The organism is Sphingomonas sp. GC_Shp_6 (assembly GCF_026540835.1).
Classification (GTDB): Bacteria; Pseudomonadota; Alphaproteobacteria; order Sphingomonadales; family Sphingomonadaceae; genus Sphingomonas.
Map to the genome: position 1 here is coordinate 1 of NZ_JALNUO010000005.1, position 57671 is coordinate 57671.

The following is a 57671-nucleotide window of genomic DNA, read 5'->3' on the forward strand; positions in this document are numbered from 1 at the left end:
ACCCCCCGTCACCCCCACCGCCGCGATCGTCTCCGCCCGCAGCTCGTCCGCCAACTGCCGAAGCTGCCCGGGCTCCAAAGCCCGAAGCTCCAACGGCGTCGGAATCGTGTCGAGTAGGGGGGTGTCGTTAACGCTGGTCATCCCAAGGCCTTAAACCAGTCGACCGATCGTGTCGATTGTAACGGATCAGGCGCAGCAGGCGGCGCAGCGGCCGCGCACCTCGATCACCGGGCGTTCGGCGGCGAAGCCGACCGAGGCGGCGGCGGCGCGCACCCCGCGGGTGATCGCATCGTCGTCGAGATGCGTCGTCTGCCCGCACGCATCGCAGACGAGGAAGATGCAATCGTGCCGGCAATCGGGATGCGCGCTGACGATATAGGCGTTCGCGCTTTCCACCTTGCGCGCGAGATTGGCGCCCACGAACAGGTCGAGAATCCGGTAGATGCTGTTGGCCGCCACCCGCCGCCCGGCGGCCTGCGACACCGAATCGGCGATGTCATAGGCGGAGGCCGGTCGATCGAACCCGGCCAGGGCCGCGAACACGCTGGCGCGCATCGTCGTCCATTGTTCGCCCGCCCGCTCCAGCGCGGCCTGCGCCACCGTCGCGAGTTCGGCGCCTTGCGGCTCGTGATGTCGATGGGCTTGGGCCATGGTTCGATTTAGAGCCGCAGCCGATCCGCGGCAAGCACCTGGCCCCACCCACGCCGCAAGGCGGCGCTTGGCCCAGCGGGCGCAAAGGCGTAGGCACCGGACATGCTCCAGCCCAGCGCCGCCTTCTCGTCCACCGCCCGCCCCCGCCTGCTCGCGATCTGGCTGTTCGTCGTGGCGGCGCTGGTGGTGGCGATCGTCGTGGTGGGCGGAATCACCCGGCTGACCGATTCGGGCTTGTCGATCACCGAATGGAAGCCGCTGACGGGCGCGATCCCGCCGCTGACCGACGCGCAGTGGCAGGCCGAATTCGCGCATTACCGCGCCATCCCGCAATATGCCGCGTTCAACCGCGGCATGACGCTGGGTGGGTTCCAGGCGATCTTCTTCTGGGAATATCTCCACCGGTTTCTCGGCCGCTTCATCGGCATGGCGTTCCTGCTGCCGGCCTTGTGGTTCGCGCTACGGCGCCAAATTCCGGCGGGCTATGCGCCGCGCCTCGCCGCACTCTTCGCGCTGATCCTGCTCCAGGGGACGTTCGGCTGGCTGATGGTCAAATCCGGGCTGACGGCGCGCACCTCGGTCGCGCCCGAATGGCTCGCCACGCATCTGCTCACCGCGCTGTTCACGCTCGGCGGCATGGTGTGGACCGCGCTCGACCTGCTCGACCGCGCGGCGAACCCCTATGCGAAGCCCGCGCGGCTGTCGCCCGTGGCGATCGTCGCGCTGCTGCTGCTGGCCGCGCAGATCCTGTTCGGCGCGCTCACCGCCGGGCTTCACGCGGGGTATGCCTTCGCCAGCTGGCCGCTGATGGGCGACCGGCTGTTCCCGGCGGACGTGCCGATGCTTGCGCCTGCCTGGACCAACGCCTTCGCCAACCCGATCGTGGTGCAGTTCGTCCATCGTTGGCTGGCGTTTGGTGCGGGCGCCGGTCTGGTGGCGCTCGCGGTCGGCGCGACCCGCACGGGGTCGCGCGTGGGCTTCGTCGTGGTGGCGCTCGTCACGCTGCAGATCATGCTCGGCATCGCGACGCTGATGACCGGCGTGCTCGTCCCGGTCGCGATCGCGCACCAGGCGAACGCCGCCCTGCTCGTGGTCGCCGCGGTGTTCGCTGCGCACGCGATCGGTGGGGCGCAGCGCCACAGGTAGCCCGATACCCGTCGGCAAAGCGGCGCTTTGCTTGACTTACCGGCGCCTTTCCGCGAATGGGCGTGCAATCGCGCTGTCCCTTGGGGCGGCGCGTGCCTGTTTGCACGAAAGGTCTCACGCCCATGAAGGCGCTCATGAAGACCACCAAGTCGGCCAAGCCGCACGAGGTGGAGAAGAAATGGCATATCGTCGACGCCGAGAATCTCGTCGTCGGCCGTGCCGCGGTGGTGATCGCCAACGTCCTGCGCGGCAAGCACAAGACGAGCTTTACCCCGCATGTCGACTGCGGTGACAACGTCGTCGTCATCAACGCCGACAAGATCCGCTTCACGGGCAACAAGGCCCAGAAGAAGGTCTATTACAAGCACACCGGCTATGCCGGCGGCATCAAGGGCATCACCGCCGCCAAGGTGCTGGACGGCCGCTTCCCCGAGCGCGTGCTCGAAAAGGCCGTCGAGCGGATGATCCCGCGCGGGCCGCTGGGCCGCGAGCAGATGCGCAACCTGCGCATCTTCAAGGGCGCCGAGCATCCGCATGAAGCGCAGAACCCCGAAGTCCTCGACATCGCCGGCATGAGCCGCAAGAACAAGGTGGGTGCCTAAATGTCCGACAACCGCCAGTCGCTCGCGGATCTCGCGAACCTGACCAACCCGGCCGCCGCCCCGCAGGCACCGGCCACGGGTGAGCATTCGGACCAGCAGGCCGCCGATTACATGGCCGGCCACATCGAGGAGCCCAAGGCACCGACGATGCCGCTGCGCGAGCAGATCCTCGACAAGCAGGGCCGCGCCTATGCCACCGGCCGCCGCAAGGACGCGGTCGCCCGCGTGTGGGTCAAGCCCGGCTCGGGCAAGATCACGATCAACGGCCGCGACCAGCAGGTCTATTTCGCGCGCCCGACGCTGCGCCTCGTCATCAACCAGGTGTTCGGCGTGACCGAGCGCGAGGGCCAGTATGACGTCGTCTGCACCGTCAAGGGCGGTGGCCTGTCGGGCCAGGCCGGCGCGGTGAAGCACGGCATCAGCCAGGCGCTCACCAAGTACGAGCCGATCCTGCGTGCGCCGGTGAAGGCCGCGGGCTTCCTGACGCGCGACAGCCGTACCGTCGAGCGCAAGAAGTACGGCAAGGCGAAGGCTCGTCGTAGCTTCCAGTTCTCGAAGCGCTGATCGGTCGGTCCGGGACGCCATCAACGTTCCTGGATGCCGCCCTCGCGGTATTATGAAAAGGGCGGTTCCGGTCATGCCGGGGCCGCCCTTTTCGGTATGGGTCCGCGTCGGACGCCGGGCTGCGCGCGGCGCGGCAATGGAACCCTGTCGACGGATCGCGGGTCGTAAGAAACCGGGATAGTGGAATCGGCGGCGAAAAGCCGGCGCTGAGGGGACAAATCCCCGAATATCAGCGAGCCTCGGCCGATCGCCCGTCGAAATCATCGTAACTGTCGAGCGCAACGACGGCAGCCAGTCCTGAAGGATCCGGGCGATCGCGGAGGTCGAATGCGATCAGCCGGCGAATTCGAACACCGGCTGATCGCGGTGAAGATAGTCCGGATCGAAGTCAGCGCGCGCGAGCAGGCGTTTGCGGTCGACGACCCGGACGAAGCGGCGCGTGCGCGCGATCAGCCCTTCGGCTTCGAGCTGCTTCAGGGTTCGGTTGACGTGAACCGCCGTCAGCCCGACGGCATCGCCGATTTCTTCCTGCGTCATCGGCAGATCATAGCCATGATCCTCAAGCCCCGCTTCCGGCAGCCGGGACTCGAATTCGCAGAGCAGGTGCGCGACGCGGGTGAGACCGTCGCGCCGGCCGATGTTCAACATGTTTTCGCGCACCATCGACGCTTCGACGAGCGTGCTGATCCACAAGGCCTGCCCCACCGCCGGGCGGCTCATCGCGAGATGCTGAAGATCCGGGATCGCGCATTCGGCGACCTCGAGCGACGTCAGGGCCTGCACATTATGGTCAGAGCGGGACAGGAACAATTGCTGGAGATCGCTGAATTCTCCCGGCAGCAGAAACCCCAGGATCTGGCGCGCACCCATGAAGGTCAGCTTCTGGCGAACCGCAAAGCCCGAGAGGATGAAGGCGCAATGTTCCGGCCGACCGCCCTGACGCAGCAGATAGGTGCGCGCATCATAATGGCGCAGGCGGAACGGCATCGCGCGGATCGCGGCACGATCGGTGTCGTCCAACGCCACCCGGTTGGCGATGCTTGAAACAAGCACGTCGGCAGGAGCGTGCTCCGTTATCATGATTCTTCACCCGGGACCGATTGCCCCGAACCTAAGTAACTCTAAATCATCAAAGTTTACAGTAAACCATATTGCAGCTCAGGTTACGCGCATAAGGCCTTGATACATGTTATTGCGCACTCGCCAACCAACCTGATGTCCCCGCCGATGGCGCAACGGGGGAAGTCGCAAGGCTCAGGCCGCCGTCACGCGGCCCGTCCGCTGCAGCTTGCCCCAGCCCACCATCGGCCCACGCACCGCCTGCGCGATGGCCTTCAGCACGACATAATACATCACTTGGCGATACCCGATCCGCTGCGGCACGAGCAGCCACAGCAGCCGCCATCGTTCCTTGCGCTCCAGCGCGAACGCGATGGTCGCCGCCAGCATGTCGATCGCGGTGAAGACCAGCCAATAGACCAGCATCAGCTCGACATCGTGGCTCGTCTGCGCCCAACCATGCGCCTGGATGGCGATATAGGTGAGGAAGAAGCTGACGAGCAGCGCGAGATCGATGATCGGCGAGATCGCCGCCAGCAGGATCTGGAACACGATCGCCTGCGGCAGGCCGATCCAGCCCAGGCCTCTGGGATGCGAGCCGAAGATCGCCGACTGGTGCTTCCAGAGGCATTGCAGCGTGCCGAACGCCCAGCGGAACCGCTGCTTGGCGAGCGCGCGCAGCGTCTCGGGCGCCTCGGTCCAGGCGACCGCGAACTGGTCATAACGCACCTTCCATCCGGCGCGCTGGATCGCGATCGTCAGATCCTGATCCTCGGCGAGCGTGTCGTTGGGATAGCCGCCGACCGAGCGGATCGTCTCGACGCGCCAGGCGCCGACCGCGCCCGGCACGACCGTCATCGCGTTCAGCCGCGCGAGCGCGCGGCGCTCGAGATTCTGCGCGGTGATATATTCAAGCGCCTGCCATTTGGTGACGAGGTTCACGCGGTTACCCACCTTGGCGTTGCCGGCGACCGCGCCCAGCGCCGGATCGTCGAACCAGCGCGCGAGGCGCGCGATCGTGGTCGGTTCGAACTGCGTGTCGGCGTCGAGCGCCACGACGATCTCGCCCCGCGCCAGCTCCAGCCCCCGGTTGAGCGCGCGCGCCTTGCCGCCATTGGCGAGCGTCAGCAGCCGGACGCGGTCATCGTCGGCAAAGGCGTCGCGCACCACCTGGCTGGTGGCGTCGGCCGAGCCGTCGTCGATCACGATCACCTCGATCCGCACCTCGGTCGAAGCGAGCACCCCGCGCACCGCGCGTTCGATCACGCGATCCTCGTTATAGGCGGGGATCATCACGGTGACGAAGCGCGTGGGATCGATCGGGGGGAAGACGGTGCGGTTTTCGCGGCGCGCCTGGATCAGCGCCAGCGCCGATAGCGCGAGCGCACGCAGGATGCCGACCGAAATGGCGATCGCGAACAGCCAGTGGAGCGCGATCACGATCCAGCCGAGAATGGTGAACAGGCCCAGATCCGCCATCGCCGCCAGCCGGTCGCTGGAGGAGATCGGCGGCATCGAGGCCTCGCGCGTCAATCCCGCGAGCGCGGACACGGGCACGAAGCGATAGCCCATGGCCCGCAGCCGCTCGATGATGACGGGCAGCGCGGCGACGGTCTGCGCGCGGTTGCCGCCGGCATCGTGCAGCAGGACGATGTTGCGGCTGCAGTTGGTGGGCGCATCCTCGTCGCCGGTGCAGTTGGCGGGGCCGGTGGTGGCGTCCGCGATCGTCTTGTCGATGATCGCCTGCACGCCCGGCCGCTTCCAGTCGCCCGGATCGACGTGCAGGCCGACCGAAATATAGCCGCGATCCTGCGCCTCGAGCGCGGGCACGATTTCGTCTGCGGTGGTCGGCTCGGCGTCGCCGAAATACGGCGCGCGGAAAAAGCGGAGCGAGCGGCCGGTGAACGCCTGGAACAGCCGCTGGGTGGTGTTCAGCTCGAAGCGCACCTGGGGTTCGGAGACGTTGGCGAGATTGGGATGCGTATAGGTGTGGCTGCCGATCTCGTGCCCCTCGGCCACCATGCGCTCGAGCAGGCTGCGGTTCGTCAGCGCGTTCTCGCCGATGATGAAGAACGTGCCGACTACGCCCTCGCGCTTCAGCACGTCGAGGATCTGCGGAGTCCATTGCGGATCGGGGCCGTCGTCGAACGTCAGCGCGATCATCTTGGGGCGATAGCCGGTGCGGTCGATCACATAGGAGGAGGGCAGCCGCGTGAAGTTCACATCGGCGATGGTGTTGTCGCGCGCGGGCACCGCGTCGCGCAGGCCGTTCACCGGCGTGCCGCGGATCTTCAGGATCTCGCCCGCGCCCTCAATGTCGACATTGGTACCCGCGGGGATGGTGTCGATCGAATCGGGGATCGGCAGCTTGCGGTGATCGCGGCCGAAGATCGTCCAGATACCTGGATCCTCGGAGCCCAGCCGCCACAGCGCCACGCTGCCCACGCCCGCCTTTTGCAGGAACGCGATCTGGTTGTAGGCGGACGCCGCGTCGAGCAGCCACACCTGATGGCGGATATCGCCGTCTTGATAGGCGAAGCTCGTATTCTGGCTCATCCGGTCGAAGGTGGGCATCACCCCCGAATCGCGCGCCGCCTGCCACGCCTCCTCGACATCGACGGGATCGCCGCCGCCCTCGTGCCAGTCATACCCATAATTGCCGATTGCCACGACGAGCTTGGCCGCGGGGATGCCGCGCGCGGCGTTCGCCACCATCCGCGCGAACCATTGCTGCGACGCGATCGGCCCGGGCGCGCCCGCATTCTCATGCTCGTCATAAGCCATCAGGAAGATCTTGTCGGTCACCCGGGCATAGGCGCGCAGGTCCCAATCCTCGTTGCCCACCGGCGCCGCGATCGCGATCACCCAGCCCCGCGGCGCGAAGCGCGCATGCGCCTCGGCGAGGAACGCGCGGTAATTCGCCTGCGCGGTGGGCGGCAGATCCTCGAAATCGAAGAAGACGCCGGCGGCGTGGTTGTTCGCCAAAAACAGCGTCAGCCGGTCGAGCAGCGCGCGCCGTGCCGCCGGATCGGCGAACAGCGACGCGGCGCCCTTGCCGTCCCACACGCCGCCCTTCGCGTTCTGCACCATTGGCAGGATCTGCGGCCGGTGGATCGCATGGTTGATGATCGATCGGCCGACCGGATCGCGGAACACGGTGGTGTCGTGCGTCGGGCCCGTCACCGAGACCCAGGCGGGGATCAGCCAGTCGAGCTGTTCGACATGGCGCTTGAGGCTGGCCGAGCTCGAATCGTCCCAAGGCGCGTGAAAGGCGATGGCGAGCTGCGGGTTGGCGGCCGCCGCCGCCTGCCCCTTCGGGCTCGCGGGCGCGGCGCCGAAGAGCTGCCGGCGATAATAATCGACCGAGCGCGCGGTGCGGCTGAGAAGGCCGCCGCGCGGCGCCGGCAACCCTTTCATCGCGCTGCGTTCGGTCTGCACCGGCAACAGCGGCGCGGCGGGCACCGCGCCGATCGAAACGCCGAACATCGCGACGGCGAGCACCAGCAACAGCGCGAACGCCGCGACGCCGAGCGCGAAACGCCGCCGCCGGCGACCGCTGGCATCGAAGAAGATCGGACGCTCGGACATGGACTACACTCTTGCATGGGCAAGCCCGAACGGGCCCGCGCCGGGATGACAAATCCGGTGGGGGCGGTCAACGGCGGCGGGTGGGCGGGAGCGGGTTGGTATGGCGCGATTCGGCGGCTGGAAGACAGGCGGCAATTACCGGCATTCTCTAAAGTGATCGTGTTTCAGGAAAGTGCCTACCCATCTACTCAGCCGGCAAGCTGCCGCTCATGAGTCCCTCTCGATCATAACATGCCTATATTATGCAGCCACTGCTTGACCTGTCCGGGCCATTCCCGCGAAATCGGATCGGCCGTGGGCCGCAGTCCAAAAGCATGGCCTCCCTTGGCGTACAGGCGCATATCGACCGGCACGCCGGCATCGCTGAGTGCCAACGCATAGGCCATAGGTTGCCGAATCGGGTCCGTCGGGTCGTTCATGGCATGAAGGATCAGCGTCGGCGGCGCCTTGGCGCTGATGGTGACCCATGGCTTGAGTTCGAGACTGTTCCTGCCCTTGCTGTCGTCCAGCATACGCGCCGTATAGGCGATGATCGCGAAGTTTGGCCGGGGCGATTGCCGGTCAGCTGCGTCCCTAAGCGGATAGGTGCGCTCTACCGTGTTGCTCATGCTTGCGGCCAAATATGCGCCGGCGGAAAAGCCAATGACGCCGATTTTGTGCGGATCGATCCCGTAGGACACTGCTTGCTGGCGCATCAGCCCCATCGCGCGCTGCGCGTCTTCCAAACCCAATAGCACTTTCGGCCGCTGCCCCTGCGGCCAGGCCTGCGGCACCCTGTATTTCAGCACCGCACAGGTCATGCCCTGCCGGACCACCCAATCGCAAATTTCGGTGCCTTCCAGATCGGTCGCTATCACTTCAAATCCACCACCCGGCAGGACCAGCATGGCGGCTCCGATATTGCGCCCTTTTGGTCTATAGAGCGTCATGGTTGGCCGGGTAACATAGCTCGCCCAATGCCATTTGCGTCCTCCCACAAGCCCCGTACCGTTACCGGTCCCCTCGAGCCGATCGCCGGAGTCGGGCTTGGCGAGAGGCGTGCCCGCGGACCAGAGCGGCATCTGAACCCCATCGTTAGTATCCTGCCAGATGCCTGCTTGTTCATTCTTGGAGAGAACAACTTTCGGAGGCGAATTGTCGTTCTTGCTGATCTGCCCGTAGGCCGCGCAAGCGATGCCCAAAGCAAGTAGAGAGGGCACGACGAACCGGATCCGCGACAAACCGTGTCTCCTGCTTTAAAGGTGCAACCTTCCTCAAAATCAGGCGGATTGCAGAAGCCGAGGTTAGTGGCCCAAGCTCATCACGCAACTGGTAGCTTCCCGAAAAAAAGGAACGTCTGGTGAAACACGGATCTACCCTGTCATATGGCGGTCGCCACCCAGGGCTGATTTCTCAAAATCCGTTCCCGACTACCGTTTCTCGAGATTACCATTGCAAACGGAGTTATCGAACGCGTTACCCGAAGTGACCGGCTCGCACCGGCAGGCGGAATCGGCCTCGTCGTCCGCCGATGGCCCCCCGCCCCCACCCATCACGCGTCGTCACCCATCCGCAGCGCGGCGATGAAGGCTTCCTGCGGGATGCTGACCGAGCCATATTCGCGCATCTTCAGCTTGCCCTTCTTCTGCTTGTCGAGCAGCTTGCGCTTGCGGCTGGCATCGCCGCCATAGCATTTCGCGGTCACGTCCTTACGCATCGCGCTGATCGTCTCGCGCGCGATCACCTTGCCGCCGATCGCCGCCTGGATCGGGATCTTGAACAGGTGGCGCGGGATCAGCTCCTTCAGCCGCTCGCACATGCCGCGCCCGCGCACCTCGGCGGTGCCGCGGTGGACGATCATGCTGAGCGCATCGACCGGCTCGTCGTTGACCAGGATCGACATCTTGACGAGATCGCCCTCGCGGTAGCCGATCTGGTGATAGTCGAAGCTCGCATAGCCCTTGGACAGCGATTTCAGCCGATCGTAGAAATCGAACACCACTTCGTTCAGCGGCAGCTCGTAGGTCGCCTGCGCGCGGCCGCCGACATAGGTGAGGTTCTTCTGGATGCCGCGGCGATCCTGGCACAGCTTCAGAATGCTGCCGAGATATTCGTCGGGCACGTAGATCGTCGCCTCGATCCACGGCTCGGCGATGCTGGCGATCTTGTTGGGCTCGGGCATGTCGGCGGGGTTGTGCAGCTCGAGCTGGCCCTGGTTGTGCGCCAGCTCGATCTCGTACACCACCGAAGGCGCGGTGGTGATGAGGTCGAGGTCGTATTCGCGCGTCAGCCGCTCCTGGATGATCTCCAGATGGAGCAGCCCCAGGAACCCGCAGCGAAAGCCGAAGCCCAGCGCCGCCGACGTCTCCATCTCGAATGAGAAGGACGCGTCGTTCAGTCTGAGCTTCGAGATGCTCTCGCGCAGCTTCTCGAAGTCGTTGGCGTCCACCGGGAACAGCCCGCAGAACACCACCGGCTGCACCTCCTTGAAGCCGGGCAGCGCCTCGAGCGCCGGACGCTTGGCATCGGTGATCGTGTCGCCGACGCGGGTCTGCGCCACCTCTTTGATCTGCGCGGTGATGAAGCCCATCTCGCCGGTGGCGAGCTCGGTCAGCTGCTCGATCTTGGGCCGGAAACAGCCGACGCGGTCGACGAGGTGCACCGTCCCCGTTTGCATGAACTTGATCTGCTGGCCCTTCTTCAGCACGCCGTCCATCACGCGCACCAGGATGACGACGCCGAGATACGGATCGTACCAGCTGTCGACCAGCATCGCCTTCAGCGGCGCCGCCGGATCGCCCTTGGGCGGCGGGATCTTCGTCACGATCGCCTCGAGGATGTCGGCGATGCCGATCCCCGATTTGGCGCTCGCCAGCACCGCCTCGGACGCGTCGATGCCGATCACGTCCTCGATCTCCTTCCTCACCTTTTCGGGTTCGGCGGCGGGCAGGTCGATCTTGTTGATGACCGGCACGATCTCATGGTCGTGCTCGATCGACTGATAGACGTTGGCGAGCGTCTGCGCCTCGACGCCCTGCGCGGCATCCACCACCAGCAGCGCGCCCTCGCACGCGGCCAGGCTGCGGCTCACCTCATAGGCGAAATCGACATGCCCCGGCGTGTCCATCAGGTTCAGCACATAGGCCTCGCCGTCCTTGGCGGTGTAGGCCAGGCGCACGGTCTGCGCCTTGATCGTGATGCCGCGTTCCTTCTCGATGTCCATGTTGTCGAGCACCTGCTCGGACATCTCGCGCTCGGTGAGGCCACCGGTCTGCTGAATCAGCCGGTCGGCGAGCGTCGACTTGCCGTGATCGATATGCGCGATGATCGAGAAGTTGCGGATGTGCGCGAGGTCTGTCGTCATGCGCGGCCGTTAGCACTCCGCAGCGCACATGCCAAAGCCTCTCAGCCCGGCTCGCGCGCCACCCGTTCGATCGCCCGCAAAGCCTGGAGATAGCGCGCCGACCCCTCGCCGCCGACCAGCGCCCAGCGTACCCCGCGCCGCTCCAGTTCGGCGCGCGACAGTTCGAAGAAGCGCCGGCGGTCGGCCGCCGCGCCGAACATCCGCGTGCCGTCCTCCACCCAGGGCAGGTCGATGTCGAACAGGAGATAGAGATCGGCATAATTGTCCCAGCGATCGAACCAGGGATCGCGGCGGCCGAACAGCATCTGCGCCCAAACCGCCGTCATCAGCGGATCGGTATCGAAGATCACCGGAAGCTCGCCCGACGCGACCGCGGCCCGGGTCTTGGCGTCATGCGCCTTGGCGATCACGATCAGGTCCGCCATCGTCAGGTCGGTGCCGAACGTCTCGCAATAGGTGCGGCCGAATTCGGCGATGCACTGCGTGTCGAAATGCTTGGCGAGCCGTGGCGCCATGGTCGATTTGCCCGTGCTTTCGGGGCCATGAAGACAGATCGAACGAAGCTTCACGCCGACACCCCCCGCTCCTGCCGGCCCCGCGCCACCTGCCAGCCGATCAGCCCCCGGATCGACAGCACGAGCAGCACGAGGTACAACGCCCCCGTGAGCCAGAGCTGCTTGGCGCAATAGAGCGGAACCGCGGCAAGGTCGACCGCGATCCACAGCCACCAATTCTCGATCGCACGCCGGGCGAGCATCATCTGCGCCGCCACCGAGCAAATCGCGACGCACGCATCCCACCACGGATAGGCCGCATCGGTGAACCGGTGCATCAGCAGGCCCCAGCCGAGCGTCGCCGCCGCGCAGCCCAGCACCCAATAGCCGCGCGCGGCCCAGGAAAGCCGTTCGACGATCACCGTGCCGGCCTGCGCGCGACCTCGCGCCCAATGCACCCAGCCATACAGGTTCACGACGAGGAAAAAGCCCTGGAGCAGCATGTCGCTGTAGAGATGCGCGCGGGCGAAAACGATCGCGTAGATCGCCACCGCGACGATCGCGAACGGATAGTTCCAGATGCTGCGCACCGCGAGCAGCGCCACGTTCGCGATCACGAGCACGGCGGCGACCGCCTCGATCGGGTTCACGGCCAGGTCCGGAAGCGGGTCGTCATCTCGGGCGCATCGCCTTGGTGTCGCCGCGCCGCGCTAGCGAAACGGCCCGGCCGCGACAAGCCCGCTTGCACCCGCCCGCGACGCTGGCTATAGGCGCCGCTCCAAGCACGGTCCCGCCCCATGGCGATCGACCGGACTCCGTCGGGGAGTAGCTCAGCCTGGTAGAGCACCGTCTTCGGGAGGCGGGGGCCGGAGGTTCGAATCCTCTCTTCCCGACCATTTCGCTTCAGCCGGCATCTGCGCCGTGAAGCGCACGCCCGGCGCGCCCGGCCAGATCCACGATATAATGCCAGGCCACGCGGCCCGACCGGCTGCCGCGCTGGGTCGCCCAGCGCACCGCCTCGTCGGGATCGTAGTCCAGCCCGTGCGCGGCGGCATAGGCGGCGACGATCGTCAGATAGCCCTCCTGGTCGAGCACATGGAAGCCGAGGCTGAGGCCGAAGCGATCGGCAAGGGCCAGTTGGTCGTCGACCGAATCGCGCGGGTTGATCGCGCTGTCCTGCTCGGCCACATCGCGCACGACCAGATGCCGGCGGTTGGCGGTGACGATCAGGCGGACATTGGCCGGCCGGGGCTCGGCCCCGCCCTCCAGCAGCGAACGCAGGGTGCGCGCTTCGGCGGGCGCGTCGAACCCCAGATCGTCGAGGAACAGCGCGAAGCCCCGCGGCACGTCCGCCAGACGCGCGAACAGCGCCGGCAGGCTGGCGAGCGTCGCCACCTCGACCAGCGCGAGATCGCCGCCCTCACCCTGCACGGCCGCCACCGCGCTTTTCACGAGCGCCGATTTGCCCGTGCCGCGCGCGCCCCATAGCAGCACGTCCTGCGCGGCATGGCCGGACGCGAGCCGGCGCAGATTGGCGACGAGCGCGGCCTTTTGCCGATCGATGCCGTGCAGCATCGCGAGCGGCAACGTTCCCGCGCCCCGCGCCGCGGCCAGGGTATCGCCCCGCCAGAGATAGACCGGATGCGCCGAGGGATCGGCCGCCGGCGGCGGTGGTGGCGAGAGCCGCTCGAGGGCGGCGGCGATGCGCTCCAGGGGATCCATGCGACGTTCGTAAGGCGATGCGACGCCGGCGTCAGCCCCCAAGCTGGCGGCGATGCGCGGCGATCACCGCATCGCCGGGCGCCAGCGCCACGGCTTCGTCGAGCAATTGCCGCGCGCCGTCGTCGTCGCCCGCGGCATCCAGCGCGACCGCATAGGCGTCGGCGGCATCCGCGTTCATCGGGCGCAGCGCATGCGCCGCCCGGCCATAGCTGCGCGCGATCGCGCCGTCGCCGCTGCCCGCATAAGCGCGCGCGAGATCGGCGAGCACCGCAGCATCGCGGTTGCCGATCGTGCGGCGGACGCCTTCCAGCGTGTCGATCGCCGCATCCCACTGCCCCGCGGCGACCTGGAGATGCCCCTGAAGCCGCCGCGCGACGAGGCTTTGCGGATTCTGCGAGAGATAGAGCGCGAGCGTCGTCGTCGCATCGCGCTGGCGCCCCGCGCGGCCGAGCGCATCGACCAGCCGCAGCATCGTCGGCTCGTCAAAGGCGAGATCGGCGGCGTGGCCATAGGCCGTCGCGGCGTCCGGATAATGGCCGCCGGCCGCGAGCACGTCGCCCCAAGCGAGCTGCGCGGCCGGCGCACCCGATGCGGCGACGACGAGCGCGCGCGCCTGTCGCGACGCCCCCGCCAGATCGCCCGCGGCGATCCGCCCGCGGATCAATCCCAGCGCGTAAGCCGGGTCGTTCGGCGCCTGGGCGGCGCCTGCCACCAGCACGCCCAGCGGATCGGCGGGCGCGAAGCTCGCCGCCGCCGCCACGGCGCCGGTCCGCGCGCGATCGCGAAGCTGGGCCGCGCCCACCGCATCCCCCGTCGCATCCGCCGCCGCCGCCGCCACGCCGAGCGAATAGCCGTCGGCATCGCCCCGCACCAAGATCGGCCGCAGCGTATCCAGCGCACCCACGGCATCGCCCGATCGCAGCAGTGCCGCGCCCAGCAATCGGCGCGCCACCACGTTCATCGGCTGGAGCGCCACGAGCCGGCGCCATTTCTCGATTGCCTGTTCGGTCTTGCCCTCGGCTGCATCGAGCGACCCGGCGAGCAGCAGGGCACCCGGCAGATTTTCGAGCCCGCCATTCGCCTTGGTCAGCAGGCTGCGCGCCAGCACGCTGTTGCCCGCACGCGCCGCGAGCACCGCCTGGAGATACAGCGCCTGCGCGCTGCCGGGGCGCGCGGCGAGCGCGGCGCGGCTGTCGGCCAGCATCGCGGCGTTGCGGCCAAGATCGCCGAGCGTCGCAGCGCGCTCGATCAGCGCGGGATGGTAATAGGCGTCGCGCGCGACCGCTGCGTCGAACCAGGGCAGCGCCGCGACCGGACCATAGCGTTTGCGCACGATCTCGCCCTGAAGCGTCAGCGCGGCGGGCTCGCGCGGCGCCAGCGCCGCGGCACGCGCGGCGGCATCGGCCGCGCCGCCCACCTCGCCGGCATCGAGACGGATGCGGCCGAGATCGGTCCAGGCGGCGGCATCGCGCGGATCGGCGTCGAGCACGCGGCCGATCGCCGCCTGCGCGCCGACGCGGTCGCCCTTGGCCGCCATCGCCCGCGCGGCGATGCGCATGGCATAGGCGGCGTAGCGCGGCGGCGCCTTCGCCGCCTCGGCCAGCGCGCCCGGCACGTCTCCCTGAAGCAGCCGCGCCTCGGCGAGCAACTGGTGCGTGCGATCGGCCGGCAGCCCGGCATCGCGCGCGCGCGTCAGCTCTCCCTCCGCCGCCAGCCCCTCGCCGAGCTGAAGATAGGCGCGCGCGAGCACCGCATGCGCGATCCCCGATCGCGGCTCGGCACGCACCGCATCCAGCGCATGGTTGCGCGCCGCGCTGTAATTGCCCGCCTCCAGCGTCGCGCGGGCATCCGCGAGCGCGCGCGGCGCACCGGGAGGAGGCTGGCGCTCCACCGCCACGATCGCGCCGAGCACCGCGACCAGGCACAGGGCCAGCACGGCGAAAAGCCGCACGCGCCGGCCGATCCGGATGCGGGGGACGGTCAGGCCGCGGCGGCGGCGCTGCAACAGCGGATAGGTCGCGTCAGCCATGGAGATCGTAGCTCTTCAGGAGGTCGTAAAGCGTCGGTCGGCTGATGCCGAGCAGCCGCGAGGCACCGGAGATATTGCCGTCGGCGCGGGCGAGCGCGCGGGCGATCGCGCGCCGATCCGCGCTTTCGCGGGCGGCACGCAGGTTGACGATCGCTTCGTCGCCCGCCGCCTTGTCGGCCAGATCGAGATCGGCGGCGGTCACATGCTTGCCGTCCGCCATGATGACCGCGCGCTTCACCCGATTTTCGAGCTCGCGCACGTTGCCGGGCCACGCCCAGCCGTCGATCGCGGCGCGGGCATCGGCGGACAGCCCGGTCACCGGCCGCTTCATCGCCGCGGCGTGGCGCGCCACGAACACGCGGGCCAGCAGCGCGGCATCGCCTGATCGTTCGGCGAGCGCCGGGATGCGCACGACGATCTCGGCCAGCCGGTAATAAAGGTCCTCGCGAAAGCTGCCGGCCGCGACCATCGCGTCGACATCCTGGTGCGTCGCGCACACGATCCGCGTGTCGATCGGGATCGCCTTACGGCCGCCGATCCGCTCGATCGAGCGCTCCTGCAGAAATCGCAGCAGCTTTACCTGCAGCGGCAGCGGCACATCGCCGATCTCGTCGAGGAACAGCGTGCCGCCATGCGCCTGCTCGATCTTGCCCTCGGTCGTCTTCACCGCTCCGGTGAACGCGCCCTTCTCGTGACCGAACAGCTCGCTTTCGAGCAGCGTCTCGGGGATCGCCGCGCAGTTGATCGCGACGAAGCGTCCGCGCGCGCGCGGCGAGGCATCGTGCAGGCCGCGCGCGAGCAGTTCCTTGCCCGTCCCGCTCGCCCCTAGCAGCATCACCGATACGTCGGCGGGCGCGACGCGCTCCAGCGTGCGGGTCACCGCCGCCATTTCGGGCGAGGCGGCGATCAGGCCGCCAAAGCCGCCGCTGCCGAGCCGCGCGGTGAGCCGCCGGTTCTCCGCCTCCAGCGCATGGACGTGGAAGGCGCGCGCGACGATCCGCCCCAGCGCGTCGATGTCGATCGGCTTGGCGTAGAAATCCCATGCCCCGTCGGCGATCGCCTGAAGCGCGCTCGCGCGGGCGCCATGCCCCGATGCCACGATCACCTTGGTCGCCGGCGCGAGCGCGAGAATGTCGGCCAGGGTCGCGAACCCCTCGGCGGTGCCGTCGGGATCGGGCGGCAGGCCGAGATCCAGCGTCACGACTGCGGGTTCGTGGAGGCGCATCGCCGCCAGCGTCTCGGCACGATCGCCCGCGGTGACGACCTCATAACCTTCATAGGCCCAGCGCAACTGGCGCTGGAGGCCCGCATCGTCCTCGACGATCAGGAGTTTCGGCAGGATCGGGCTGGTCATGCGGCGACCTCCATCGCAGGCGCGGCGGGCAGGACGATGCGGAAGCAACTGCCCTCGCCCGGATGGCTGGTCACCGTCATCGTGCCGCCCATGGCGTGGACGAGCTGCTTGGCCTCGAACGCGCCGACTCCGAAGCCGCCCGGCTTGGACGAGACGAAGGGGCGGAACAGCTCGTCGCGGACAAAGGCCGGCGTCATGCCGCAGCCGCCATCCTTGACGCCGATGGCGATGCCATGGTCGTCCTGCGCGGCGGTGACGGTCACCGGGCTACCCGGCGCGCTCGCCTCGCAGGCGTTCTGGATCAGGTGGCCGAGCACCTGTTCGAGCCGGCCGGGCTGCGCCAGCGCGAGCGGGGCGCCTTCGCCATGATACAGGATCGGGTGGGTGCGCGTGCGCGCCGCGATCCGCGCGGCGATGGCGGCCACGTCGACGGGCGCGCGCGATTCCTGCGGCGGCGCATGATGCTGCGACAGCCGCGCGAGCAGCGCGTTCATGCGGCCGGCCGAATCCTGCAGCGTCGCCACCATATCGGCGCGGAAATCGGGGTTGTCGGCATGGCGTTCGGCGTTGCGCGCCACGAGGGTCAATTGGCTCACCAGATTCTTCACGTCGTGCAGGATGAAGGCGAAGCGGCGGTTGAACTCGTCGAAGCGCTGCGCATCCGCCAGATCGGCCTGCGCGCGCTGCTCGGCGAGATAGCTCGCCGCCTGCGGCCCGGCGACGCGGAGCAGATCGAAATCCTCCCAGTCGAGCGTGCGGTCGACCGGCGGCCGGGCGAGCAGGATCGCGCCCACCAGCGATCCGAGATGCAGCAGCGGCACGATCGCCCAGGCATCCACGCGCACGATCATCCAGCGCGGCAGGCCCTCGGCGTCCGCCGCCCCCTTGCCCGCGCGCACCGCGTCGATCTCGATGATCCGCCCCGTGGCCAGATGCCGCGCATAGGCCTCATCGACGCCGCCGCTCGCGTCCCAGTTCCAGGCCGCTCCCGCTCCCAGGGCGCCGCCGTCCGGCACCAGCAGCAGGCCGGCGGGGGCATCGACCAGATCGGCAATCGCCTTGACGACGCGCTCGTCCAGTCCGGCGCCGACGCCCGGCCGGCCCAGCGTCGCCGTGAAGCGCTGCCACTCGACGCGATAGTCGTAGCGATGGCGAAACAAATGCTTGGCGAGCTTCACGCGCAGCCACGCCCGCAGCCAGGGGGTGGACAACAGGGTGAGGAGCGCCACCGCCGCCCCCAGCACGATGGCGGTCTGCACGATCCGCGCCTGCGCGCCCGCCACCCGCTCCGCCAGCATCGTGAGCACGATCGTGATGCCGACATAGGCGATCGCCGCCACGCCGGAGAGCGTCCGCACCGCCGCCGTTCGCGACACGGCGAAACGGCCGTCGCCCGGATGCTCGGTGGCGACCGCCAGCATCAGCCCGACGCCGATCATCGCCGCGCCGCGCAGGATGACGAGCAGGCCGGGATCGACGCGTGCGTAGAGCGCCACCAGCAGCAGCACGTCGACGCTCCACATGATGCCGAGCGCCATCGTCGCCACCTGCACGCCGCTGCGCGCCGCGGCACGCGCTGCGTCGTTGAGCTGGTGGACGAGCACCAGCGCGCCCACGGCCGCCATCATCCGCAGCAACAGCCTGGCGTCGACGACCGCGGCGAGCGCGGTGGGCCCGATCGGCGCGGCGGCGATCGCGGCCAGTGCCGCGCCGATCGTCGTCAGCGTTACGATCGCCACATACAGGCTGGCGAGCGGACGCGTGCCGAGCCGGTCGCGCCGGACGAGCAGATAGAGCGCCCCCAGCCAGGTGAGATCGCGGATCGCCTCCACCAATTGCGTGCTGAAATCCCAGGCGCCGATCCCCGCCACCGCCAGCGCCCAGAAGGCCGTGGCGAACAGCGCGGTGACGAACGCGCGCCTCACCCATCGCCCCTGCGATTGCGCGAGCTGCGCAATGGCCAGCGTGCCGAAAACGAGCGCGGCGAGCGCATGGCTCCACAGGATCAACTGCGCGATCATCGCGCGCCGCTCGGCCAGAGCACCACGCGCAGCGTCTGGAGAAGGATCAGCAGATCGAGAAAGGGCGAGTAATTCTTGGCATAGTACAGGTCGTATTCGAGCTTGTGCCGCGCATCCTCGACCGATGCGCCATAGGGATAGTTGATCTGCGCCCAACCGGTGATGCCCGGCTTCACCATATGCCGCTCCGCATAATAGGGTAGCTGCTGCTCGAGCTGCTCGACGAATTGCGGCCGCTCGGGACGGGGGCCGACGAAGCTCATCTCGCCTTTCAGCACGGCCCAGGTCTGCGGCAGCTCGTCGATCCGCACCTTGCGGATGATGCGGCCGATCCGGGTGACGCGCGGATCCTGCTCGGCCGCCCACACCGCCTGCCCCGCCACCTCCGCGTCCTGCCGCATCGACCGGAGCTTCACGATGTCGAAGCCCTGGCTGTACAGCCCGACGCGGCGCTGCCGGTAGAAGACGGGGCCGCGCGACTCGATCCGGATCGCCACCGCCGTCAGCAGGACGATCGGCAAGGTGAGGATCAGCAGCACGAGGCTCGCGACGATGTCGAACGCGCGCTTGGCGATACTCGACAGCATCCGCCCGCTCGCGAAACCGTCCGAGAAGATCAGCCAGGACGGGTTGACGCTGTTCAGGTCGATCCGCCCCGTCTCGCTTTCGAGGAAGCTCGAGATATCGGACACGGCGACGCCGGTCGTCTTCACGCGGAGCAGGTCCTTCAGCGGCAGCGCGTTGCGGCGTTCCTCCAGCGCGAGCACGATCTCGGTGGCGCGCGCATCGACGACATGCGCCGACAGATTGGGGATGGCCGCGCGCGGGACCGCGTCGCTGACGGCGGGTGCGCCCTCGCTCATCGCGACGAACCCGGCGACGATGAAATTGGCGCCGGGCCTAGCGGCGAGGTCGCGGATCTGTGCCGCGCGCACACCGGCGCCGAGCACCACGATGCGCCGCTTGAACGTCTCGCCACCCAGCGCGCGCCCCAGCAGAGCGCGCACCACCACCAGCGAGACGGTCGCGATCACCATCGAATAGAGCAGGTTCGATCGCCAGAAGGTCAGCGTCGGCACCAGGAAGAAGATCAGCGAGAGGAAGATGACGCCGAGCGACACCGCCACCGCCAGCCGCGCCGCCGCGAAGCGCAGCGACAGGAACGATGCCGCGGTATAGGCGCCCACCGCGACCAGCGCGATCTGAAGCGCGGCGGCAAACACCACGATCTGCGGGATGCGTTCGACGATCGGGCCCGCACTCATGCCGATCTGGCGCGCGCGTACCACCCAGCCGGCTTCGGCCGCCGCCATCAGCAGCACCGCATCGACCAAGCCCAACAGCAGCACCGCTTGCGGCACATAATGCTTGAACACCCGGATCATGGTCGCGCCATCCTGCTGACTGGAGGTGTAAGCAAATCCGACACGTACTCGCGCTTAACCGTAAATGGCGAACAAAAGGTTGAGGATGCCGCCGGATAGCTTCGTGCGGTCGCACGTTTGCTCCTGGTGGGCCGGCTCTATAGGGCGGGCACAACAGGAGGATACATGACTGCCACGCCGATCGTTCCCGTGATTTTGTCCGGCGGGTCGGGCACCCGTCTCTGGCCGATGTCGCGACCGGAAATGCCCAAGCAGATGCTCGCGTTGACGGCCGAGGCGACGATGCTCCAGCTTACCGCCGGCCGCGCGACCGGCGATGGGTTCGCCGCGCCCATCGTGGTGGCCAATGCGCGGCACGCCGACATGGTCGAAGAACAGCTCGATCAGGCCGGCGCCGAGCCGCAGGCGGTGATCCTCGAACCCGCCGGCCGTAACACCGCGCCGGCGATCGCGCTGGCCGCGATCGCCGCGGGGGGCGGCGATGCGCCGCTGCTCATCATGCCCTCCGATCACGTCATCGCCGACATCGACGCCTTCCATGCCGCGATCGCGGCGGCGCGGCCGCTGGTGGCCGATGGCTGGCTCGTCACCTTCGGCATCGCGCCCGATGCGCCCGAGACGGGCTATGGCTGGATCAAGATCGGCGAGGCCGTGGCCGACGGCGTCCACCGGGTGGCACGCTTCGTCGAAAAGCCGCCGCTCGACAAGGCCGAGGCGATGCTCGCGAGCGGCGACCATGCCTGGAACGGCGGCATCTTCCTGTTCCGGGCCGACGCCTATCTCGACGCGCTCGCCACCTTCGCGCCCGAGATGCTGGCGGCGACGCGGGAAGCGATGGCCGGGGCGCGGCGCGAGGGCGTGCGCGTTTTCCCCGACGCCGAAGCCTTCGCCCGCTCGCCCGACGACTCGATCGACTATGCGGTGATGGAGAAGGCCGAGCGCGTGGCGGTGGTGCCGGTCGCCATGGGATGGAGCGATGTCGGTAGCTGGGATGCGCTGCACGCGATCAGCGATACCGATGGCGACGGCAACGCGCACCGCGGCGACGTGCTCGCGATCGATACGCGCAATTGCCTGGTGCGCAGCGACGGCGTGCGGATCGCGATGGTCGGCGTGTCCGACCTGATCGTGGTCGCGAGCGGCAACGACATTCTGATTCTGCCACGCGGCCGCAGCCAGGAGGTCAAGAAGATCATCGCCGCGATGAAGTGACGCGGCGTCGATCAATCGTCGGCGAAGATTTCGCCGCGGGGGATGTTCAGGCCCAGTGACGGAAGCGCGAGATCGAGCGAATCCGAGAACAGCGTTTCCATCCAGCCATTCTCGATACGCTGGTGCACCGACAGGGTTTCGGCTTCCGGATCGATAAAGGCGATGGTGTCGACCGACCCGATCGCCCGATATTCGTCCTTCTTCACCGACAGGTCCGATCGGCGGGTGGACGGCGACAGGATCTCGATCACCACGCGGGGATCGGACAAGGTAAGATCGTCGGGGCGATCGCCGGGCGCGCCGCGGTCGATCGTCAGATCGGGGTAGCGCACCGAGCGGTCATGCGTGCGCACCGCCATGTCCGATCCATAAGGGCGACAGCCCGAGCCGCGCAGCGCATTGCCGAGCGCGACGAAGAGATTGCCCTGCACCCGGGCATGGCTGCGCGTGCCGCCGGCCATCATCTGGATGACGCCATTGTCGAGTTCGGCCTTCATATCGGGGCCGAAATCGATCCGGAGGAATTCCTCGGCCGTCAGCAGCCGGTAATGCTGGTCGGTCGCCATGCCCGCGATATACGCCGATCGTTCCAACAAACAAAGGGCCGGGAGTTGCCCCTCCGGCCCTTCGTCTTGGTGATATGTTCGGCGTAGGTCCGTCCTCGGGCGAGTCCGTGGCCAGCAGGCCACGGCCGCCCTTCGGATCAGAAGTCCATGCCGCCCATGCCGCCCATGCCGCCACCGCCGCCCATGGGCATGGCGGGCTTGTCCTCGGGCAGCTCGCTCACGGCCGCTTCGGTCGTGATGAGCAGGCCGGCGACCGATGCCGCATTCTGGAGCGCGGTGCGCACGACCTTGGTCGGGTCGATCACGCCGGCCTGGACCAGGTTCTCGTACGTGTCGGTCTGGGCGTTGAAGCCCATCGTCGGATCGTTGCCCTCGAGCAGCTTGCCCGAAACCACCGCACCGTCGTGACCGGCGTTGGTCGCGATCTGGCGGACCAGCGTCGTCAGCGACTTGCGGACGATGTCGATACCGCGCGTCTGGTCGTCGTTCGCGCCGGTCATGCCTTCGAGCGCCTTGGTCGCGTACAGCAGCGCCGTACCACCACCGGGAACGATGCCCTCTTCGACCGCGGCGCGGGTCGCGTGGAGTGCGTCGTCGACGCGGTCCTTGCGCTCCTTCACCTCGACCTCGGATGCGCCACCGACCTTGATGACCGCAACGCCGCCGGCGAGCTTGGCGAGACGCTCCTGGAGCTTCTCCTTGTCATAGTCGCTGGTGGTGTTCTCGATCTGCTGGCGGATCGCCTCGGTGCGGCCCTTGATCGAATCGGCGTCACCCGCACCATCGACGATGATGGTGTTGTCCTTGTCGATCGTCACGCGCTTGGCGGTGCCGAGCATCGCGGTCGTCACGGTCTCGAGCTTGATGCCCAGATCTTCCGAGATCATCTCGCCCTTGGTCAGGATCGCGATATCCTCGAGCATCGCCTTGCGACGATCGCCGAAGCCGGGTGCCTTGACCGCTGCGACCTTCAGGCCGCCGCGCAGCTTGTTCACCACGAGCGTGGCGAGCGCCTCGCCCTCGATGTCCTCGGCGATGATGAGCAGCGGACGACCGGTCTGGACGACGGCTTCCAGGATCGGAAGCATCGCCTGCAGGTTGCTGAGCTTCTTCTCGTGGATCAGGATGAACGGATCCTGGAGCTCGACGGTCATCTTCTCGGGGTTGGTGATGAAGTACGGCGACAGATAGCCGCGGTCGAACTGCATGCCCTCAACGACGTCCAGCTCGAATTCGAGACCCTTGGCCTCTTCGACGGTGATGACGCCTTCCTTGCCGACCTTCTCCATCGCCTCGGCGATCTTCTCGCCGACGACGGTGTCGCCATTGGCCGAGATCACGCCGACCTGAGCGATTTCCTGCGTGCCCGACACGGGCTTCGAACGCGCCTTCACGTCCTCGATCACCTTGATGACGGCGAGGTCGATGCCGCGCTTCAGGTCCATCGGGTTCATGCCGGCCGCAACCGACTTCATGCCCTCGCGCACGATCGCCTGGGCGAGCACGGTCGCGGTGGTCGTGCCGTCGCCGGCATTGTCGTTGGTCTTCGAGGCCACTTCGCGCAGCATCTGCGCGCCCATGTTCTCGAACTTGTCCTTCAGCTCGATCTCCTTGGCGACGGTAACGCCGTCCTTGGTGATCCGGGGTGCGCCGAAGCTCTTGTCGATCACGACGTTGCGGCCCTTCGGCCCAAGCGTCACCTTCACCGCGTCGGCGAGGATGTCCACGCCGCGCAGGATGCGCTCGCGTGCGTCACGCGAAAATTTTACGTCCTTGGCTGCCATGCTGGCTACCTTTCAGATGTGAGTTCGAAAATTACGAAGTGGAGGAAGTGGAGGCGCTCGCGCCGTTTCCACTTCCGCCATTCAACGGGCCAGAATTCAGCCGACGATCCCCAGGATGTCGGATTCCTTCATGATGAGGAGGTCCTCGCCATCGACCTTCACCTCGGTGCCGGACCATTTGCCGAACAGCACGCGGTCGCCGGCCTTCACCTCGAGCGGGTGGACGTCGCCCGACTCGCTGCGGGCGCCGGTGCCGGCGGCGACGACTTCGCCTTCCTGCGGCTTTTCCTTGGCGGTGTCGGGGATGATGATCCCGCCGGCCGTCTTCTCTTCCGCCTCGACACGGCGGACGAGGACACGGTCGTGCAACGGACGAAAGTTCATTGCTGTGGTCCCTCTTCAGGTGATGTTACAGATTTCTGGCACTCACGGGGTGCGAGTGCCAACGCCCGCCATATGTGGGCGCCCCGTGGCACCGTCAACGCCCGGTGGAACAAAAATCGCGCCCGTCAGTCCACCGGAGCCGCGAGCAGGCCGAGCCGTTCGCGCGCCGCCCAGCGCCACACCAGCATCATCGATACCGCGGCCAGCCCGGCGGCCAGCCCGGCCCAGATGCCGACCCCCTGCCACCCGGCGCGAAAGCCGAGCAGCACCGCGGTGCCGAAGCCGATCACCCAATAGCCGAACGCGGCGATCAGCATGGGCCAGCGCGTATCCTGCAGGCCGCGCAGCGCCCCCGCGGTGACCGCCTGCGCGCCGTCGAACAGCTGAAACATCGCCGCCACCGCGAGATAGCGCACCGCCAGCGCGACGACGCGCGCATTGGCGGGGGCATCAACGTCCAGATAGATGCCGATGAACAGCCGCGGCATCGTCCAGATCGACACCGCCGTCAGCGTCATGAAGCCGGTGCCGATCAGGATCGCGGTGCTCCCCGCGCGCGCGATCCAGCGCCGGTCGCGCGCGCCATAGGCCAACCCCACGCGGATCGTGGCGGCCTGCGCCATGCCCAGCGGCACCTGGAACGCGATCGCGGCGATGTTGAGCGCGATCGCGTGCGCGGCCACCTCGGTTACGCCGATCAGCCCCATCAGGATCGCCGCCCCGCCGAACAGCCCGGCCTCCAGCGTCAGCGTCAGCGCGATCGGCAGGCCCAGCGCGACGATCTGCCGCAGCCGCGGCCATTCGGGGCGCCACCAGCGGCCGAACAGGCGGTAGCGGCGCAGCCGCCGGTCGAAGCGCAGGATCGCGGCATAGGCGATCATCGTCACCACGCTCGTCACCACGCTCGCGATGGCGGAGCCTTCCAAGCCGAGCGCGGGAAAGCCGGCATGGCCGAACACCAGCAGCCAGTTGCCGAGCAGCCCCACGCCCAGCGCCAGCGCGGTGACGCCCAGCGCCCAGCCCGGCCGGCCGAGCGCCGCCGCGACGGTGCGCATCACCGCGGCGGCGATGGCGGGCAGCAGCGCGACGAGCAGGATGGCCATGAACGCCCCCGCCCGCGCCGCCACCTGCGGATCCTGCCCCGCCAGCCGCAGCAGCGCGGCGCCGTTCGCCAGCAGCGCCATCGCCGGCACGGCGGTGACGACCGCCAGCCACATCGCCATCCGGAACGAGCGCCGCACCTCGCGCACCGCATGGCGGCGCGCGCCCAGTTCGGCGGCGATCAGCGGCGCGCAGGCGGTGGCCAGGCCGATCAGCGTCCAGAGGATCAGGCTGAACACGAACACGCCGAGCGTGGCCGCAGCGAGTTCGGCGGTGCCAAGCCGTGCGACGAACACCACGTCGACCGAATAGACCGCCATCTGCAACAGGTTCGCCCCGACCAGCGGCCCCGCCAGGGCGAGCAGCGGCCGCCATTCGGCGCGGGCGGCGGCGGGAGGCGGAACGGCCGGCGACGGAGAGGCTGGCGCGTGCATGCGAGCGCCCTAGCGGGTGGCGGGGGCGGAGGACAGGGGTGCGATCGGGGACTTGGTAGCCTTTCCCTTCTCGTTCCCCGGCGGAGGCCGGGGTCCAGTTGGGCGAACGGCTGTGCGTCATCACCGAACCTCACCCAACTGGGCCCCGGCCCCCGCCGGGGAACAAGGCGGTAAGGAACGCCCCCCAACGATGTTGCCCCATCGCCACACCGCACGCTATGCAGGGCCGAACCGACCGCGGGCTGCCGCGCGTCGCCCGTGAAAGGACAAGGCCCCCATGAAGCTCGTGCGCGGCGCATGGAAATTGCTGGTGGGCATCAAGGACGGGCTCGTCCTGATCGCGATGCTGCTGTTCTTCGGCCTGATCTTCGCCGGGCTGAACGCGCGGCCCAACACCGCGATCAAGGATGGCGCGCTGCTGCTGAAGCTCGACGGCACGATCGTCGAACAGCCCGCCACGCCCGCCGCCTTCGCCTCGCTGAGCGGACAGGGCAGCCCCAAGCAGTTCCGCCTGCGCGATCTCGTCCGCGCGATCGACGCGGCGAAGGACGATGCGCGCGTGAAGCTGGTGGTGCTCGATCTCGAATCCTTCGGCGGCGGCTATCCCGCCGCGCTGAACGAGGTGGCCGACGCGATCGGCCGGGTGCGCGCCAGCGGCAAGCCCGTGCTCGCCTATGCCACCGGCTATACCGATGCAGGCTACCGCCTCGCCGCCAACGCCTCCGAGGTGTGGATGAACCCGATGGGCGGCACGCTGTTCACCGGGCCGGGCGGCAGCCAGCTCTATTACAAGGGGCTGATCGACAAGCTGGGCGTCGACGTGCACGTCTACCGCGTCGGCAAGTTCAAGTCGTTCGTCGAGCCCTATACCCGCGCCGACCAGAGCCCCGAGGCGCGCGCGGCGAGCCAGGCGCTGTACGGCACGCTGTTCGCGCAGTGGCGCGAGGCGGTCGGCAAGGCGCGGCCCAAGGCGCAGGTGGCAAGCTTCCTCGCCAGCCCCGAAAAGCCGATCCTTGCCGCGGGTGGCGACATCGCCCGGGCGAACCTGGCCGCGGGGATCGTCGACCGGCTGGGCGATCGCACCAGCTTCGGCACGCGCGTCGCGCAGATCGCGGGCGTCGACACCGGCAAGCCCGCCGGCGCGTTCCGCACCATCCCCTACGACAATTGGGTGGAGGCGCACCCGCTGTCGACCGATGGCGACGCGATCGGCGTGGTGACGGTGGCGGGCGACATCGTCGACGGCAAGGCGGGCCCCGGCACCGCGGCCGGCGACACGATCGAAAAGGCGCTGCTCGACGGGCTGGCGACCAAGGACCTGAAGGCGCTGGTGCTGCGCGTCGATTCGCCGGGCGGATCGGTGCTCGCCTCCGAACAGATCCGCCGTGCGGTGATGGTCGCCAAGGCCAAGGGCCTGCCGGTGGTGGTGTCGATGGGCGGTCTCGCCGCATCGGGCGGCTATTGGGTGTCGACCGCGGCCGACATGATCTTCGCCGAACCCTCCACGATCACCGGATCGATCGGGATCTTCGGCATCATCCCCACCTTCGAGAAGACGCTCGCCAAGGTGGGCGTCACCGCGGACGGCGTGAAGACCACCGCGTTGTCGGGCCAGCCCGACATCTATGCGGGCACCACGCCGGTGCTCGATTCGATCCTTCAGGCGGGGATCGAGAACGGCTATCGCCAGTTCGTCGGCCGCGTCGCGCAGGCGCGCCACCTGACGCCCGCGCGGGTCGACGCAATCGGCCAGGGCCGGGTGTGGGACGGCGGCACCGCGCGGCAGCTGGGGCTGGTCGACCGGTTCGGCACGCTGTCCGACGCGATCGCCGAGGCGGCGCGGCGCGCGAAGCTCGATCCGGCCAAGGTCCATGCCGAATATCTGGAAAAGCAGCCGGGCTGGGCCGCCAAGCTCGCGCGCTCGATCGCCGACCGCGACGACGACGGCGATGCGAGCCGCGGTTCGGACGACCTGTTCGGCCGCGCCGCCGCCGATCAGCGCGCCACGCTGGCGCGCGCGCTGGGCGATGCGAAGCGGCTGGTCTCAACCGGCTCGATCCAGGCGCGCTGCCTCGAATGCGGCGGCCTCGGCCCCAGCGCGCGCGACGCCGACGACGCGACGCTGCTGAACCTCGTGCTGGCCCGGGTCGGGCTCTGACGGAGGCGGGCGTTAGCGCCGCCCGCGATAGGCCGGCAGGCCCCAGTGGAAGCGCATCGCCGCGGCGCGCAGGGTGAAGCCCGCGCTCGCCGCGGCGACGGCGGCCCAGGCGGGCGGCATGCCCAGCCGCTCCAGCGCGACATAGGCGGCCGCCGCCAGCGCTGCGGCGGTGACATAGAGTTCGGGGCGCATCAGGATCGAGGGTTCGCCCGCCAGCACGTCGCGGATGATCCCGCCGACACAGGCGGTGATGACCCCCATCAGCGCGGCGGGCACCGGCGGCACGCCGTAGTTCAGCGCCTTGGCCGCGCCATACACCGCATAGGCGGCGAGCCCGACCGCATCGAACCAGTCGAGCGCCGCACCGCGCCACCAGCGCTCGGGCGTCGTCCAGATCACCAGCGCCACGCCCAGGCACACCGCCGCGGCGCGCGCATCGTGCACCCAGAACACCGGCGCGCCGATCAGCAGGTCGCGCACCGTGCCCCCGCCCACCCCCGTCACCAGCGCGAAGAAGGCGAGCGTGACGAGCGTCTGCGCGCGCTTGGCCGCCGCCAGTGCGCCCGATGCGGCGAACACCGCGAGCGCGATCAGGTCGAGCCAGGGTGCGGCGGCCGGCAGCACGGCGACGGGAAGGATCATGGGCACCATGATGCGCGCTGTATAACCTGCATCGTATGGCGGCCACCCCTTGTGTGGCCAAAATATCACACCATCTTCGCGCCAAGTCAGACAGGGATCACCCATGAACCTCGATAAATTCACCGACCGCGCCAAGGGCTTTCTCCAATCGGCGCAGACCGTCGCGATCCGCATGAACCACCAGCGCATCGCCCCCGAACATATCCTCAAGAGCCTGCTCGAGGACGAGGAGGGCATGGCGTCTGGGCTGATCGCCAAGGCGGGCGGCGACGCGCGCCGCGCGCTTTCCGAAACCGATCTCGCGCTGGCGAAGATTCCGCAGGTGTCGGGCGGCGGCGCGCAACAGACGCCGGGGATCGACAATGATGCGGTCCGCGTGCTCGACCAGGCCGAGGAGATTGCGAAAAAGGCAGGCGACAGCTTCGTGACCGTCGAGCGGCTGCTCGTCGCGCTGGCGCTGTCGCTGAACACCGCGGCGGGCAAGGCGCTGAAGGCGGCGGGCGTGACCCCCGAGGCGCTCAACACCGCGATCAACGACCTGCGCGGCGGCCGCACCGCGGACACCGCGTCGGCCGAGGACCGCTACGACGCGCTGAAGAAATTCGCGCGCGACCTGACGCAGGCGGCACGCGACGGCAAGCTCGACCCGGTGATCGGCCGCGACGAGGAGATCCGCCGCACCATCCAGATCCTCGCACGCCGCACCAAGAACAACCCCGCGCTGATCGGCGAACCCGGCGTCGGCAAGACCGCCATCGCCGAGGGCCTGGCGCTGCGCATCGCCAACGGCGACGTGCCCGACACGCTCAAGAACCGCAAGCTGATGGCGCTCGACATGGGCGCCCTTATCGCCGGTGCCAAATATCGCGGCGAGTTCGAGGAGCGGCTGAAGGGCGTGCTCGACGAGGTGAAGGCGGCCGAGGGCGACATCGTCCTCTTCATCGACGAGATGCACCAGCTCATCGGCGCGGGCAAATCCGAGGGCGCGATGGATGCGGGCAACCTGCTGAAGCCCGCGCTCGCGCGCGGCGAGCTTCACTGCGTCGGCGCGACCACGCTCGACGAATATCGCAAATATGTCGAGAAGGACCCCGCGCTCCAGCGCCGCTTCCAGCCCGTCATGGTCGGCGAACCCACGGTCGAGGACACGATCTCGATCCTGCGCGGGCTGAAGGATCGCTACGAGCTGCACCACGGCGTGCGCATCACCGACGGCGCGATCGTCGCGGCGTCCACCCTGTCGAACCGCTACATCACCGATCGCTTCCTGCCCGACAAGGCGATCGACCTGATGGACGAGGCCGCCAGCCGCATCCGCATGGAGGTGGAGAGCAAGCCCGAGGAGATCGAGAATCTCGATCGCCGCATCATCCAGCTCAAGATCGAGCGCGAGGCGCTGAAGCGCGAGACCGACGCCGCCTCGGTTGACCGGCTGGCCAATCTGGAGCGCGAGCTCGCCAATCTGGAGCAGCAATCCGCCGAGCTGACGACGCGCTGGCAGGGCGAGAAGGACAAGATCGGCGCCAGCGCGAAGCTGAAGGAGCAGCTCGACGCGGCACGGCTCGAGCTGGAGCAGGCGCAGCGTTCCGGCGACCTCGCGCGCGCGGGCGAGCTGTCCTACGGCACGATCCCTGCGCTGGTCCGCCAGGTCGAGGAGGCGCAGGGCGAGACGGAGGGCGCGATGCTGCGCGAGGAGGTGACCGCCGACGACATCGCCGCGGTGGTGTCGCGCTGGACGGGCATTCCGGTCGACCGCATGCTCCAGGGCGAGCGCGACAAGCTGCTCGCGATGGAGGCGATCATCGGCAAGCGCGTGATCGGGCAGGCGCATGCGGTGCGCGCGGTCTCCACCGCGGTGCGCCGCGCGCGCGCGGGGCTACAGGATCCCAACCGCCCGCTCGGCAGCTTCCTGTTCCTCGGCCCCACCGGCGTCGGCAAGACCGAGCTGACCAAGGCGCTCGCCGAATTCCTGTTCGACGATCCGAACGCGATGGTGCGCATCGACATGAGCGAGTTCATGGAGAAGCACGCGGTCGCGCGGCTGATCGGCGCGCCGCCGGGCTATGTCGGCTATGAGGAAGGCGGCGTGCTGACCGAGGCGGTGCGGCGGCGGCCCTATCAGGTGGTGCTGTTCGACGAGGTGGAGAAGGCGCATGGCGACGTGTTCAACGTGCTGCTGCAAGTCCTCGACGACGGGCGGCTGACCGACGGCCAGGGGCGGACGGTGGATTTCACCAACACGCTCATCATCCTGACATCGAACCTGGGCTCGCAATATCTGGCGAATCTGGGCGATGGCGAGGACGTCGCCACCGTCGAGCCGCAGGTGATGGAGGTGGTGCGCGGCCATTTCCGCCCCGAATTTCTGAACCGGCTGGACGAGATCATCCTGTTCCACCGGCTGGGCATGGGCGAGATGGCGCCGATCGTGGACCTCCAGGTGGCGCGCGTCGGCAAGCTGCTGGCGGATCGCAAGATCACGCTCGACCTGACCGACGCCGCACGCGCGTGGCTCGGGCGGGTCGGCTATGATCCGGTCTATGGCGCACGCCCCTTGCGCCGCGCGGTGCAGCGCCACCTTCAGGATCCGCTTGCCGACCTGATCCTGCGCGGCGACGTGAAGGACGGCGCCACCGTCCATGTCGACGAGGGCGACGGCAAGCTGAGCCTGACCGTGGCGTGATCCGCCCGGACATCCGCTGATTTCCCACCGGAATATCAGCGGATGTCGCGACGGGAGAGCTTGTGCGGCGCGACCGCGTCCCCCTACACTGAGTCAACAGATGGGGGACGGGAATGAAGTTGCGAAGCGCGGCGCGAACATGGGTGGGTTCGCTGACGGCCCTGGCGCTGATCGGCTGTGGCCAGCCGACACCGGTGAAGACGGCATCGGACAAACCCGCGCCGGGCTCCGGCCCCGGCAAGGGCCATGGCTATTCGCACGACCCCTACCCGTCCACCTATCGGCCCTATCCCGGCGTGCCCACGCTCGTCCGCGACGTGACCGTCTATGACGGCGAGGGCGGCCGGATCGATCACGGCGCGGTGCTGTTCGCCGACGGCAAGGTCGTCGCGATCGGCCAGACGCTCGACGCGCCCGCCGGCGCGACCGTGATCGACGGCGCGGGAAAATGGGTCACGCCCGGCATCATCGATATCCACAGCCATCTGGGCGATTATCCGAGCCCCGCGGTGCAGGCCAATTCGGACGGCAACGAGGCGACCTCGCCCGTCACCGCCGACGTCTGGGCCGAACACAGCGTGTGGCCGCAGGATCCGGGCTTCGGCCGCGCGCTGACGAATGGCGGGGTCACCACGCTGGAGATCCTGCCGGGCTCGGCCAATCTGTTCGGCGGCCGCTCGGTGGTGCTGAAGAACGTCTATGCCCGCACCGTGCAGGGCATGAAGTTCCCCGGCGCACCCTACGGCCTCAAGATGGCGTGCGGTGAGAACCCGAAGCGCGTCTATGGCTCCAAGGGGCGCGAACCCTCGACGCGGATGGGCAACATCGCGGTCGACCGCGCCACCTGGGCGAAGGCGGTCGAATATCGCCGCAAATGGGACAAGTACGAAAAGGACGGCGGCGAGGCGCCGACGCGCGACATCGCGATGGACACGCTGCGCGGCGTGCTCGACGGCGAGATCCGCGTGCAGAACCATTGCTACCGCGCCGACGAGATGGCCAACGTCATCGATATGTCGAAGGAGTTCGGCTATCACGTCGCCGCGTTCCATCACGCGGTCGAGGCCTATAAGGTCGCGGACCTGTTGAAGGCGAACGGCGTGTGCGCCGCGGTCTGGTCCGACTGGTATGGCTTCAAGATGGAGAGCTTCGACGGCATCCGCGAGAATCTGGCGCTGCTGCAACAGGCCGGCACCTGCGCGATGATCCATTCGGACGACGAGAACGGCATCCAGCGGCTGAACCAGGAGGTGGCCAAGGCACTCTCGGCGGGTCGTCACGCGGGGATCGCGATCCCCGATGCGGTGGCATGGGAGTGGCTGTCGTACAATCCGGCCAAGGCGCTCGGCATCGCCGACCGGACGGGCAGTCTGAAGCCCGGCAAGATGGCGGACGTGGTGCTGTGGAACGGCGATCCGTTCAGCGTCTACACCCGTCCCGAAAAAGTGTGGGTGGACGGCGCGCTGCTCTACGATGCCAACGATCCGCACCGCCGGCCGGTATCGGATTTCGAATTGGGCCAGCCGGGTTCGGGAGACGTGAAGTGAAGGCCCTGCTCCTCGCCTGTGCCGCGCTGGTCGCGGCGCCCGCCGCCGCGCAGACGGGGTCCCTGCAAAGCGATGCTTTGCGGGGTGGACAAACCGTCGCGATCGTCGGCGGCACGCTGGCGGTCGGCGACGGGTCGCAGCCGATCCCCAACGGCACCGTCGTCTTTCGCGACGGCGCGGTCGTCGCGGCGGGCACGAACGTCGCCGTGCCCGCCGGCGCCACCGTGGTGGACGCGCACGGCAAGTGGATCGCGGCGGGCATGATCGCCGGCTTCAGCAATCTGGGGCTCGTCGATGCCGAGGGGATCGAGGAAAGCAACGACAGCCGCGCCGGCCGCTCGCCCTTTGCCGCCGGGATCGACATCGCCCCGTGGATCAACCCGCAGGCCGAACCGATCGGCGACGAGCGGCTGGGCGGCATCACCCGCGCGATCGTCGCGCCCGATGCGGGGGGATCGATCTTCGCAGGACAAGGCGCGGTGATCGATCTGGGCGACGGCGCGCCGCCGGTGACACGCGCGCGCGCGTTCCAATATGTCGAGCTGGGCGAAGGCGGCGCGCGAACCGCGGGGGGCAGCCGCCCGGCCGCCTTCGCGATGTTCCGCGACGCGCTCGCCCAGGCCGTGGATTATCGCCGCAGCCCGGCGACGTTTGGCGGTCGCGAGAAGGATTCGCTGCTGAAGCGCGGCGATGCCGAGGCGTTGCTGGGCGTGATCGACGGGCGCGTGCCGCTGCTCGTCCATGTCGAGCGCGCCAGCGACATCCTCGCCGTGCTGGCGCTGCCGCACGACTATCCCAGGATCCGCCTCGTGCTGGTGGGCGCCAGCGAAGGGTGGATGGTGGCGCGCCAGATCGCCGAGGCGCGCGTGCCGGTGATCGCGGGCGCGCTGGAGGATCTGCCCGCCGCGTTCGAAAAGCTCGCCGCGACCGAATCGAACGTCGGCCGGATGACGCGCGCGGGCGTGCCCGTGGCGATCTCGACGCTGGGCGCCAACACCGCGCCCGGCGAGCATGTCCTCGCCCAATATGCCGGCAACCTCGTCGGCTTCGGCCGGACCCCCGGCGCCACGGGGCTCGACTGGGGGCAGGCGTTCGCGACGATCACGTCCCGGCCCGCGCAGGCGCTGGGGATGGACGGCAGCATCGGTTCGCTCCGCCCCGGCCGCCGCGCGGACGTGGTGCTGTGGGACGGCGATCCGCTCGAACTGTCGTCGGCGCCCGTCGCGATCTGGATCGACGGCCGGCCGCAGCCGATGCGATCGCGCCAGAGCGCGCTGCGCGACCGCTATCGCAATGCCGGCGAAGGCACGCTGCCCAAGGCCTATGAACGGTGAGGATGACGATGAAGCGATCGACCTTGTGGCTGGCCGCGACCGCGGCGGTGATCGGCGCCGCCCCCGTGGCGGCAGCGGACAACCCCTTTGCGACGCGCAGCACGCTGCCGTTCGAGGCGCCGCCGTTCGACCGGATCACCGACGCCGATTACCAGCCGGGCTTCGAACAGGGCATGGCCGAGCAGCGCGCCGAGATGCGCCGGATCGCGGACGATCCCGCCCCGCCGAGTTTCGCCAACACCATCGCCGCGATGGAGCGCTCGGGCGCGATCCTGCGGCGCGTGTCGGCGGCGTTCGGGGCGGTCAACCAGGCGGATACCAACCCCGCGCGCCAGGCGGTGCAAAAGGCGATGGCGCCCAAACTCGCCGCGCATAACGACGCGATCTATCTCGATCCGGCGCTCTTCGCGCGGGTGAAGCGGCTGTACGACCAGCGCGCGAGCCTGGGCCTGGATGCGCAGCAGCGTCAGGTGCTCGACATCGTCTATCAGCGCTTCGTACGCGCCGGCGCCCTGCTGTCGGATGCGGACAAGGCGAAGCTGCGCGACCTGAACGGCCAGTTGTCGATGCTGCAGACCGCGTTCGTCCAGAAATTGCTGGCGGCGACCAAGGCGGGCGCGCTCGTGGTGGACGATCCCGCAGCCCTTGCCGGGCTGGGCGACGGCGGCATCGCCGCGGCGGCGGCGGCGGCGAACCAGCGCGGCCTTTCCGGCAAATGGGTCGTGCCGCTGCAGAACACCACGCAGCAGCCGGCGCTCGAATCGCTGTCCGACCGGGCGACGCGCGCGCGGCTGTTCGACCGGAGCTGGACGCGCAGCGAACGGGGCGATGCCAACGACACGCGCGACACCGCCGCCACGATCGCGCAGTTGCGCGCGCGCAAGGCCGCGCTGCTCGGCTATCCCGACTGGGCGTCCTATGTCCTCGCCGACCAGATGGCGAAGACGCCGCAGACCGCCGAAGCCTTCATGGCCAAGCTGATCCCGCCGACCGTCGCGCAGCAGCGCCGCGAAGCCGTCGAGATCGACGCCGCCATCAAGGCCGACGGCGGCGACTTCACCGTCAAGCCCTGGGATTGGGACCGCTATGCCGAACGCGTGCGCCATGCGCGGTTCGATCTCGACCAGAATCAGGTAAAGCCCTATTTCGAACTGAACGCGGTGCTGGAAAAGGGCGTCTTCTTCGCCGCGACCAAGCTCTACGGCGTGACGTTCAAGGCGCGCCACGACATCCCGGTCTATAACCCGGACGTGCGCGTGTTCGAGGTGTTCGACCGCGACGGCAAGCATCTCGGGCTGTTCTACTGCGACTATTTCAAGCGCGACAACAAACAGGGCGGCGCCTGGATGAGCAGCTTCGTCGGCCAGTCGGGCCTGCTCGGCACGCAGCCGGTGGTGTACAACGTCGCCAACCTGCCCAAGCCCGCCGCGGGGCAGCCCGCGCTCATCAGCTTCGACGACGTGACGACGATGTTTCACGAATTCGGCCATGCGCTGCACGGCCTGTTCTCGAACATCGCCTATCCCTCGCTCGGCGCGTCGGCGCGCGACTTCGTCGAATTCCCGTCGCAGTTCAACGAGCATTGGGCGCTCGATCCGGCGGTGCTCGCGCATTATGCGGTCGATTACCGCACCGGTGCGCCGATGCCCGCGCCGCTGGTCGCCAAGATCAAACAGGCCGCCAAGTTCAACCAGGGCTATGCGCTGGGCGAGCTGATCGCCGCGGCCGAACTCGACATGCAGTGGCACGCCCTGCCCCCGACCGCGCCGAAGCAGGACGTGGACGCGTTTGAGACGGCGGCGCTGGCCAAGACCGGGCTCGATGTCGCGCATGTGCCGCCGCGTTACCGCAGCAGCTATTTCCAGCATATCTGGTCGGGCGGTTATGCGGCGGGCTATTACGGCTATCTGTGGACGCAGATGCTCGAAAACGATGCCTATGCCTGGTTCATGGCGCATGGCGGCCTGACGCGCGCGAACGGCGATCGCTTTCGCGATCTCGTCCTGTCGCGCGGGCACAGCCAGGATTACGCGACCATGTTCCGCGCCTTTTACGGCAAGGATCCCGATATCGGCCCGATGCTCCAGGATCGCGGGCTGGCACCGGCGGCCAAGCCCTGACGATCAGGGCCTGGGGCGATACCGATCGAACCAGGCCAGGATCGCCGCATTCTCGGCCACCAGCTGCGAGGGGCGATCCGCCAGCCCGCCATGGCTGGCGCTCGGCACGCGGATCAGCACCGTCGGCACCGCACGGATCTGGAGCGCGGCATAGAATTGCTCCGCCTCGCTCGGCGGCGTGCGGTGGTCGTCCTCGCCCACCATCACCGCGGTCGGCGTCTTCACGTTGCCGACGAGGCTGAGCGGCGAACGGCGCCAATATTGCTCGGGATCTTCCCAGGGCATCTTGCCGAACCAGTATTTCGCCATCGAGGTATAGCCGTCGGTGGTCAGCACCTCGCTTGTCCAGTTGATGACCGGCTTCTGCGTCACCGCCGCCTTGAACCGGTCGGTCTTGCCGACGATCCACGCGGTGAGCAGCCCGCCGCCCGATCCGCCCGTCACGAAGAGCGCGTTGGGATCGACGCTGCCACCCGCGATCGCGGCATCGACGACGCTCATCAGGTCGTCATAATCCTTGCTCGGATAATCGTGATGGATCCGGTTGGCGAAATCCTCGCCATAGGACGTCGAGCCGCGCGGATTGGCATAGACGACGATATAGCCCGCCGCCGCATAGAGCTGATCGTCGGTCGACCACACCGGCCCATAGCTCGCGAACGGGCCGCCATGGATTTCGAGGATCAGCGGATATTTGCGCGCCGGATCGAAATCGGGCGGCGTCACCATCCACGCGTCGATCGGCAGGCGGTCCGCCGAGGAGGTGACCGCCAGCGGACGCACCGCCGCCAGCGTCTTGCCCGCGAAAAGCTGCGCGTTGAGCGTCGTCAGCGGCTTCAGCGCACCGCCGCGCGTGGCGACCGCGACGTCGCCGGGATGCGCCGCGTCGCCGATGGTGGCCGCGATCGTTCCGCTCCGCGAAACGCTATAGTCGCCGCTGGAATAAGGGCGATCGAGCTCGCCGCTCGCCAGCCCCTCGGCCACGGTCGTCACATGACCGGCGAGATCGACGCGCGCGACCTTCGTCACGCCATGATCGGCATATTTCACGAACACGGCGCGGCCGTCGCCCGACCACTGCGGATCGCCGACGTCGCGGTCGAGCCCGGCGGTCAGCACGCGGACGCCGGTGCCGTCGGCGTTCATCACCGAAAGCCGGTGGTTCTGATAGCCGAGCAGCCGGTCGTCGAAGCCGACGAACGCGATCAGACGCCCGTCGGGCGATGCCACCGGCCCCTCGTCCGGCCCGGCCCGCGTCGTCAGCTGCGTCAGCGCGCCGCTGTTCGCATCGACCGCGAAGATGTCGGAATTGAGCGGATCGCGTTCGGGATCCTTGCCGCGGTTGGCCGCGATCAGCAGGTGCCGCGAATCCGCGCTCCACGCCACGCTGCGGCCGTCGTCATAGGCGCCGAACGTCAGCTGCCGCGCCGCGCCGCCATCGGCGGAGACCGCGAAGACATGGTTGTAGCCCGGCCGCAGATAGCCGGCCCCGTCGGCACGGTAATGGACCTGCCCGATGATCTTCAGCGGCTCGGCCCATTTCGCGCCCTCGGGCTTGGCGATCGGCGTGCCGAGCCGGGTGCCGTCGCCGGGCACGAACATCGTGAAGCCGATCATCCGGCCATCGGGCGACCAGGCGATGTCGGTCGGGCTTTCCGGCAGCGCCGTGATCGCGGCGCTGGTGCCCGTCTCCATCCAGCGGACATAGACTTGCGGCTTTTGTCCATCGGCCCGCGCGGTGAAGGCGAGGCGCGTGCCGTCGGGCGACCAGCGCGGCCGCGAACTGCCCGCCACACCCAGCGGCGTCTGGCGTCCGGTGGCCACGTCCACCAGCCAGACCTCTCGACGGTCGCCGTCCGTCATGATGTCGCCGGTGGCGCGGGTATAGGCGATGCGGCGGCCGTCGGGGCTGATCTGCACGTCGCTCGCCTGCGACAGCGCGAACGCGTCGCGCGGGTCGAAACGGCGCGACGGGCCGACCGCCTCGGGCGCGGGCGGCGGCACCTGCGCCATGGCGGTTCCGGAGGCGAGCGCGAGCAGCAGGAGCGGGCGGATCATGACGGTTCCCCGGAAAGTTGTTCGATTAGAGGATCATAAGCGGACGGCGGGCGCACTCAACCCCGATAGATCGCCTGCGCATCCTGCTTCAGCGCGGCGCCGCTGTCGTTGCGGCTGTAGAACATGTGCCCGCCGGGATAGACGCGCAGCCGGACGCGCTCGGCTTGGCCGAACGCGGGCATCTGGTCGACGATCAGCCGCGAGGCGAAGAACGGGCAGGACAGATCGTCCCAACCATGCACGATCAGCACGCGCATGTGCGGATCGTTGGCGATCGCCTTGCGCAGGTCGCTCACCGGCGTGTCGTCGGGCTTGCCGCGATCCCAGGCCTGGTTCACCGCGAACGACAGCGCATTGTAGCGCGCATCGGTTTTCCAGCCGACCTCGCGGGTGACGAAATCGACCATGCTGCTCGTCGTCGGCGCGATCAGCGCATCGAGGATCGGGTCGTTGGAGCGCTGCTCGGCGGACCACGGAAACGGATCGAACGCGGTAACGTTCGAATCATAGACGCTGCCGATCGTGCCGTCGGCGCGGTGCGCCTCGCGCAGATAGGTGCGGCTGTCGACGCGGCCGCCGAGCCGCTTGACGAGCGCGGGGTCGAGCCCGGTCAGCTGCGTCACCTGGGTGACGATCCGCCCCGTCGCCTCCGGATCGGAACGGCCGCGCAGCAGGTCGCGCGCGAAATCGCCGCGGGTATAGGCCTCCACCTCGGCCATGGCGGCGGGCGTCAACCGGCCCTGCCGCTCCAGATTCGCCGCGGCCATCGACGGAAGATCGATCATCCACGGCAGCGGCGACAGCGCGGTCGCCCCGTCGCCCGATGCGGGATCGAGATAGGGCGAGACCATCACGATGCCGCTCACCCCGACGCCGATCTGCGATTGCAGCTCATAGGCGATGCGCGGCGCACGGTAGCCGCCATAGCTTTCGCCCATGATATATTTGGGCGATCGCAACCGCCCTTCCTTCACCAGCCAGTCATAGACGATCTTGGAGAGATATTTGATGTCGGGATCGTTGGCGTAGAACGCCTTCTTCGTCTGGTCGGCATCCACCAGGCTACGGCTGAAGCCGGTGCCGATCGGATCGATGAAGACGAGATCGGTGAAATCGAGCCAGCTATTGGCGTTGTCGGTCGCGATCGGCGTGTCGGAGGGGGCGTTGCCCTGCGCGCCGAACTGGATCCGCTTGGGGCCGACCGCGCCGAGGTTGAGATAGACCGACGAGGCGCCGGGCCCGCCGTTGAACGCGAAGGTGACCGGGCGGGCGGGATCGCGCCCCGGCACCGTATAGGCGGTGTAGACCACCTCGCCGATCGTCTTGCCCTTCTCGTCGCGCACCGGGATCGTGCCGACCGTGGCCTTGTAGGCGAGCGTCCGGCCGCCGATGGTCGCGGTCTGCGCGATCGTCCGGTCCGCGGGAAGCGGTGGCAGCTTCGTCTCGTCCGCGGCCTTTTTCTCCACGGTGGTCGTCGTTTGCGCGTCGTCCGCGAAGGCCGCGCCCGGAAGCGCCGCGATCAGCGCCGCGGCGAGCCAGGCGCGCGATCGTGACCGACGGGCAGGAAATGGGCGCAGGCTTGGCATGACGGACGGGCTCCTCGAAATCCGGATCCGCCGATCTTTGCAGCAACGCCGCAAACGCACAACCATCCACGGTGCATCAGCGTCCACGCCAAGCGCGACCGGCCTTTCGGCCTGGTGCGTCCCGACCTATGAGCCATCCAATAGCGGGAGCGATCAAGACGATGGAATTCGACGAACTGGTCCGCGCGCGACGCTCCGTCCGCGCGTTTCGCGACGATCCGGTGCCGCTCGATCTGGTGCACCGGCTGCTCGAAATCGCCGCGCGGGCGCCCTCGGGCACGAACGTCCAGCCATGGAAGGTGCATGTGGTGACGGGCGCGGTGCGCGCGCGGTTGGTCCGCGAAATCCTGGCGCATCGCGAGACGAAGCCCGCCGACGACAGCGCCGAATTTCCGCGCACCGGCAAGCGCAAGGAACCCTATCTCTCGCGGATGCGCACGCTCGGCAAGGACATGTATTCGCGCCTGGGCATCGCGCGCGGCGACGATGCGGCGAGCTGGCGGCAATGGGGCCGCAACTACGCCTTCTTCGATGCGCCCGTCGGCCTGATCTTCACGATCGACAAGGAGCTCGACGCGATGAGCTTCCTCGACATCGGCATGTTCATGCAGACGCTGATGCTGGCGGCGAAGGATCACGGGCTCGACACCTGCGCGCAGGGCGCGTGGAACCTGTTCTGGAGCGTGACCCGGCGCGTGCTTTCGGTGCGGGACGACGAATATGTCGTGGCGGGCATGGCGCTCGGCTATGCCGATCCCGGTGCACCGGTGAACGGCGTGATCGCCGCGCGCGAGCCGGTGGATGCGTTCGCGGTCTTCCACGGCTTCGATCCCGCCGCCGGATGACGCTGATCCTGTTCAACAAGCCCTATGGCGTGCTGGCGCAGTTCACCGATGGCGGCGCGCGCGCGACCTTGGCGGGGTTCATCGACCGGCCGGGCGTCTATCCCGCCGGCCGGCTCGACCGCGACAGCGAGGGGTTGTTGCTGCTGACCGACGACGGCGCGTTGCAGGCGCGGATCGCCGATCCGCGCTTCAAGCTGCCCAAGACCTATCTGGTCCAGGTGGAGGGCGATCCGGACGAGGCCGCGCTCGATCGGCTCCGCTGCGGGATCACGCTCAACGACGGGCCGACGCGCCCGGCCGACGTCGCGCGGATCGACGACCCGGCGCTTTGGCCGCGCGACCCGCCCGTGCGCTTCCGCAAGACCGTGCCCGACGCCTGGCTGCGGCTGACCCTCCGCGAGGGCCGCAACCGCCAGGTGCGCCGGATGACCGCAGCGGTGGGGCATCCGACGCTCCGCCTCGTCCGGTCGCGGATCGGCGACTGGACGCTCGACGGCCTCGCGCCCGGCCGCTGGCGCGAGGGCTGATCCGCTCCCCGCCCCTCTTCCCTGACCCCGCGTCCGTTCAGCGTGGCAGTGCGATGCGCGGCAGCGGCGATCCGGCCACCGGCGCGGCGAAGGTGAACAGGCTGCCCGCCAGCGGCTGGCGCGCCCGATCCGCGTCGGACAGGCCGACGCTCGCGGTCGTCACGAAGGCGGTGCGCAGATCGGGGCCGCCGAACGCCATCTTGGTCACGTTGGCGCAGGGCATCGCGACCTCGCCGACGAGCGTGCCGTCGGGCGCGTAACGCCGCAGCGCCCAGCCGCCCCATAGCCCCACCCAGAGATGGCCTTCCGCATCGAGCGTCACGCCGTCCGGATGGCCGTGTTCGGGGGCGATCGTCGCGAACAGCGTGCCGTCCTCCAGCGTGTTCCGCGCGGCGATGTCGAACCGCCAGATCGTGCCGCCCAGCGTATCGACATGATAGAGCCAGCGCCCGTCCGCGCTGATCGCGGGGCCGTTGGTGATCGTGCACGCGCCGCCGACCGGCGTGACCCCGCGATCGTCGAACCGGTAGACCGCGCCCGTGGCCTGCGTTTCCCCGTCGTCCATCGTGCCCAGCCACAGGCGCCCGGCGGGATCGACCGTCGCGTCGTTGGTGCGATTGTGCGCGGGCATGGCGATCGTCGCGATCGTCTCGGACACGCGCCCGTCCACCACCCGCTGCAACGCGCGGCCATTGCCGACCAGCAGCGCGCCGTCATCGTCGGGCAGCACGAAGCTGGGGCTGCCGCCGATCGCCAGGCTGCGATTTTCACCAGTCGCCGGATCGTGCCGGTGGAGGTTGCCGCGCTTGATGTCGACGAACCACAAGGCGCAATCCGCCGTGATCCAGGCGGGCCCCTCGCCGAGCAGCGCCCCCACTTCCCAGGCGACGGTCACATCCGGTTGCTTCATCATCGACACTTGCATTCTCCCCCTGATGGCGTCGCGGCACGACGCCCGACGCTCAGCCCCGCGCGACCTGGAACCCCGCAAACGACTGGCTGACCGGCATCAGCTCGAGCCGGTTGATGTTCAGATGCGGCGGCAGTTCGGCCACCCACAGCAAGGTCGCGGCGATGTCGCCGCCGGTCATCGGCGTGGCCCCGCCATAGAGCGTATCGGAGGCGGCCTGGTCGCCGCCGGTGCGCACCACGGTGAACTCGGTTTCCACCATGCCCGGCTCGATGGCGGTGACTCGCACCCCCGTGCCGTGGAGATCGGAGCGCAGGCCGAGCGTGAACTGCGTGACGAACGCCTTGGTGCCGCCATAGACGTTGCCGCCGGGATAGGGATAGGTGGCGGCCACCGACGACAGGTTGATGATCGCGCCGCGCCGTTCGATCAGGCCCGGCAGCATCCGGTGGGTGAGCGACACGAGCGCGGAGACGTTCGTCGCGATCATGGTGTGCCACTGCGCCAGGTCGGATTGCTGCGCGGGCTTGGTGCCGAGCGCGAGGCCGGCATTGTTGACGAGCAGATCGATGTCGCGGAACGCGTCCGGCAGGTCAGCCAGCGCCGCATCGCGCGCGGCCTCGTCACAGATGTCGAACACCGCCGGGTGCAGCCGATCGGCACCGATCTCGGCACGCAGCGCCGCAAGTCGGTCCGCCCGCCGCCCGGTCGCGATCACGCGCCAGCCGGCGGCGGCGAAGGCGATGGCCGCGGCTCGCCCGATACCCGAGGTCGCGCCGGTGATGAGGGCGGTCTTGCTCATGACGATCCTTTTTACAGCCGGCCTTTTCCCAACCGGATTCCGGCTTTTCGCAGCGTCATGCGGCGGCGCCGTCGACGGACGCGATCCGTAAGAAATCCTGTCCGCGCTCGCAAGGGCCGGGCGCGCGGGGCTCTGCCAAATCCGCCGCGTTGTTGCCGTCGCGCCGGCCCGACCCTATAAAGGCATGGTTGTCGGACATATGAGGATCGAGTGATGGCAGGCCCGGACGTGCAGGAATTTCACGGGATCGACGCGGCCACCGCGCAACCGATCGAGCCGGCGCATGCCGCCAGCACGCTGGCGGACGTGGCCGAGGCATGCGCCGCCGCCGCCGCCGCGTTCGATGCCTATCGCGCGATCGGCGCCGAGGAACGCGCCGCCTTTCTGGAGGCGATCGGCGACGAGATCATGGCGCTGGGCGACGCGCTGCCCGCCATGGCCGCGCGCGAAAGCGGGCTTCCGCTCGGCCGCACCACGGGTGAGCGCGGCCGCACCGTCGGCCAATTGAAGCTGTTCGCGCAGGTGGTGCGCGACGGCCGCTGGCGGCAGGTGCGGATCGATCCCGCGATGCCCGATCGCCAGCCCCTGCCCCGCCCCGATCTGCGCCTGCGGATGATGCCGCTCGGCCCGGTGGCGGTGTTCGGCGCGTCGAACTTCCCGCTCGCCTTTTCCACCGCAGGCGGCGACACCGCCGCTGCGCTGGCGGCCGGCTGCCCGGTGATCGTCAAAGGCCATCCCGCGCATCCCAATACCGACGCGATGGTGGCCGGCGCGATCCGCGCGGCGGCCAAGCGCACCGGCATGCCCGACGGCGTGTTCGGCCATGTCCGCGGCCCCGGCAACGATCTGGGCGCCGCGCTGGTGCAGGATCCGCGGATCGCGGCGGTGGGCTTCACCGGCTCGCGCGGCGGCGGGCTCGCGCTCGTCCGGCTGGCGCAGGCGCGCGCGGTGCCGATCCCGGTCTATGCCGAGATGTCGAGCGTGAACCCGGTGGTGCTGATGCCCGCCGCGCTCGCCGCACGCGGCGCGGCGCTGGGCGAGGCATTCGTCGGTTCGCTGACGATGGGATCGGGGCAGTTCTGCACCAATCCCGGGCTCGTGCTGGCGATCGAGGGCGAGGGACTCGACGCGTTCGAGGCCGCCGCCGCCGCCGCGCTCGGCAAGCATGCGCCGCAGCCGATGCTCACCGGCGGCATCCGCGCCGCCTTCGCGAAGGGCACCGCCGCGCTGGCGGGCAATCCCGCGGTGCGCGAGCTCGCCGCCGGGCTCGAAGGCGATGGCGTCGCGCGCGAGATGGCACGCCTGTTCGCCACCGACGCCGCCGCCGTCCGTGCCGATCCCGCGCTCACCGAGGAGGTGTTCGGCGCCTCCTCGCTGGTGGTCCGCTGTCGCGATCTCGACGAGCTGGCGACCGTGCTCGAATCGGTCGAGGGCCAGTTGACCGCGACGCTGCATCTCGACCCGGCGGATCATGACGATGCGCGCCGGCTGGTGCCGATCCTGGAGCGCAAGGCGGGCCGCGTCATGGCGAATGGCTGGCCGACCGGCGTCGAGGTGGCGCATGCGATGGTGCATGGCGGCCCCTTCCCCGCCACGTCGGACGGCCGCTCGACCTCGGTCGGGACGATGGCGATCGATCGTTTCCTGCGCCCGGTCTGCTATCAGGATCTCCCCGAAATGCTGCTGCCCGCCGAATTGCGCGACGGGGCGGACGGCCCGAAGCTGGTCGACGGCAAACCCGCTTGACGGTCACGCCCCACTCTCTATTGCCGGACAAATAATGAGAGCGCCGACGGCCGACGGCCCGTCTGCGCTCCGAAGGGGAAGGATTCGCGATGACCGCCACCGATATGCGCCAGCCCAACCTGGTGCAGCCCCGCCTGCTCCAGCATCGCGACGATGACGGGCAGCGGCGGGTCATCCTGGCGGAGGGCGATGCGGCGACGTTCCTCTCGGGTGTGGCGACCACGCGCGAGCTGGCGCTGATCGCCATCGCCGAGGGCGCCTCGCTGCTCGACACCGCCCGGCGGCATGCTGATGGCGCGCGCGTCGATCCGGCCGCCGAGCTCGCCGCGGGGCGCCTGCTGCCCGCGATCGATCATCCCGATACCGCCCGCCTGGTGCTGGCGGGCACGGGGCTCACGCATCTCGGCTCGGCCGCGGGGCGCGATGCGATGCACAAGGCCGCCGCCAGCGCCGAGCGGCCGACCGATTCGATGCGCATGTTTCTGGAAGGGGTCGAGGGCGGCAAGCCGGCGACGGGCATCACCGGCCAGCAGCCCGAATGGTTCTACAAGGGCGACGGCCAGTCGCTGGTCGGCCCGGAACGGCCGCTGGCGTCTCCCGCCTTCGCGCAGGATGGCGGCGAGGAGCCCGAGCTGGCCGGCATCTACCTGATCGGCGAGGACGGCACGCCCTGGCGGCTGGGCGTCGCGCTCGCCAACGAATTCAGCGACCATGTCACCGAACGCCATAATTATCTGTGGCTGGCGCATTCCAAGCTGCGGCAGGCGGCCTTGGGCGCGGAACTGCTGCTGGGCGAACCGCCGGCCGATATTCGCGGCACCAGCCGGATCGTCCGCGACGGCGCGACGCTGTGGGAAAAGCCGTTCCTGACCGGAGAGGACAATATGTCGCACCATCTCGCCAATCTGGAGGCGCATCACTTCAAATATCCGGGCTTCCGGCGCGCGGGCGACATCCATGTCCATTTCTTCGGAACGGCCACCCTGTCGTTCGCCGATCATGTGGCGACCCGGGCCGGCGACGTGTTCGAGATCGCGGCGGCGCCCTTCGCGCTGCCGCTGCGCAACCCGCTGACGATCGCCGATGCCGCGTCCGTTTCGGTGCGCGCACTGTGACCGCGCCGATCCGCCTCGCGCTCGTCGGCATGGGCAAGATCGCCCACGATCAGCATCTGCCCGCGATCGCGGGCACCTCCAAATTCGATCTTGCGGCCACCGTCAGCCGCAGCGGCGCCAGCATCGACGGCCGGCCGTTCTTCCACGACATCCGCGAATTGGCCGCCAGCGGCGTGGCCGTCGATGCGGTGGCCTTGTGCACGCCGCCGCAGGTGCGCCGCGCGATCGCGCAATTCGCGATCGAACAGGGCTGGCACGTCTTTCTCGAAAAGCCCCCCGCCGCGACGCTCGCCGAGGCGATCGCGCTGCGCGACGCCGCCGCCGCGCGCGGCGTGAGCCTGTTCGCCAGCTGGCATTCGCGCTTCGCCGACGGCGTGGAGCCGGCGCGCCACTGGCTCGCCGACCGCACCATCCACAGTGCCCGGATCGTCTGGCGCGAGGATGTGCGCATCTGGCATCCGGGGCAGGACTGGATCTGGGAACCGGGCGGGTTCGGCGTGTTCGATCCCGGCATCAACGCGCTGTCGATCGCGACGCGGATCCTGCCGCGGCCGTTCTTCGTGGAAGAGGCCGAACTCGACATTCCCGCCAATCGTGCCGCGCCGATCGCCGCGCGCGTCGCGTTCCGCGACACCGGCGGCACGCCGATCGAAATGGATCTCGATTTCCGCCAGGAGGGCCCGCAAAGTTGGGACATCGTGGTCGAGACCGATGCCGGCACGCTGAAACTGGCCAAGGGCGGCGCGGAGCTGTCGATCGACGATGCCGCCGCACCGACCGCGAACGTCGATCTTCACGGCGAATATCCCGGGCTCTACAGCCGCTTCGCCGCGATCGTCCGGGCCGGCGTGTCCGATGTCGACGTCAGCCCGCTGCGCCTCGTCGCCGACATCTTCCTGCGCGGCCGGATCCAGTCGGTCGAGCCCTTCCACGACTGATATCCGGCGGCGGCCGGCCGGCCAATCCCCGGCCGGCCGATCCCGGGATCGTCAGCGATCCCGGTATCGGGTGAGCGACACATCGCCCAATCCGCCGGCCGAACCGTCCAGCTTCCATACCGCGATCGCAATCGTGTTGCGGCCGTTCGGATCGAGCACGCCGTTGGGGATCGGGAAGCTGTGCTGCGGGCCCAGATCCGACACGTAATTGCCGAACTGCCACCCGTTCACGAACAACGTCGCGCGGTAATGCCGGCCCGGCGGATCGGTGATGACCAGCCCCAGCGAATGATCCGCATCGCGCGGCAGATCGAGCGCCACTTCGGTGCGATACCAAGTGACGCCGGCGGCGGCATCGGCGGCCGGCAGCGTCGCGGGCTTCCACGCCGCACCGCCGCCGCGCTCGAGATGCCAGCCCTCGCGCTCGCCGTAGAGACCGCCTTCGTTATAGGGCCCGCGCACCGGATCGGTCGCGCCCTCGCCGCCGCGGCGGCCCTGGATACGCCACGCGATCGCATCGGCCGGTGCGCCGATCGGCACCGCGGCGACGATCCCGCGCGCGGTGCGGTTCTCGCCCTTCGAATTATAATCCTCTTCGTGGCCCATGTTCACCGTGAGCACCGATACGACATTGTCGCCGCGCCGCAGCGCATCGGCAGGAAAGCCGAAGCTCGCCACCTCGTTGCCCGACACGCTGCCGAGCAGATGCCCGTTCAGCCAAGCGGTATAGGCACCGCCGTCGCCGCCGCTCTGCACCTTGAGGCGCAGCCCGGTCGGCGCGTCGGCCGCCCCGTTGCTGCGGAAATGGCCGCGATACCAGGTGTTGCCGGTGTGGAAGCCGTAATCGTCCGCGAACAGCACGGGCAACGAGCCCGGCTTGGTGATGCTGGCGCTCGCCGTCAGGTTCGCTGCCCGCCAAGTGCCGTCGGCGAAGCCCGGCTGGATTTCCGGGGCTTCGGCGCGGCGCGTCCAATGGTCGAGCGCGGGCAGCACCACGGGTTGCGGCGTCGGCAGCGTCGCGGCGAGGCCGTCGGATGGCGTCGGTGTCGTCGCCAGCCGCTTGCCGTTCCACGTCACCGCGGTCGCGCTGGCCGCGAAGATCTCGATCGCCGGATCCGCGCCCGCATCGCCGTGCAGCGCCAGCGTGCCGCGCGTGAGTTCGACCTTGCGCAACAGGTCCGAGCCGAGCAGCAGCACGGGACCGGCCGCCGTCTCCTGCCGCCACAGATGCTCGGTCGCCTGATCGTCGGCGAGCAGCAGCAGCAGCGGACGCGCGCCGCCCGTCACCAGCACCCGCGCCAGCCCCTGATGGTTGTAGTTCAGCCGCAGATCGCGGCCGTTCTCCCAGCGCGCCTCTACCGATCCGGCGAGCGTCCTGGCGACGGGCGGCCGATCGAAGCGCAGCACCGTCTCGCCCGCGGCGCCCCGCACGCCGTGAAGCACGACCACGTCGCGGCCACCGATCGTCGCCTGCGTCATCACCTCCGAGGTGGAATAGACGAGCCGCGCCGCGCCCAGATCCGCGCCCGCCACGAGGAGCTTCGCCGAACGCCCGTCGAGCGTCAGCGCGGTGCCCGGCTGTTGCGGCACCACCGGATAGCGGCCATCGCGCGTTTCCAGCGCGAGATGCGTCGCGGTGACCGTCTGCGCGGTGGAATCGCCGTGGCGGATCAGGTGGAACTGCGTGCCCGATGCCGGATCGGTGCGCGCGATGTCGATCGCCGCGGGATCGTCGAGCCGCGCCGGCTTCGCCGCGTCCGCCGCCAGCAGCGGCGGCAGCGCGGCCAGCATATAGCCGATCCGCTTCATCGCATGATATTTCGGATCGAACCGGCGCGCCTCGGTGATGGCGGCGCCATAGTCGTAGGAGGTGTAGTTTTGCGGGATCGCCTGCCATCCCCAGGACGTGCCGCCATAGACCATGTAGAAATTCTGCGCGGTGGCGCCCGCCGCGACGTTGCTCTTGTAGAAGACGTCGGCGAACCGGTCGTTGATGAGTTCGGCGCATTTGGCATAGCCGGGGCCGCCCCAGGGGTCGAAGGCGCCGCCCTGATATTCGGCGGCGAAGATCGGCTGGTCCACGCCATGTTCGTCGGCCATGTCGGGCGCCGGTTTCCAGCGGTTGGGCGACGAACAGTCGAAGCCTTGCGGATAATGATCCCAGCCGCTGACCTGGACCGCCCCCACTCCGGAGACGAAGGTGCCGTTGTGGTTGCCGACCAGCGGCACGGTGATGCCGTCCGCGCGCGCCTTCTCCTCCAGATGCGCCATATAGGCGCGGCCCGCGTCCGAGCCGTCGTAGAACTCGTTCTCGACCTGATAGGCGATCACCGTGCCGTGGCCGCCGTCGATCTGGTGGCGCGCGATGATGCGGTCGATCCGGCCCAGCCATTCGTCGGCGAGCGCGAGATAGGCCGGATCGGTGCTGCGGTTGCGCACCGGACGCGTCGACAGCCACAGGGGAAAGCCGCCGCTGTCGACTTCGGCGTTGATATAGGGGCCGGGCCGGGCGATGACGTAGAGCCCGGCGTCGCGCGCCGCATCGAGCAGCCGGTCCATGTCGCGGATGCCGGTGAAATCGTAACGCCCCGGCGCCGCCGAGTGATAGCCCCAGGAAAAATAGATCGAGACGGTGTTGAAGCCGCCCGCCTTCATCTTCTCGAAGATGTCGCGCCACAATGCGGGGCTCGGCAGGCGATAGGGATGAAATTCGCCGGACCAGAGATAGACGCGGTTGCCGTCGACCCGGAAGCTGTGCCGGTCGAACGTGACGCGGCTGGATAGCGCGGGCGCCGATGCAGGGGCGGGCGCGGGTGCAGGCGCGGGTGCGGACTGGGCCGCCACCACCCCGATCGGCAGCGCCAGCGAGGCGCAGGTGGCAAGAAGCCGCATCGCCCGGCGTCGGATCGCGTTCATCGGCATAGAGCCCTCTTTCTCAAAAACGATGCGGGCACCCCGCCCGCATCCGGTCTCAACGGATATCGAGCATCACGATCGACTTGGCCGGCAGCGTCACCTGCAGCGTGCCGCCCGAAAGCTGCGCGCCGGTAAAGGCGCCGGGCCGCACCGCATCGGGCGCCTCGAACGTATTGTGCGCATCCATCGTCGCGGCGGTCAGGATGCGCCCCGTAACGCCCGCGCCCGTCACCCCGGCCAGCCGGACGGTCACCGTTTCCGCGCGGTTCGGATCGACGTTCGTCAGCCCGATATGGACGGTGCCGTCGGCCCCGCGCACCGCGCTCGCGCTCACCGCCTTCAGCGTCCACTCGTTCTTGTTGTACCAGCGCGACTGCACGTCGACCGGCAGCACCACCGCGTCCTGATAATCCTTATACAGATCGTACGCCCAATAGGTGGGCGTCTTCACCATCCGGTTCCCGTCGGTCAGCAGGATCGACTGGAGCACGTTGACCATCTGCGCGATGTTGGCGCCGCGCAGGCGATCGGTGTGGCGCGCGAAGATATCGAAATTGAGGCTGGCGACGAGCGCGTCCCGCAGCGAATTCTGCTGGTAGAGGAAGCCGGGATTGGTGCCCGGCTCGACATCGTACCAGGTGCCCCATTCGTCGACGAGGAGCGCGGTGCGCTTGGCGGGATCATATTTGTCCATGATCGCGGCATGGCCGGCGATCAGGGCGTCGATCCGCTCGGTCTTGGCCAGCGTGCGTGCCCAGCCGTCCTCGTCGAAGCCGGTGGCCGTGCCCTTGTGCGACCAGTCGAACGGGATCGTGTAGTAATGCATGCCGATCCCGTCGAACGCGCCGCCGGCCTCGCGCATCATCACCTCGGTCCAGTTGGTGTCGTCCACATTGGGGCCGCTGGCGATCTTCATCACCCGCTGGCCGCCGCCCGGCTTGAGAAAGGTGCTGTAGCGCCGCGTCACGTCGGCGGCATATTCGGGGCGCATGTTGCCGCCGCAGCCCCACAGCTCGTTGCCGATGCCGAACATCGCGACCTTCCAGGGCTCCTTGCGGCCGTTGGCGGCGCGCTCCTTGGCGAGCGACGATCCGCTGGGGGACGTCATATATTCCATCCACTCGGCCATCTCGAACGGTGGCGCGTTGCCGACATTGCCCGAGACATAGGCGTCGGCGCCCACCATCTCCGAATAATCCATGAATTCGTTGGTGCCGAACCGATTGTCTTCGGTGACGCCGCCCCAGTTGGTGTTGATCTTCACCTTGCGCCCGGCCTGCGGGCCGATGCCTTCACGCCAGTGATATTCGTCGGCGAAGCAGCCGCCGGGCCAGCGGATCACGGGGACGCGCAGCGCCTTCAGCGCATCCAGCACGTCGCGGCGATAACCGTCGACATTGGGAATGGGGCTGCCCTTGCCGACCCAGATGCCGGTGTAGATGCCGTGGCCGAGATGCTCGGCGAACTGGCCGAACAGCCGCCGGTTGAACTTCGCCGCCGGCTGGTCGCCATGCACCGTCACCTGATCGGGCGCCTCGCCGGTCGTCGGCGCCGGGGCGCCCGTCTGCGCGGCGGCGGGAAGGGCCAGCAGCAGCGCCAGCGTGGTCATCATGTTGCGGATCATGTCGGTCTCCGGGCAAAATGCCGTCAAGGCGGGGGAGGCGCTGGTCAGGACGATCGGGGTCAGGGCGATCGGGGAGGAAGGTCGGCAGATCGACGAAGCGCAGGCGTGGGTGCGGCGCATGGCCTGGGTCGCCAGCGGGCACGACGCGACGGACGATCGACGACCCTGTCGTCGAATATTGGGTTCCCCCTTCCTCTTGTCTGACTTTATTCTGGCATTCGCGGGGATTGCAAGCGCTTTTCGTCGCCGCCCGCAAGCCCGCCCTTGCCTCGTCCCGCGGCTTGGTTCAGTAGATGCGGCACGATCCAAGGAGAGGCCGCCTGGTAAAAGTCGCGCGACGCGAACCCGCCCATGTCACGATTTCGAAGGAACTCGGCGTGGCGATCGTCACCGGCGTGCACGCTCCGGGCGCGCTGCTGATGGGCGAGATCGAACTGGCGGAAAAACTGGGCGTATCCCGCAGCGTGGTGCGCGAGGCGCTGCGCATGCTCTCGGCCAAGGGGCTGCTTCACAGCCGGCCCAAATCGGGCACGCGGGTGCGCGAACGCAGCCAGTGGAACCTGCTCGACCCCGATCTGCTCGCCTGGATGTTCGAGGGCGAACCCTCGCTCGGCTTCGTGCGCAGCCTGTTCCAGCTTCGGATGATCGTCGAGCCGGCGGCGGCTGAACTGGCGGCGGTGGGCCGGACGTCGCACCAGCTCTCGCGCATGGGCCATGCGCTGGAGACGATGGACGCCTACAAGCTCACCACCGAAGAGGGCCAGGCGGCCGATCAGCTATTCCATGCGATCATCCTGGAGGCGACGGGCAACGAGCTGCTGGTCAGCCTGTCGGGCAGCATCGCGGCGGCGGTGCGGTGGACGACCTATTTCAAATATCGTCGCCAACGCTCGCCGCGCGATCCGATGCCCGAACACCGCGCCCTGTTCGATGCGATCGCGGCGGGCGATCCCGCCGCCGCGCGCGAGGCGACCGTCGCGCTGATCGAACAGGCCGAACGCGACACGGAGACTGCGCTCACCGCCTGAGCGCCGCCGCGGTTCGCGGCGGCGACACGGCCACCCGCTTGTCATCATTGCACAACATTCGGCTGGCAAGCCGAAGCCCGAAAAGGGGTGTGCCATGATCGATCGCCGTTCTCTGCTGGCCACGGGCGTGTTGGGCGCCGGTGCGTTGATGATCCCCGGCTTCGTCCAGGCGGCCGGGGTGGGCGGCCTGACCGGCTTCACGCATGCGGTCGCCAGCGGCGAGCCCGGCCCCGACTCCGCGCTGCTGTGGACCCGCTACGTTCCGGCGAACGGCGGCGCGGTCGAACTGCGCGCCGAGATCGCGGAAACGCCCGATTTCGCGCATGTCGTCGCCGGCGGCGCGCAGATCACCGGGCCGTGGCGCGACCACACCGCCAAGATCACGGTGGATGGCCTGAAGCCCGGGCGGACTTATCATTTCCGCTTCGTCGCGCCCGACGGCACCTTTTCGCCCGTCGGCCGGACGCGCACCTTGCCCGACGACGGGAAGCGGCCGTGGCGCGCGGCGATCTTCTCGTGCTCGAACATGGGCTATGGCTGGTTCAACGCCTATGGCCATGCCGCCGCGCGCGACGATTTCGACTGCACGATCCACCTCGGCGACTATTTCTACGAATATGCCCCCGATCATTATCCGCTCGCCAAGGATGCCGTTCCCGGCCGCGTGCCGGCACCTGCGGCCGAAACGGTGCATCTGGCCGATTACCGGCTGCGCTATGCGAGCTACCGCGCCGATCCCGATCTGCAGGCGCTGCACCGGAAGCTGCCGATGATCGTCCAGTGGGACGATCACGAAAGCGCGAACGACAGCTATGAATGGGGTGCGGAAAACCACGATCCCAAGACGCAGGGCGATTGGAACCCGCGCCGCGCCGCGGCCATCCAGGCCTATCGCGAATGGATGCCGGTGTCGGACGAGCCGTGGAAGGCCTATGACATCGGCGGCCTGGCGACGCTGTTCCGCACCGAGACGCGGCTGCTCGCGCGGACGAAGCAGCCCGATGTCGCCGCGCTGTTCAAATCGGCGGACCCGGCGACCGCGCTCAAGACGTTCCGCGACGGCGCCTGGATGGACCCCGCGATGACGATGATGGGCAGCCAGCAGGAGGTGTGGCTGTCCCACGCCATGCGCGCCTCGGTGACGAGCGGCCGGCCGTGGCAGATCGTCGGCTTCGGCACGATCATGGGGCAGACGCTGATGCCGGCGGATGCGGCGACGTGGCTGGGCGGATCCGACCCGCGCGCGCGCGACTATGTCACCGCAGGAATCACGGCGGCGAAGGCGGGGCTGCCGTTCAATTACGACAATTGGGGCGGCTATCCCGCGGCCCGCGCACGCTTCCTTCGTTCGGCGCAGGCGCTGGGCGGCAACACGGTGGTGATCTCGGGCGACAGCCACAACGCCTGGGCCTATGATCTGGCGCAGGACGGGCACGCCGCCGCGGTCGAGTTCGCCGGGCAGAGCGTGACGTCGCCCGGCTATGAAGGCGGGATCCACACCGATCCGCGCATCGTCGCCGCCGCGCTCGTCGGCGCCAATCCCGAGCTGAAATGGTGCGACACGTCGCGCCGCGGCTATATGGCGATGACGGTTGCCGCGGACCGCGTGACCAACGATTGGGTGATGATGGACACGATCCGGACGCGCAATCCCGCCGGCTCGATCGGGCACAGCGCCACCGTGCGGCGCGGAACGAACCGGATGGCCTGATCCGCGCGGGAAGCACGGGCCGTCACCCCCCGGTGACGACGACCCGAACGCGGGCTTCGGTGGGATCGACCGGATCGATGATGAACGCGCCCGCATCGCGGTTCGCCACCAGCCACGCGACATGCGCGGCGGTGATCCGCTGGCCGGGCACCAGGCGGGGCACGCCGGGCGGCGCGGGCGCGATCATCTCGGCGGCGATCCGCCCCGTGGCATCCTCGTAGCGGATAAGCTCGGCCACGCCGGACAGGGCCTCCTGCCCGCCCATCGCCATCTCGACCGACAGCGTGCCGATGCCGGGCGTAGCGGAACAGGGCGGCAGCATCGCCGGATCGGCGGCCAGCTTCGTCACCAGATCCTGAAGCCCGCGCACCAGCTTGCGAATATCGGACCGCGTCGTCCCGAGCGACAGCACGACGAGCAGGTGGCGCGCGTCCGATAACCCCACGCTGATCCGGTGGTTCGCATAGAGCCAGTCGTCGATCGCATAGCCCGACACGCCGAGCGCGGAGATGTCGACCAGCACCTTGGTCGAATCCAGATCGGTATCGGCGGGCAGGTCCTCGCGCCCGAACACCCGCAGCGGCGCGATCGCGGCGAGTTGCCGGCGCAAGCCTGCCGCGAGGTCGAGCACCGCCGTCCAGAGCTGCTCGCCGTTGAGCGCATGATCGCGCCGCGTGGCGTCCAGCGTCGCCATGATCGGCACCGACGGGCTGGTCGTCTCGAACAGCTCATACGCCATCCACAGCCGCTGGCGATCGACCAGATCGCCCTTGGCCACCAGGATCGACCCCTGCGCCAGCGCGCCCATCGTCTTGTGCGCGCTGTACACCGCGATGTCGGCGCCCTTGGTCAGCGGATCGTCCGGCAGCCCCTCGCAAAAGGCGAAGGCGCCGCCCCAGGCGGCATCGACGATCAGCGGGATGCCGTGATCGTGGCAGATATCGGCCAGCGCCGCGACGTCGCCCGTCACGCCGAAATAGGTGGGGCTCACCAGGACGAACGCCTTGGCCGCCGGATGCGCCGTGAGCGCGGCGCGTAGCGCGTCGGGCATCACGCCATGTTCGATATCCCAGGCCGCATCGATCGCGACGGGCACGATCGCCGCGTCGAGGCCGGTGGCGAGCGCATAGGCGCGTTCCGCCTTGTGCGCGTTGGCGGCGATCAGGATCGTGTCGCCGGGGCCCGCGACCGCGGCGATGGCGGTGTGCAGGCTCTGCGTCGATCCGCCGGTCACGAAGCGGCAGAAATCCGCGTTCCACGCTTCGGCGGCGAGTTCGTGCGCGCGCTGTACCGCCAGCTTCGCCTCGGTGCGGTCGTCCAGCCCCTTGGGGGTCAGCACATCCGCCCGGAACACGCGCTTGCCGAGCAGCGCACGCATCCCCGTCGGCATGGCGGCACCCTGATTGTGCCCCGGCGCCCCGAAGCCGGTGACGGTAACCCGTTCGATCGCGGCCAGGGCCTCGACGAGCGGTGCGCGTTTCTGATCCATGGCGAGCCTTGTGCGGTGCAGGGGCCAGCGCCTTGATCCGCAAAGGGATTAAGGAAAACCCGCGACGCCCCGGCGGAAGGAAATGGGTTTGAGCCCCAACGCGCAAGTCCCGGTTTCGCCCGGCACCCTGACCGGCTTTTTCATTTGATGGTTCGCCATCTCGACGGCGGTGATTCTGCCGCTACCATGGCGCCAGGCGCGATGCGCACAAACGGGGGACCATCATGACCTTAACCGCACGCCTGCTGGCGGCCGGCGCCTTGCTCGGCCTCTCGGCCCCGAACGCCGCACAGACGCCCGCGGCGCCGTCCGACGCCAAGGCGATCGAACAGGCCTTCGACGCGCGGATCAGCAGCGCCGACCAGCTCGGCTGGCTGAAGGACATGAGTTCGGCGCCGAACCATGTCGGCAGTCCGCATGATCGCGCCAATGCCGAGATGCAGCTCGCGCTGTTCAAGCAATGGGGCTGGGACGCGCATATCGAGACGTTCCAGGTCCTCTATCCCACGCCGATCGCGACGACGCTCGAGCTGGTCGCGCCCGAGCGGGTGGCGCTCGGCGGCCAGGAACCCGCGGTGCCCGAAGACCCCAGCTCCGCCAATCTCCAGGGCGCGCTGCCCCCCTATGTCGCCTATCAGGGCGATGGCGACGTCACCGCGCCCGTCGTGTACGTCAACTATGGCATGCCCGAGGATTACGAGGCGCTCGCCGCGCGCGGGATCAGCGTGAAGGGCAGAATCGTCCTCGCACGCTATGGCGGCGGCTGGCGCGGGCTGAAGCCCAAGCTGGCGCAGGAACATGGCGCGGCGGGCTGCCTCATCTATTCGGATCCGGCCGACGACGGCTATGGCGAGCGCGATCCCTATCCGCGCGGCGGCGGCCGGCCGTCCACGGGCGTCCAGCGCGGTTCGGTGCAGGACATGACGCAATATCCGGGCGACCCGCTGACGCCGGGCATCGGCGCGACCGCAGGCGCCAAACGGCTGACGCGTGCGACCGCGCCGACGATCCTGAAGATCCCCGCGCTGCCCATCTCCTATGGCGACGCCGCCCGGATCATGGCGCGGCTGGAGGGGCCGATGATCGCCGGCCGCGCGCGCGGCGGCCTGGGTCTCGCCTATCATTGGGGTGGCACCGATGCGGTGAAGGTGCATCTGGCGGTCAAGTCCGACTGGTCGCTGAAGCCGGTCTACGACGTGATCGCGGTGATGCCCGGCCGGACCCGCCCCGACGAATGGGTGGTGCGCGGCAATCATCACGACGGCTGGGTGTTCGGCGCGAGCGACCCGCTGACCGGCCAGGTGGCGCTGATGAGCGAGGCCAAGGCGCTCGGCGCGCTCGCGCAGACCGGGTGGCGGCCCGACCGGACGATCGTCTATGCGAGCTGGGACGGCGAAGAGCCTGGATTGATCGGCTCGACCGAATGGGTCGAGGCACATGCCGACGAGCTCGCCGCCAAGGCGGTGGTGTATATCAACACCGACGGCAACGGCCGCGGCTTTCTCGGCGCCGAGGGCAGCCACAGCCTCCAGCATTTCGTCAACGGGGCGGCGCGCGACGTGATCGATCCGCAGACCTCGGTCAGCGTGCTTGACCGGCTGCGCGCCAATGTCCGCGCCGGCGCCTATGCGGGATCAACGCGGCGCGAGGGCGAGGCGCTGGCGCTCGACGCGGCGAAGGCCGGCGGCGACATGCCGATCGGTGCACTCGGTTCGGGCTCCGACTATTCCGCCTTTCTCCAGCATCTGGGCATCCCCGCGATCGACCTCGGCTTCGGCGGCGAGGGCGGCGGCGGCGGATCCTATCATTCGGTCTATGACAGCTTCTATCATGTGACGAAGTTCGACGATCCCGGCCTCGTCTATGGCGCGGTGCTGTCGAAGATGGTCGGGCGGCTGGTGCTGCGCGCGGCGGACGGGCCGCGCGTGCCGGCGCGCTATGGCGATTTCGCGACCACCGTCGCCCGCTATGTCGGCGAGGTGAAGACGCTCGCCGCCGGCCAGCGCGAGAAGGACCGGACGCTGCGCGATCTCACCCGCGACGGCGCGTTCCGGCTGGCCTCCAGCCCCGACGATCCCACGGTCGCGCCGGCGGACAAGGGCATCACGCCGCAGATCGACATGCTGGCGCTGGACGACGCCGCCGACCGGCTGGTCCGCTCGGCGCATGCGGCGGATGCGGCGGTCGACCGGCTGGCGACGCTGCCCGTAGCGACTCAGGCGCGCATGCTCGCGCTGCTGCGCGACATCGACCAGTTGCTGATCGACCGTGCCGGCCTGCCCGGGCGGCCCTGGTTCCGCAATCTGATCTATGCCCCCGGCACGCTCACCGGCTATGGCGCCAAGACGCTGCCCGGCGTGCGCGAGGCGATCGAGCAGCGCCGCTTCGCCGACGCCACCACCTATGTCGCGCGCACCGCCGCCGTGCTGAACGCCTATGCCGACCGGCTCGAC

General features: G+C 68.8%; 42 protein-coding genes and 1 tRNA gene (1 of these 43 running past the window's edge). 18 read left to right on the forward strand and 25 right to left on the reverse strand.

Annotation, left to right across the window (positions count from 1 at the left end):
- Window positions 1-141 (reverse strand): 1-deoxy-D-xylulose-5-phosphate synthase N-terminal domain-containing protein (locus OXQ95_RS08145; protein ID WP_267381247.1); only part of this gene is annotated, 141 nt, incomplete at its 3' end.
- A 45-nt stretch (window positions 142-186) separates the two neighbouring features.
- The gene (locus OXQ95_RS08150; RefSeq protein WP_242098742.1) at window positions 187-651 is read right to left on the reverse strand and encodes a transcriptional repressor; all 465 of its coding nucleotides are present in this window, start codon (window positions 649-651) and stop codon (window positions 187-189) included.
- Window positions 652-753: 102 nt separating this feature from the next.
- Here OXQ95_RS08150 and OXQ95_RS08155 point away from each other — a divergent pair, with 102 nt between their 5' ends.
- The 3 genes from OXQ95_RS08155 to rpsI all read left to right on the forward strand — a co-directional run bounded on the left by OXQ95_RS08155 (window position 754) and on the right by rpsI (window position 2963).
- A complete protein-coding gene (locus tag OXQ95_RS08155) occupies window positions 754-1797 on the forward strand; it encodes a COX15/CtaA family protein (protein ID WP_267381125.1) in 1044 nt (347 codons plus the stop codon).
- Window positions 1798-1919: 122 nt separating this feature from the next.
- The gene (gene rplM / locus OXQ95_RS08160) at window positions 1920-2399 is read left to right on the forward strand and encodes a 50S ribosomal protein L13 (RefSeq protein ID WP_242098738.1); all 480 of its coding nucleotides are present in this window, start codon (window positions 1920-1922) and stop codon (window positions 2397-2399) included.
- Entirely contained in the window at window positions 2400-2963 is a 564-nt protein-coding gene (rpsI, locus tag OXQ95_RS08165) for a 30S ribosomal protein S9 (protein WP_242098737.1), read from the forward strand. It abuts the gene before it with no gap.
- 333 nt (window positions 2964-3296) lie between these two features.
- Here rpsI and OXQ95_RS08170 read toward each other — a convergent pair whose 3' ends face one another.
- From OXQ95_RS08170 to pnuC, 6 genes are all read right to left on the reverse strand, one after another.
- Window positions 3297-4016, reverse strand: a complete 720-nt coding sequence (locus tag OXQ95_RS08170) for a Crp/Fnr family transcriptional regulator (protein ID WP_267381126.1) — start codon at window positions 4014-4016, stop codon at window positions 3297-3299.
- 201 nt (window positions 4017-4217) lie between these two features.
- A complete protein-coding gene (locus tag OXQ95_RS08175) occupies window positions 4218-7610 on the reverse strand; it encodes a polysaccharide deacetylase family protein (RefSeq protein ID WP_267381127.1) in 3393 nt (1130 codons plus the stop codon).
- Window positions 7611-7834: 224 nt separating this feature from the next.
- The gene (locus OXQ95_RS08180; protein ID WP_267381128.1) at window positions 7835-8830 is read right to left on the reverse strand and encodes an alpha/beta hydrolase; all 996 of its coding nucleotides are present in this window, start codon (window positions 8828-8830) and stop codon (window positions 7835-7837) included.
- Between the two features lie 311 nt (window positions 8831-9141).
- Window positions 9142-10953: a translation elongation factor 4 gene (gene lepA / locus OXQ95_RS08185; RefSeq protein ID WP_267381129.1), complete on the reverse strand. Its 1812-nt coding sequence runs from the start codon at window positions 10951-10953 to the stop codon at window positions 9142-9144.
- 41 nt (window positions 10954-10994) lie between these two features.
- Window positions 10995-11522 (reverse strand): AAA family ATPase, encoded by a 528-nt coding sequence (locus OXQ95_RS08190; RefSeq protein WP_267381130.1) that lies wholly within the window; start codon window positions 11520-11522, stop codon window positions 10995-10997.
- Entirely contained in the window at window positions 11519-12097 is a 579-nt protein-coding gene (gene pnuC / locus OXQ95_RS08195) for a nicotinamide riboside transporter PnuC (RefSeq protein ID WP_267381131.1), read from the reverse strand. The genes OXQ95_RS08190 and pnuC overlap by 4 nt, the downstream gene beginning before the upstream one ends.
- A 169-nt stretch (window positions 12098-12266) precedes the next feature.
- On the opposite strand from pnuC, the gene OXQ95_RS08200 reads away from it, so the two are divergent.
- Window positions 12267-12343 (forward strand) — tRNA-Pro (locus OXQ95_RS08200).
- Window positions 12344-12350: 7 nt separating this feature from the next.
- Here the strand turns inward: OXQ95_RS08200 and OXQ95_RS08205 are convergent.
- The 5 genes from OXQ95_RS08205 to OXQ95_RS08225 are packed head-to-tail and all read right to left on the reverse strand — an operon-like array spanning window position 12351 to window position 19958.
- Window positions 12351-13169 carry a DUF815 domain-containing protein gene (locus OXQ95_RS08205; RefSeq protein ID WP_267381132.1) on the reverse strand — a complete coding sequence of 273 codons (819 nt, stop codon included), beginning with the start codon at window positions 13167-13169 and terminating at the stop codon, window positions 12351-12353.
- Window positions 13170-13200: 31 nt separating this feature from the next.
- A complete protein-coding gene (locus OXQ95_RS08210) occupies window positions 13201-15198 on the reverse strand; it encodes a tetratricopeptide repeat protein (RefSeq protein WP_267381133.1) in 1998 nt (665 codons plus the stop codon).
- Window positions 15191-16552 carry a PEP-CTERM-box response regulator transcription factor gene (gene prsR, locus OXQ95_RS08215; protein WP_267381134.1) on the reverse strand — a complete coding sequence of 454 codons (1362 nt, stop codon included), beginning with the start codon at window positions 16550-16552 and terminating at the stop codon, window positions 15191-15193. Before prsR ends, OXQ95_RS08210 begins: the two co-directional genes overlap by 8 nt.
- Window positions 16549-18573 (reverse strand): XrtA/PEP-CTERM system histidine kinase PrsK, encoded by a 2025-nt coding sequence (gene prsK / locus OXQ95_RS08220; protein WP_267381135.1) that lies wholly within the window; start codon window positions 18571-18573, stop codon window positions 16549-16551. The genes prsR and prsK overlap by 4 nt, the downstream gene beginning before the upstream one ends.
- Window positions 18570-19958 (reverse strand): TIGR03013 family XrtA/PEP-CTERM system glycosyltransferase, encoded by a 1389-nt coding sequence (locus tag OXQ95_RS08225; RefSeq protein WP_267381136.1) that lies wholly within the window; start codon window positions 19956-19958, stop codon window positions 18570-18572. Before OXQ95_RS08225 ends, prsK begins: the two co-directional genes overlap by 4 nt.
- A 165-nt stretch (window positions 19959-20123) precedes the next feature.
- On the opposite strand from OXQ95_RS08225, the gene OXQ95_RS08230 reads away from it, so the two are divergent.
- On the forward strand, window positions 20124-21170 hold the full coding sequence (locus OXQ95_RS08230) for a mannose-1-phosphate guanylyltransferase/mannose-6-phosphate isomerase (RefSeq protein WP_267381137.1): 1047 nt from the start codon (window positions 20124-20126) through the stop codon (window positions 21168-21170).
- A gap of 11 nt (window positions 21171-21181) precedes the next feature.
- On the opposite strand, the gene OXQ95_RS08235 is transcribed toward OXQ95_RS08230, so the two are convergent.
- From OXQ95_RS08235 to OXQ95_RS08250, 4 genes are all read right to left on the reverse strand, one after another.
- A complete protein-coding gene (locus OXQ95_RS08235) occupies window positions 21182-21736 on the reverse strand; it encodes a Uma2 family endonuclease (protein ID WP_267381138.1) in 555 nt (184 codons plus the stop codon).
- 137 nt (window positions 21737-21873) lie between these two features.
- The gene (gene groL, locus OXQ95_RS08240) at window positions 21874-23520 is read right to left on the reverse strand and encodes a chaperonin GroEL (protein WP_242097249.1); all 1647 of its coding nucleotides are present in this window, start codon (window positions 23518-23520) and stop codon (window positions 21874-21876) included.
- A gap of 96 nt (window positions 23521-23616) precedes the next feature.
- Complete coding sequence (gene groES / locus OXQ95_RS08245; protein WP_242097248.1) at window positions 23617-23904, reverse strand: co-chaperone GroES; 288 nt, start codon at window positions 23902-23904, stop codon at window positions 23617-23619.
- 125 nt (window positions 23905-24029) lie between these two features.
- Window positions 24030-25439, reverse strand: a complete 1410-nt coding sequence (locus tag OXQ95_RS08250; RefSeq protein ID WP_267381139.1) for an MATE family efflux transporter — start codon at window positions 25437-25439, stop codon at window positions 24030-24032.
- A 277-nt stretch (window positions 25440-25716) separates the two neighbouring features.
- On the opposite strand from OXQ95_RS08250, the gene sppA reads away from it, so the two are divergent.
- The gene (sppA, locus tag OXQ95_RS08255; protein ID WP_267381140.1) at window positions 25717-27597 is read left to right on the forward strand and encodes a signal peptide peptidase SppA; all 1881 of its coding nucleotides are present in this window, start codon (window positions 25717-25719) and stop codon (window positions 27595-27597) included.
- A gap of 12 nt (window positions 27598-27609) precedes the next feature.
- Here sppA and OXQ95_RS08260 read toward each other — a convergent pair whose 3' ends face one another.
- On the reverse strand, window positions 27610-28239 hold the full coding sequence (locus tag OXQ95_RS08260) for a TRIC cation channel family protein (RefSeq protein WP_242097245.1): 630 nt from the start codon (window positions 28237-28239) through the stop codon (window positions 27610-27612).
- Between the two features lie 103 nt (window positions 28240-28342).
- Between OXQ95_RS08260 and clpB the strand changes: the two genes are divergently transcribed.
- The 4 genes from clpB to OXQ95_RS08280 all read left to right on the forward strand — a co-directional run bounded on the left by clpB (window position 28343) and on the right by OXQ95_RS08280 (window position 35923).
- On the forward strand, window positions 28343-30922 hold the full coding sequence (clpB, locus tag OXQ95_RS08265) for an ATP-dependent chaperone ClpB (protein ID WP_267381141.1): 2580 nt from the start codon (window positions 28343-28345) through the stop codon (window positions 30920-30922).
- Between the two features lie 113 nt (window positions 30923-31035).
- The gene (locus OXQ95_RS08270) at window positions 31036-32469 is read left to right on the forward strand and encodes an amidohydrolase (RefSeq protein ID WP_267381142.1); all 1434 of its coding nucleotides are present in this window, start codon (window positions 31036-31038) and stop codon (window positions 32467-32469) included.
- Entirely contained in the window at window positions 32466-33803 is a 1338-nt protein-coding gene (locus OXQ95_RS08275; RefSeq protein WP_267381143.1) for an amidohydrolase family protein, read from the forward strand. Before OXQ95_RS08270 ends, OXQ95_RS08275 begins: the two co-directional genes overlap by 4 nt.
- A gap of 8 nt (window positions 33804-33811) precedes the next feature.
- On the forward strand, window positions 33812-35923 hold the full coding sequence (locus OXQ95_RS08280; RefSeq protein ID WP_267381144.1) for a M3 family metallopeptidase: 2112 nt from the start codon (window positions 33812-33814) through the stop codon (window positions 35921-35923).
- Window positions 35924-35926: 3 nt separating this feature from the next.
- On the opposite strand, the gene OXQ95_RS08285 is transcribed toward OXQ95_RS08280, so the two are convergent.
- Together OXQ95_RS08285 and OXQ95_RS08290 are read right to left on the reverse strand one after the other, a co-directional pair.
- On the reverse strand, window positions 35927-37981 hold the full coding sequence (locus OXQ95_RS08285) for a S9 family peptidase (protein WP_267381145.1): 2055 nt from the start codon (window positions 37979-37981) through the stop codon (window positions 35927-35929).
- Between the two features lie 56 nt (window positions 37982-38037).
- Window positions 38038-39567 (reverse strand): peptidase S10, encoded by a 1530-nt coding sequence (locus OXQ95_RS08290; protein ID WP_267381146.1) that lies wholly within the window; start codon window positions 39565-39567, stop codon window positions 38038-38040.
- Window positions 39568-39728: 161 nt separating this feature from the next.
- Here OXQ95_RS08290 and OXQ95_RS08295 point away from each other — a divergent pair, with 161 nt between their 5' ends.
- Both OXQ95_RS08295 and OXQ95_RS08300 read left to right on the forward strand, forming a co-directional pair.
- Entirely contained in the window at window positions 39729-40412 is a 684-nt protein-coding gene (locus tag OXQ95_RS08295) for a nitroreductase (RefSeq protein ID WP_267381147.1), read from the forward strand.
- The gene (locus OXQ95_RS08300) at window positions 40409-40939 is read left to right on the forward strand and encodes a pseudouridine synthase (protein WP_267381148.1); all 531 of its coding nucleotides are present in this window, start codon (window positions 40409-40411) and stop codon (window positions 40937-40939) included. Before OXQ95_RS08295 ends, OXQ95_RS08300 begins: the two co-directional genes overlap by 4 nt.
- A 37-nt stretch (window positions 40940-40976) precedes the next feature.
- On the opposite strand, the gene OXQ95_RS08305 is transcribed toward OXQ95_RS08300, so the two are convergent.
- Window positions 40977-41852, reverse strand: coding sequence for an SMP-30/gluconolactonase/LRE family protein (locus OXQ95_RS08305; protein ID WP_346731937.1), 876 nt, complete (start codon window positions 41850-41852; stop codon window positions 40977-40979).
- A gap of 49 nt (window positions 41853-41901) precedes the next feature.
- On the reverse strand, window positions 41902-42651 hold the full coding sequence (locus OXQ95_RS08310) for an SDR family NAD(P)-dependent oxidoreductase (RefSeq protein WP_267381149.1): 750 nt from the start codon (window positions 42649-42651) through the stop codon (window positions 41902-41904).
- A 213-nt stretch (window positions 42652-42864) separates the two neighbouring features.
- Between OXQ95_RS08310 and OXQ95_RS08315 the strand changes: the two genes are divergently transcribed.
- The 3 genes from OXQ95_RS08315 to OXQ95_RS08325 all read left to right on the forward strand — a co-directional run bounded on the left by OXQ95_RS08315 (window position 42865) and on the right by OXQ95_RS08325 (window position 46450).
- Entirely contained in the window at window positions 42865-44397 is a 1533-nt protein-coding gene (locus OXQ95_RS08315) for an aldehyde dehydrogenase (NADP(+)) (RefSeq protein WP_267381150.1), read from the forward strand.
- A gap of 89 nt (window positions 44398-44486) precedes the next feature.
- Window positions 44487-45512 carry an AraD1 family protein gene (araD1, locus tag OXQ95_RS08320; RefSeq protein ID WP_242097234.1) on the forward strand — a complete coding sequence of 342 codons (1026 nt, stop codon included), beginning with the start codon at window positions 44487-44489 and terminating at the stop codon, window positions 45510-45512.
- Complete coding sequence (locus OXQ95_RS08325; RefSeq protein WP_267381151.1) at window positions 45509-46450, forward strand: Gfo/Idh/MocA family oxidoreductase; 942 nt, start codon at window positions 45509-45511, stop codon at window positions 46448-46450. The genes araD1 and OXQ95_RS08325 overlap by 4 nt, the downstream gene beginning before the upstream one ends.
- Window positions 46451-46501: 51 nt before the next feature.
- On the opposite strand, the gene OXQ95_RS08330 is transcribed toward OXQ95_RS08325, so the two are convergent.
- Both OXQ95_RS08330 and OXQ95_RS08335 read right to left on the reverse strand, forming a co-directional pair.
- The gene (locus tag OXQ95_RS08330) at window positions 46502-49372 is read right to left on the reverse strand and encodes a beta-galactosidase (RefSeq protein ID WP_267381152.1); all 2871 of its coding nucleotides are present in this window, start codon (window positions 49370-49372) and stop codon (window positions 46502-46504) included.
- Window positions 49373-49421: 49 nt separating this feature from the next.
- A complete protein-coding gene (locus OXQ95_RS08335) occupies window positions 49422-50990 on the reverse strand; it encodes an alpha-L-arabinofuranosidase C-terminal domain-containing protein (RefSeq protein ID WP_267381153.1) in 1569 nt (522 codons plus the stop codon).
- Between the two features lie 293 nt (window positions 50991-51283).
- On the opposite strand from OXQ95_RS08335, the gene OXQ95_RS08340 reads away from it, so the two are divergent.
- Window positions 51284-52018, forward strand: coding sequence for a FadR/GntR family transcriptional regulator (locus tag OXQ95_RS08340; RefSeq protein ID WP_267381154.1), 735 nt, complete (start codon window positions 51284-51286; stop codon window positions 52016-52018).
- A 94-nt stretch (window positions 52019-52112) separates the two neighbouring features.
- Window positions 52113-53729, forward strand: coding sequence for an alkaline phosphatase D family protein (locus tag OXQ95_RS08345; RefSeq protein WP_267381155.1), 1617 nt, complete (start codon window positions 52113-52115; stop codon window positions 53727-53729).
- 22 nt (window positions 53730-53751) lie between these two features.
- Here the strand turns inward: OXQ95_RS08345 and OXQ95_RS08350 are convergent, their stop codons facing one another.
- Window positions 53752-55218: an aminotransferase class V-fold PLP-dependent enzyme gene (locus tag OXQ95_RS08350; protein WP_267381156.1), complete on the reverse strand. Its 1467-nt coding sequence runs from the start codon at window positions 55216-55218 to the stop codon at window positions 53752-53754.
- A 224-nt stretch (window positions 55219-55442) separates the two neighbouring features.
- Here OXQ95_RS08350 and OXQ95_RS08355 point away from each other — a divergent pair, with 224 nt between their 5' ends.
- Window positions 55443-57671 carry the 5' portion of a transferrin receptor-like dimerization domain-containing protein gene (locus OXQ95_RS08355; protein ID WP_267381157.1) on the forward strand. Its footprint extends 30 nt past the window's final position, so only the first 2229 of its 2259 coding nucleotides appear in the window; it begins with the start codon at window positions 55443-55445; its stop codon lies beyond the right edge, outside the window.

Coding starts and splice junctions, on each gene's coding strand:
- OXQ95_RS08155 (WP_267381125.1), top strand. CDS start 754: ATGCTCCAGCCCAGCGCCGCCTTCTCGTCCACCGCCCGCCCCCGCCTG.
- OXQ95_RS08310 (WP_267381149.1), bottom strand. CDS start 42,651: ATGAGCAAGACCGCCCTCATCACCGGCGCGACCTCGGGTATCGGGCGA.
- araD1 (WP_242097234.1), top strand. CDS start 44,487: ATGACCGCCACCGATATGCGCCAGCCCAACCTGGTGCAGCCCCGCCTG.
- groL (WP_242097249.1), bottom strand. CDS start 23,520: ATGGCAGCCAAGGACGTAAAATTTTCGCGTGACGCACGCGAGCGCATC.
- OXQ95_RS08345 (WP_267381155.1), top strand. CDS start 52,113: ATGATCGATCGCCGTTCTCTGCTGGCCACGGGCGTGTTGGGCGCCGGT.
- rpsI (WP_242098737.1), top strand. CDS start 2,400: ATGTCCGACAACCGCCAGTCGCTCGCGGATCTCGCGAACCTGACCAAC.
- OXQ95_RS08300 (WP_267381148.1), top strand. CDS start 40,409: ATGACGCTGATCCTGTTCAACAAGCCCTATGGCGTGCTGGCGCAGTTC.
- OXQ95_RS08210 (WP_267381133.1), bottom strand. CDS start 15,198: ATGGCTGACGCGACCTATCCGCTGTTGCAGCGCCGCCGCCGCGGCCTG.
- OXQ95_RS08230 (WP_267381137.1), top strand. CDS start 20,124: ATGACTGCCACGCCGATCGTTCCCGTGATTTTGTCCGGCGGGTCGGGC.
- lepA (WP_267381129.1), bottom strand. CDS start 10,953: ATGACGACAGACCTCGCGCACATCCGCAACTTCTCGATCATCGCGCAT.
- sppA (WP_267381140.1), top strand. CDS start 25,717: ATGAAGCTCGTGCGCGGCGCATGGAAATTGCTGGTGGGCATCAAGGAC.
- prsK (WP_267381135.1), bottom strand. CDS start 18,573: ATGATCGCGCAGTTGATCCTGTGGAGCCATGCGCTCGCCGCGCTCGTT.
- rplM (WP_242098738.1), top strand. CDS start 1,920: ATGAAGGCGCTCATGAAGACCACCAAGTCGGCCAAGCCGCACGAGGTG.
- OXQ95_RS08335 (WP_267381153.1), bottom strand. CDS start 50,990: ATGATCCGCAACATGATGACCACGCTGGCGCTGCTGCTGGCCCTTCCC.
- OXQ95_RS08305 (WP_346731937.1), bottom strand. CDS start 41,852: ATGATGAAGCAACCGGATGTGACCGTCGCCTGGGAAGTGGGGGCGCTG.
- OXQ95_RS08285 (WP_267381145.1), bottom strand. CDS start 37,981: ATGATCCGCCCGCTCCTGCTGCTCGCGCTCGCCTCCGGAACCGCCATG.
- OXQ95_RS08280 (WP_267381144.1), top strand. CDS start 33,812: ATGAAGCGATCGACCTTGTGGCTGGCCGCGACCGCGGCGGTGATCGGC.
- OXQ95_RS08270 (WP_267381142.1), top strand. CDS start 31,036: ATGAAGTTGCGAAGCGCGGCGCGAACATGGGTGGGTTCGCTGACGGCC.
- OXQ95_RS08260 (WP_242097245.1), bottom strand. CDS start 28,239: ATGATCCTTCCCGTCGCCGTGCTGCCGGCCGCCGCACCCTGGCTCGAC.
- groES (WP_242097248.1), bottom strand. CDS start 23,904: ATGAACTTTCGTCCGTTGCACGACCGTGTCCTCGTCCGCCGTGTCGAG.
- OXQ95_RS08205 (WP_267381132.1), bottom strand. CDS start 13,169: ATGGATCCCCTGGAGCGCATCGCCGCCGCCCTCGAGCGGCTCTCGCCA.
- OXQ95_RS08315 (WP_267381150.1), top strand. CDS start 42,865: ATGGCAGGCCCGGACGTGCAGGAATTTCACGGGATCGACGCGGCCACC.
- OXQ95_RS08235 (WP_267381138.1), bottom strand. CDS start 21,736: ATGGCGACCGACCAGCATTACCGGCTGCTGACGGCCGAGGAATTCCTC.
- clpB (WP_267381141.1), top strand. CDS start 28,343: ATGAACCTCGATAAATTCACCGACCGCGCCAAGGGCTTTCTCCAATCG.
- OXQ95_RS08350 (WP_267381156.1), bottom strand. CDS start 55,218: ATGGATCAGAAACGCGCACCGCTCGTCGAGGCCCTGGCCGCGATCGAA.
- OXQ95_RS08150 (WP_242098742.1), bottom strand. CDS start 651: ATGGCCCAAGCCCATCGACATCACGAGCCGCAAGGCGCCGAACTCGCG.
- OXQ95_RS08340 (WP_267381154.1), top strand. CDS start 51,284: ATGCGGCACGATCCAAGGAGAGGCCGCCTGGTAAAAGTCGCGCGACGC.
- OXQ95_RS08175 (WP_267381127.1), bottom strand. CDS start 7,610: ATGTCCGAGCGTCCGATCTTCTTCGATGCCAGCGGTCGCCGGCGGCGG.
- prsR (WP_267381134.1), bottom strand. CDS start 16,552: ATGACCAGCCCGATCCTGCCGAAACTCCTGATCGTCGAGGACGATGCG.
- OXQ95_RS08250 (WP_267381139.1), bottom strand. CDS start 25,439: ATGCACGCGCCAGCCTCTCCGTCGCCGGCCGTTCCGCCTCCCGCCGCC.
- OXQ95_RS08330 (WP_267381152.1), bottom strand. CDS start 49,372: ATGCCGATGAACGCGATCCGACGCCGGGCGATGCGGCTTCTTGCCACC.
- OXQ95_RS08290 (WP_267381146.1), bottom strand. CDS start 39,567: ATGCCAAGCCTGCGCCCATTTCCTGCCCGTCGGTCACGATCGCGCGCC.
- OXQ95_RS08225 (WP_267381136.1), bottom strand. CDS start 19,958: ATGATCCGGGTGTTCAAGCATTATGTGCCGCAAGCGGTGCTGCTGTTG.
- OXQ95_RS08295 (WP_267381147.1), top strand. CDS start 39,729: ATGGAATTCGACGAACTGGTCCGCGCGCGACGCTCCGTCCGCGCGTTT.